Origin of the sequence: Vibrio sp. 10N.222.52.C12 (assembly GCF_041474215.1) — a bacterium.
Taxonomy (GTDB): domain Bacteria; phylum Pseudomonadota; class Gammaproteobacteria; order Enterobacterales; family Vibrionaceae; genus Vibrio; species Vibrio crassostreae_C.
Genome location: NZ_JBFRTR010000007.1, coordinates 1 through 57671, shown reverse-complemented (window position 1 = coordinate 57671; position 57671 = coordinate 1). Strand labels below are relative to the sequence as shown.

The 57671-nt window shown below is 45.1% G+C and carries 45 protein-coding genes and 1 tRNA gene (1 of these 46 running past the window's edge); 25 read left to right on the top strand and 21 right to left on the bottom strand.

Annotated elements, in window-relative coordinates:
- A protein-coding gene (gene lptD / locus AB4623_RS01040) for an LPS assembly protein LptD (RefSeq protein ID WP_372145530.1) crosses the window boundary here: on the bottom strand, window positions 1–337 show its beginning. It extends 1985 nt beyond the left edge of the window; 337 of the gene's 2322 nt are visible here — the first part of the coding sequence; the start codon lies at window positions 335–337; its stop codon lies beyond the left edge, outside the window.
- A 149-nt stretch (window positions 338–486) separates the two neighbouring features.
- Here lptD and djlA point away from each other — a divergent pair, with 149 nt between their 5' ends.
- The gene (gene djlA, locus AB4623_RS01035) at window positions 487–1341 is read left to right on the top strand and encodes a co-chaperone DjlA (RefSeq protein ID WP_017061385.1); all 855 of its coding nucleotides are present in this window, start codon (window positions 487–489) and stop codon (window positions 1339–1341) included.
- Window positions 1342–1398: 57 nt separating this feature from the next.
- Entirely contained in the window at window positions 1399–1944 is a 546-nt protein-coding gene (locus AB4623_RS01030; protein WP_017066942.1) for a DUF924 family protein, read from the top strand.
- Between the two features lie 95 nt (window positions 1945–2039).
- On the opposite strand, the gene AB4623_RS01025 is transcribed toward AB4623_RS01030, so the two are convergent.
- The 5 genes from AB4623_RS01025 to leuA all read right to left on the bottom strand — a co-directional run bounded on the left by AB4623_RS01025 (window position 2040) and on the right by leuA (window position 7900).
- Entirely contained in the window at window positions 2040–2822 is a 783-nt protein-coding gene (locus AB4623_RS01025; protein WP_102428411.1) for a DUF547 domain-containing protein, read from the bottom strand.
- Between the two features lie 194 nt (window positions 2823–3016).
- The gene (gene leuD, locus AB4623_RS01020; RefSeq protein WP_017062937.1) at window positions 3017–3619 is read right to left on the bottom strand and encodes a 3-isopropylmalate dehydratase small subunit; all 603 of its coding nucleotides are present in this window, start codon (window positions 3617–3619) and stop codon (window positions 3017–3019) included.
- A gap of 14 nt (window positions 3620–3633) precedes the next feature.
- The gene (leuC, locus tag AB4623_RS01015) at window positions 3634–5046 is read right to left on the bottom strand and encodes a 3-isopropylmalate dehydratase large subunit (protein ID WP_017062936.1); all 1413 of its coding nucleotides are present in this window, start codon (window positions 5044–5046) and stop codon (window positions 3634–3636) included.
- 117 nt (window positions 5047–5163) lie between these two features.
- Window positions 5164–6255: a 3-isopropylmalate dehydrogenase gene (leuB, locus tag AB4623_RS01010; RefSeq protein ID WP_017061390.1), complete on the bottom strand. Its 1092-nt coding sequence runs from the start codon at window positions 6253–6255 to the stop codon at window positions 5164–5166.
- Between the two features lie 97 nt (window positions 6256–6352).
- Complete coding sequence (gene leuA, locus AB4623_RS01005) at window positions 6353–7900, bottom strand: 2-isopropylmalate synthase (RefSeq protein ID WP_017071424.1); 1548 nt, start codon at window positions 7898–7900, stop codon at window positions 6353–6355.
- A gap of 568 nt (window positions 7901–8468) precedes the next feature.
- On the opposite strand from leuA, the gene AB4623_RS01000 reads away from it, so the two are divergent.
- The 10 genes from AB4623_RS01000 to AB4623_RS00955 all read left to right on the top strand — a co-directional run bounded on the left by AB4623_RS01000 (window position 8469) and on the right by AB4623_RS00955 (window position 23525).
- Window positions 8469–9128: a TetR/AcrR family transcriptional regulator gene (locus AB4623_RS01000; RefSeq protein ID WP_017062933.1), complete on the top strand. Its 660-nt coding sequence runs from the start codon at window positions 8469–8471 to the stop codon at window positions 9126–9128.
- A complete protein-coding gene (locus AB4623_RS00995; RefSeq protein WP_372145528.1) occupies window positions 9128–10465 on the top strand; it encodes an efflux RND transporter periplasmic adaptor subunit in 1338 nt (445 codons plus the stop codon). Before AB4623_RS01000 ends, AB4623_RS00995 begins: the two co-directional genes overlap by 1 nt.
- Window positions 10462–13569, top strand: coding sequence for an efflux RND transporter permease subunit (locus AB4623_RS00990; protein ID WP_372145526.1), 3108 nt, complete (start codon window positions 10462–10464; stop codon window positions 13567–13569). The genes AB4623_RS00995 and AB4623_RS00990 overlap by 4 nt, the downstream gene beginning before the upstream one ends.
- 294 nt (window positions 13570–13863) lie before the next feature.
- Window positions 13864–14388, top strand: coding sequence for a phosphatase PAP2 family protein (locus tag AB4623_RS00985; RefSeq protein WP_017062930.1), 525 nt, complete (start codon window positions 13864–13866; stop codon window positions 14386–14388).
- A 54-nt stretch (window positions 14389–14442) separates the two neighbouring features.
- On the top strand, window positions 14443–15498 hold the full coding sequence (locus AB4623_RS00980; protein ID WP_017068817.1) for an MJ1255/VC2487 family glycosyltransferase: 1056 nt from the start codon (window positions 14443–14445) through the stop codon (window positions 15496–15498).
- Window positions 15499–15844: 346 nt separating this feature from the next.
- Window positions 15845–16804 carry a transcriptional regulator LeuO gene (leuO, locus tag AB4623_RS00975; protein ID WP_136973937.1) on the top strand — a complete coding sequence of 320 codons (960 nt, stop codon included), beginning with the start codon at window positions 15845–15847 and terminating at the stop codon, window positions 16802–16804.
- A gap of 201 nt (window positions 16805–17005) precedes the next feature.
- Entirely contained in the window at window positions 17006–18814 is a 1809-nt protein-coding gene (locus AB4623_RS00970; RefSeq protein ID WP_136973936.1) for a long-chain fatty acid--CoA ligase, read from the top strand.
- 460 nt (window positions 18815–19274) lie between these two features.
- The gene (locus AB4623_RS00965) at window positions 19275–21032 is read left to right on the top strand and encodes an acetolactate synthase 3 large subunit (RefSeq protein WP_017062926.1); all 1758 of its coding nucleotides are present in this window, start codon (window positions 19275–19277) and stop codon (window positions 21030–21032) included.
- 1 nt (window position 21033) lies between these two features.
- Window positions 21034–21528, top strand: coding sequence for an acetolactate synthase small subunit (gene ilvN, locus AB4623_RS00960; protein WP_008219984.1), 495 nt, complete (start codon window positions 21034–21036; stop codon window positions 21526–21528).
- 113 nt (window positions 21529–21641) lie between these two features.
- Window positions 21642–23525: a diguanylate cyclase gene (locus AB4623_RS00955; RefSeq protein WP_017068819.1), complete on the top strand. Its 1884-nt coding sequence runs from the start codon at window positions 21642–21644 to the stop codon at window positions 23523–23525.
- 580 nt (window positions 23526–24105) lie between these two features.
- On the opposite strand, the gene AB4623_RS00950 is transcribed toward AB4623_RS00955, so the two are convergent.
- Window positions 24106–24777, bottom strand: coding sequence for a GntR family transcriptional regulator (locus AB4623_RS00950; protein ID WP_372145524.1), 672 nt, complete (start codon window positions 24775–24777; stop codon window positions 24106–24108).
- A 176-nt stretch (window positions 24778–24953) separates the two neighbouring features.
- Window positions 24954–26366, bottom strand: coding sequence for a pyruvate kinase PykF (gene pykF / locus AB4623_RS00945; protein ID WP_017061403.1), 1413 nt, complete (start codon window positions 26364–26366; stop codon window positions 24954–24956).
- Window positions 26367–26795: 429 nt separating this feature from the next.
- On the opposite strand from pykF, the gene AB4623_RS00940 reads away from it, so the two are divergent.
- Both AB4623_RS00940 and glmS read left to right on the top strand, forming a co-directional pair.
- Window positions 26796–27566, top strand: coding sequence for a DeoR/GlpR family DNA-binding transcription regulator (locus AB4623_RS00940; RefSeq protein ID WP_017061404.1), 771 nt, complete (start codon window positions 26796–26798; stop codon window positions 27564–27566).
- 107 nt (window positions 27567–27673) lie between these two features.
- Window positions 27674–29506 (top strand): glutamine--fructose-6-phosphate transaminase (isomerizing), encoded by a 1833-nt coding sequence (glmS, locus tag AB4623_RS00935; RefSeq protein ID WP_017061405.1) that lies wholly within the window; start codon window positions 27674–27676, stop codon window positions 29504–29506.
- A gap of 102 nt (window positions 29507–29608) precedes the next feature.
- Here glmS and AB4623_RS00930 read toward each other — a convergent pair whose 3' ends face one another.
- The 6 genes from AB4623_RS00930 to rpsU all read right to left on the bottom strand — a co-directional run bounded on the left by AB4623_RS00930 (window position 29609) and on the right by rpsU (window position 35821).
- Window positions 29609–30877, bottom strand: a complete 1269-nt coding sequence (locus AB4623_RS00930) for an O-acetylhomoserine aminocarboxypropyltransferase/cysteine synthase family protein (RefSeq protein ID WP_102433154.1) — start codon at window positions 30875–30877, stop codon at window positions 29609–29611.
- A 205-nt stretch (window positions 30878–31082) separates the two neighbouring features.
- Window positions 31083–31158, bottom strand: a tRNA-Ile gene (locus tag AB4623_RS00925).
- 163 nt (window positions 31159–31321) lie between these two features.
- Complete coding sequence (rpoD, locus tag AB4623_RS00920; RefSeq protein ID WP_372145522.1) at window positions 31322–33166, bottom strand: RNA polymerase sigma factor RpoD; 1845 nt, start codon at window positions 33164–33166, stop codon at window positions 31322–31324.
- A gap of 99 nt (window positions 33167–33265) precedes the next feature.
- Window positions 33266–35017 carry a DNA primase gene (gene dnaG, locus AB4623_RS00915; protein WP_017062923.1) on the bottom strand — a complete coding sequence of 584 codons (1752 nt, stop codon included), beginning with the start codon at window positions 35015–35017 and terminating at the stop codon, window positions 33266–33268.
- Window positions 35018–35136: 119 nt separating this feature from the next.
- On the bottom strand, window positions 35137–35580 hold the full coding sequence (locus AB4623_RS00910; protein WP_017061409.1) for a GatB/YqeY domain-containing protein: 444 nt from the start codon (window positions 35578–35580) through the stop codon (window positions 35137–35139).
- Between the two features lie 25 nt (window positions 35581–35605).
- Window positions 35606–35821 (bottom strand): 30S ribosomal protein S21, encoded by a 216-nt coding sequence (rpsU, locus tag AB4623_RS00905; protein ID WP_004396009.1) that lies wholly within the window; start codon window positions 35819–35821, stop codon window positions 35606–35608.
- A 258-nt stretch (window positions 35822–36079) separates the two neighbouring features.
- Between rpsU and tsaD the strand changes: the two genes are divergently transcribed.
- Window positions 36080–37096, top strand: coding sequence for a tRNA (adenosine(37)-N6)-threonylcarbamoyltransferase complex transferase subunit TsaD (gene tsaD, locus AB4623_RS00900; protein ID WP_017061410.1), 1017 nt, complete (start codon window positions 36080–36082; stop codon window positions 37094–37096).
- 106 nt (window positions 37097–37202) lie between these two features.
- Complete coding sequence (locus AB4623_RS00895) at window positions 37203–38018, top strand: alpha/beta fold hydrolase (RefSeq protein WP_372098075.1); 816 nt, start codon at window positions 37203–37205, stop codon at window positions 38016–38018.
- 43 nt (window positions 38019–38061) lie between these two features.
- Here the strand turns inward: AB4623_RS00895 and plsY are convergent, their stop codons facing one another.
- Window positions 38062–38658, bottom strand: a complete 597-nt coding sequence (gene plsY, locus AB4623_RS00890) for a glycerol-3-phosphate 1-O-acyltransferase PlsY (protein ID WP_009847793.1) — start codon at window positions 38656–38658, stop codon at window positions 38062–38064.
- 138 nt (window positions 38659–38796) lie between these two features.
- Here plsY and folB point away from each other — a divergent pair, with 138 nt between their 5' ends.
- From folB to AB4623_RS00875, 3 genes are read left to right on the top strand one after another with little or no spacing between them, the layout of a single operon-like run.
- Window positions 38797–39156: a dihydroneopterin aldolase gene (gene folB, locus AB4623_RS00885; RefSeq protein WP_017061412.1), complete on the top strand. Its 360-nt coding sequence runs from the start codon at window positions 38797–38799 to the stop codon at window positions 39154–39156.
- The gene (gene folK / locus AB4623_RS00880; RefSeq protein WP_017062921.1) at window positions 39153–39635 is read left to right on the top strand and encodes a 2-amino-4-hydroxy-6-hydroxymethyldihydropteridine diphosphokinase; all 483 of its coding nucleotides are present in this window, start codon (window positions 39153–39155) and stop codon (window positions 39633–39635) included. The genes folB and folK overlap by 4 nt, the downstream gene beginning before the upstream one ends.
- A 15-nt stretch (window positions 39636–39650) precedes the next feature.
- On the top strand, window positions 39651–40454 hold the full coding sequence (locus tag AB4623_RS00875) for an undecaprenyl-diphosphate phosphatase (RefSeq protein WP_010434624.1): 804 nt from the start codon (window positions 39651–39653) through the stop codon (window positions 40452–40454).
- Between the two features lie 91 nt (window positions 40455–40545).
- Here AB4623_RS00875 and AB4623_RS00870 read toward each other — a convergent pair whose 3' ends face one another.
- Complete coding sequence (locus tag AB4623_RS00870; RefSeq protein WP_372145520.1) at window positions 40546–41862, bottom strand: multifunctional CCA addition/repair protein; 1317 nt, start codon at window positions 41860–41862, stop codon at window positions 40546–40548.
- Between the two features lie 36 nt (window positions 41863–41898).
- Between AB4623_RS00870 and AB4623_RS00865 the strand changes: the two genes are divergently transcribed.
- On the top strand, window positions 41899–43569 hold the full coding sequence (locus AB4623_RS00865; protein ID WP_372145518.1) for an AAA family ATPase: 1671 nt from the start codon (window positions 41899–41901) through the stop codon (window positions 43567–43569).
- Window positions 43569–44561: a general secretion pathway protein GspB gene (locus AB4623_RS00860; protein WP_017061416.1), complete on the top strand. Its 993-nt coding sequence runs from the start codon at window positions 43569–43571 to the stop codon at window positions 44559–44561. The genes AB4623_RS00865 and AB4623_RS00860 overlap by 1 nt, the downstream gene beginning before the upstream one ends.
- 105 nt (window positions 44562–44666) lie before the next feature.
- Here the strand turns inward: AB4623_RS00860 and AB4623_RS00855 are convergent, their stop codons facing one another.
- The 3 genes from AB4623_RS00855 to AB4623_RS00845 form a co-directional block, all read right to left on the bottom strand.
- Window positions 44667–45278 (bottom strand): TIGR04211 family SH3 domain-containing protein, encoded by a 612-nt coding sequence (locus AB4623_RS00855; RefSeq protein ID WP_017062917.1) that lies wholly within the window; start codon window positions 45276–45278, stop codon window positions 44667–44669.
- A 205-nt stretch (window positions 45279–45483) separates the two neighbouring features.
- Window positions 45484–46746 (bottom strand): inorganic phosphate transporter, encoded by a 1263-nt coding sequence (locus AB4623_RS00850; protein WP_017061418.1) that lies wholly within the window; start codon window positions 46744–46746, stop codon window positions 45484–45486.
- 128 nt (window positions 46747–46874) lie between these two features.
- On the bottom strand, window positions 46875–47555 hold the full coding sequence (locus tag AB4623_RS00845) for a TIGR00153 family protein (protein ID WP_010434644.1): 681 nt from the start codon (window positions 47553–47555) through the stop codon (window positions 46875–46877).
- Between the two features lie 207 nt (window positions 47556–47762).
- Here AB4623_RS00845 and AB4623_RS00840 point away from each other — a divergent pair, with 207 nt between their 5' ends.
- Window positions 47763–49280, top strand: coding sequence for an inorganic triphosphatase (locus AB4623_RS00840; RefSeq protein WP_017069482.1), 1518 nt, complete (start codon window positions 47763–47765; stop codon window positions 49278–49280).
- 51 nt (window positions 49281–49331) lie between these two features.
- Here the strand turns inward: AB4623_RS00840 and AB4623_RS00835 are convergent, their stop codons facing one another.
- Window positions 49332–50081 carry a potassium channel family protein gene (locus AB4623_RS00835; RefSeq protein ID WP_102321461.1) on the bottom strand — a complete coding sequence of 250 codons (750 nt, stop codon included), beginning with the start codon at window positions 50079–50081 and terminating at the stop codon, window positions 49332–49334.
- Between the two features lie 97 nt (window positions 50082–50178).
- Between AB4623_RS00835 and AB4623_RS00830 the strand changes: the two genes are divergently transcribed.
- From AB4623_RS00830 to hldE, 3 genes are all read left to right on the top strand, one after another.
- Window positions 50179–51435, top strand: coding sequence for a methyl-accepting chemotaxis protein (locus tag AB4623_RS00830; RefSeq protein WP_102321460.1), 1257 nt, complete (start codon window positions 50179–50181; stop codon window positions 51433–51435).
- Between the two features lie 224 nt (window positions 51436–51659).
- Window positions 51660–54509: a bifunctional [glutamate--ammonia ligase]-adenylyl-L-tyrosine phosphorylase/[glutamate--ammonia-ligase] adenylyltransferase gene (gene glnE, locus AB4623_RS00825; protein ID WP_102393657.1), complete on the top strand. Its 2850-nt coding sequence runs from the start codon at window positions 51660–51662 to the stop codon at window positions 54507–54509.
- Window positions 54510–54630: 121 nt separating this feature from the next.
- Complete coding sequence (gene hldE / locus AB4623_RS00820) at window positions 54631–56061, top strand: bifunctional D-glycero-beta-D-manno-heptose-7-phosphate kinase/D-glycero-beta-D-manno-heptose 1-phosphate adenylyltransferase HldE (protein ID WP_372145516.1); 1431 nt, start codon at window positions 54631–54633, stop codon at window positions 56059–56061.
- Between the two features lie 121 nt (window positions 56062–56182).
- On the opposite strand, the gene tolC is transcribed toward hldE, so the two are convergent.
- Entirely contained in the window at window positions 56183–57493 is a 1311-nt protein-coding gene (gene tolC, locus AB4623_RS00815) for an outer membrane channel protein TolC (protein WP_017067235.1), read from the bottom strand.
- Window positions 57494–57671 lie beyond the last annotated feature (178 nt).

The window sequence follows — 57671 nt, the reverse complement described above, 5'->3', positions numbered from 1 at the left end:
TGATTTGACCATCACTAAAGTTTACGTTGCCTTCAGCTACAACGATATTTTCTTGTTGGTGCAGGGTTACGTTATCGGCAAGGATGGTCTTGTTCCCTTGCGTAACGACTACGTCACCTGAATATATTGCTTTGTCACCATTGATAGCTTCTAGGCGATCTGACTCAACGTGAGCGGGTAGCTGTGTCTCGTTTTCTGCAGCGGGCTCGATCAAGCATTGATCTATAGAGGGCATTTCCTGCACACTACTATCGGTGATTGTTTCAGCTTGAGTTGTCGACACGTATAACGCCGTACTTATAGACGCGGCTAACAAGGAGCGGGAAAAAGATTGCATGAAGTTGAACTATCCTGTGTCACTAGATGAAGGGTTGATCTAGTATCAATCCAATTAATAAAGCATTTTCCTTATGATAAAGGAAATAATAGCATTCAGCATCATCAGACAGCATTACTCAGATAAAATTCATAGATAGAGAACACATAATGCAAATATTTGGCAAAATTTTGGGCGCGTTTTTTGGCTTTTTATTTGGAGGGCCACTCGGTTTAGTTTTTGGTCTGTTTTTAGGACACCAATTCGATAAAGCTCGCGGATTGAACCAATCAGGCTTCAATAGCTCTGGTTTTGGTCGAGGTCCAAGCCAAGCAGAAAGACAGAACGAGTTTTTTAAATCCGCTTTTGCGGTTATGGGGCACGTTGCTAAAGCGAAAGGGCAGGTAACGCCAGAAGAGATTCAACTCGCTTCTACCATGATGGAGCGTATGAACCTGCATGGCGAACAGCGTAAAGCAGCGCAAGATGCATTCCGTGACGGCAAAGAGAGCGACTTCCCTCTGAACGACGTACTTGAGCGAGTTAAAATCTCATCGGGTGGTCGTTTTGATCTTCTGCAGTTCTTTCTAGAGCTTCAGGTATCTGCCGCATTTGCGGATGGAAGTTTGCACCCGAGTGAACGTCAAGTTCTGCATAAAATAGCGCAAGGGCTTGGGTTTTCGGCAGCACAACTAGAACGCCGTTTGCAGATGCAAGAAGCTGCGTTCCGTTTCCAACAGCAAGGTGGAAGCTTTGGTGGCCATCAGGGGCATGGGCAATCATCAGGTTGGCAACAGGCTTCGCAACAGAACCAACTTGGCGACGCATATAAGGTTCTTGGTGTGAGTGAAAGTGCTGACGGTAAAGAGGTGAAGAAAGCCTACCGCAAGCTGATGAATGAACATCACCCAGATAAACTGATGGCGAAGGGCTTACCGCCTGAGATGATGAATGTTGCGAAAGAGAAATCGCAAGAAATTCAGAATGCTTATGACCTGATAAAGAAAGTAAAAGGTTTTAAGTAATTGAACACTAAACTGAGTAATAACAAAGTTACTCGGTTTTTTATTAAAGGTAATTATATGACGGTAACGTATCAGGATGTTCTAGAGTTTTGGTTCGATGAGTTGACGCCTAAAGATTGGTTTACTGGCGGCGCCGAGATTGACACTTTGATAGAGTCTCGATTTTCTGAATTGCATAAAGCAGCCATTCAAGGCGAGCTATTTGAGTGGCGCCAAACTGCGCAAGGACGATTGGCTGAGATTATCGTACTTGATCAGTTTTCTCGAAATATTGGTAGAAAAAGTCCGACAGCATTTTCTGCTGATCCGATGGCGTTGGCTCTAGCCCAAGAGGCGGTAGCGGGTGGTTTTGATCACCAGCTTAACGAGCAACAGAAAAGCTTCCTGTATATGCCTTATATGCACAGTGAATCTTTGTTAGTCCATGAACAAGCCGTGGAACTCTTTTCTCAAACGGGATTAGAGCATAATCTGGACTTTGAGTTTAAGCACAAGGTTATCATTGAGCGATTTGGTCGCTATCCGCACCGTAATGAGGTGTTAGGGCGAGCTTCGACTCCCGAAGAGATTGAGTTCTTGCAGCAACCGAGCTCAAGCTTTTAATTGTAGAAATACGGTCAAAGAATTGAGAAGAGGCTAGAGGTTAATAAAAACCTCTCGCCTCTTTTTTACTTTAGTGATCAACTTTAGCCTTAGAGCTAGTTTGCTTGGTTGAGCGACCAATCGTATTCATAACTGATGTTTTGAGTATTGGTTACTGCTTCAATTCGATATTGTTCTAAGTGCTGAATAAGCTGTTTCTTCGTACCAAAATCCACAGCAAACCATTCGTAAATCGATGATAGTTGAAGCTTATTGTTTGTAACCATCACGCCTTTGTCACTGCTTACAAACTCAGTTGCAGCTTGCTCTAGCAAGGCTTCAGTATTTTTAGAGGTAAAAGCGTCAGGTTGTAAGTTAGGGCAACCTAGGCTGGCACAGTTCACTGCATAATGCGTGCGAGGATCTTGCCAAATTGGTCTTAGGATTCGGTGTTCAATGTCATTGAGTGTCAGTGATTTCCCATTAACGACTACCACATCATCTCCCCACGGACCGAAACTAAATAGTCCGCCAAGTTTAGTTATGGATTTGATCGGGTAGGCATCAAGAATCAAATCGACAGTCACGGCGTTATATAGATTAACCCAGTAGGCATATTGTTCCGCTTTTGAGTAGTCGAGTGGATTCAACTGCTCTAGCCTCTTGATGTATTGCTTGAGCTTTGTCTTATCTGCAGTGCTCACAGCTTGATAGCGAACTAGGGTGTTTTGCCCTTGTTTAACTAAGTAGTTATCGATAAATTGCTGCCAGTCTTGATGAGATACCTGTTCTTGGTTGGTTTCATTGCTTTGGTTCCAGTATGGCCAAAGATCAGATTTAGGCGCAGACCAAGCTAAGGTTGAGAAAAGTAGGCTGACAATAAAAAGTAGTTGTTTCATGGCATTCTCCTGATGACTGACTATTAAGACCTTATGCTTTACGATTTTCTTTCATAGCTCTTCAGTTAAATAGCGGAACTGATCAAAATAAAGGGATGAGCCTAATAAGCACATTAAGTTAAGCTAAAAGCTCAGCCAAATAAAAAAGGTTGGCACTAGGCCAACCTTTTATATGTACACAAAACTGTGTGATGCTATTTCAGAAAGCTAGGAATCTTAGCTTCAAACTCTGAAATCTTATCTGCGTGTTGAAGCGTTAGGCCGATGTTATCTAGACCATTCAGCAAACAGTGACGACGGAACTCATCAATTTCAAACGAGTACTCTTTGCCGTTCGCGCTGACTTTCATTGCTTCTAGATCAACCGTAATTTCTGCACCTTCATTCGCTTCAACGAATTGGAATAGCTCATCCACTTCTTGCTCAGTCAATCGAACTGGCACCATTTGGTTGTTGATCGAGTTACCGTAGAAAATGTCGGCAAAGCTTGGTGCGATCATTACTTGGATACCGTAATCGGCAAGCGCCCACGGTGCGTGTTCACGAGATGAACCACAACCGAAGTTTTCACGAGCTAAAAGAATTGAAGCGCCTTGGTAGCGAGCTTCGTTCATTACAAAATCAGGGTTTGGCTGTTGGCCTGCATCGTCTAGGAAGCGCCAATCGTGGAACAAGTGCTTACCAAAACCGATGCGGTTTACTTTCTGTAGAAACTGCTTTGGAATAATCGCATCAGTATCGATGTTGGCCGTATCTAGAGGAACGACTAATCCGGTGTGTTGTTGAAAACCTGACATGTTAAATCCTCTAATTAAAGTTCACGAATATCGACAAAGTGACCAGCGATAGCCGCTGCGGCTGCCATTGCTGGGCTAACTAGGTGCGTACGACCATCACGGCCTTGGCGACCTTCAAAGTTACGGTTTGATGTAGAAGCACAGCGCTCTTGTGGACCTAGACGGTCGTTGTTCATCGCAAGACACATAGAGCAACCCGGTAAACGCCATTCAAAGCCTGCTTCGATGAAGATCTTATCTAGGCCTTCAGCCTCAGCTTGTGCTTTAACTTGCTCTGAACCCGGAACGATAAGCGCTTGAACATGTTTCGCTACTTGACGGCCTTTCGCTACCGCTGCTGCTGCACGCATGTCTTCGATACGAGAGTTAGTACAAGAACCCACGAACACTTTATCTACGTTGTAATCAGATAGAGATTTACCGGCTTCAAGACCCATGTAAGCCAGCGCTTTTTCAGCTGATGCTTTTTCTACAGGGTCTGCGAAGCTTTCTGGTGCAGGGATTGGTGTGTCTACTGAGATAACCTGACCTGGGTTGGTACCCCAAGTGACTTGTGGTTTGATGTCTGCCGCTTCTAATGTAACAACTGCATCGAATTCTGCATCAGCATCGGTTTTTAACGTATCCCAGTATTCGATTGCTGCTTCTAGGTCTTCGCCTTCTGGAGAGAACTTACGACCTTTGATGTACTCGTATGTCGTTGCATCTGGAGCGATTAAGCCTGCTTTAGCGCCAAGCTCGATTGCCATGTTACATACTGTCATACGACCTTCCATCGTAAGGTCGGTAATTGCCTCACCACAGAATTCAACTACGTAGCCAGTACCGCCAGCAGCCGTTGTTTTACCGATGATCGCTAGCACGATGTCTTTTGCAGTGATGCCAGGAGTAACCTTGCCTTTTACTTCGATCTTCATGGTTTTAGCGCGAGCTTGTTTTAGCGTTTGCGTAGCTAGAACGTGTTCCACTTCTGAAGTACCGATACCAAATGCTAGTGAACCAAATGCACCGTGTGTAGCCGTGTGCGAGTCACCACATACGATGGTCATGCCCGGTAGCGTAATACCTAGCTCAGGACCCATTACGTGCACAATACCTTGGTATTTGTGGTTTAGATCGTAAAGCGTGACACCAAACTCTTCACAGTTCTTCGATAGCGTTTCCATTTGGATACGAGCCATCTCACCAGAAGCGTTGATGTCTTTAGTTTGTGTCGATACGTTGTGATCCATGGTCGCGAAAGTCTTGCCAACTTGGCGAACTTTGCGGCCTTTCTCACGCAAGCCATCAAATGCTTGAGGTGACGTTACTTCGTGAACTAAGTGACGATCGATATAAAGAATTGGTGTTTCGCCCTTCGCTGCAACCGCAACGTGAGCGTCATAAACTTTTTCGTATAAGGTTTTTGCGTGCTGGTTTGTCGACATAGCTTTTCTTCCTTGGGAGCATCAGTCCCAGTGTTTGTTTCGAGCCAAGTCATGCGGTTTACGCTGACTTGGCTTGATATTATTCTTATGTACTTGCTTCTAATCGGAGCCTTTAGCTTATGAAGCTAAGATGTACTCAGCGATCTTGTCACCCATTTCAGAGGTAGTCAGCGCTTGGTTTTTGCCAGCAAGGTCTGCCGTTAGCTCGCCTGCAGAAAGTGCTTTAGAAACCGCTGCTTCGATGTCTTGTGCTGCCGCTTCTTCGCCTAGGCTGTAACGAAGCATTAGGGCTGCAGAAAGGATTTGCGCGACTGGGTTTGCGATGTTCTTACCTGCGATATCTGGTGCGCTGCCACCTGCTGGTTCGTATAGGCCGAAGTTGCTTTCATTTAAACTTGCAGAAGGAAGCATACCCATAGAGCCAGTGATCATTGCGCACTCATCAGAGATGATGTCACCAAAGATGTTTGAACATAGCATTACGTCAAACTGAGATGGGTCTTTGATTAGCTGCATGGTCGCGTTGTCGATGTACATGTGGTTTAGCGTGACATCTGGGTAATCTTTTGCGATTTCTTCAACCACTTCACGCCATAAGATAGAGCTCTGCAGAACGTTTGCTTTATCGATTGAGTAAACGTTTTTGTTACGTAGACGTGCAGATTCAAACGCAATCTTGGCAATACGTTCGATCTCGTAACGGTGGTAAACCTCGGTATCAAAAGCTTTCTCAGTTGCGCCTTCGCCTTCACGACCTTTAGGTTGGCCGAAGTAGATGCCGCCTGTTAGCTCACGAACTACAACGATGTCGAAGCCGTTACCTGAAATGTCAGCACGCAAAGGCGAGAAAGACTCTAGACCTTTGTGGATTTGTGCAGGACGTAGGTTACAGAACAGTTGGAAGTGTTTACGGAGAGGAAGTAGGGCACCACGCTCTGGTTGATCGTTTGGTGGAAGGTGTTCCCACTTAGGGCCGCCAACCGAGCCAAATAGTACTGCGTCAGATTCTTCACAGCCTGTTACTGTCGCTTCTGGAAGTGGACAGCCGTGGTTATCAATTGCGATACCACCAACATCATACTCTTCACGAGAAAAGCTAATCGCATGCTTCTTTTCAATCGCGTCTAGCACTTTGTGTGCTTGCTGCATTACTTCTGGGCCAATGCCATCACCAGGTAGTACGGCAATCTTGTATGATTTATCAGTCATGTTAATCCTTTAATTCTTGTTACTGAGCTCTTTCGCTCGTTTTAAATTTTGTCCCTAAAGCCAATAACATCGGCTCTAGGGCTCTGTTATTGGGTGTTTAAACTGTTGCGATTCTTTGCTGTTTCATTTCAGCAATGGTGTCTGCGCGTTGAATGCTATTAATAACGTGCAGTAGCGCCTGACCAGAGGCCTCAACGATATCCGTTGAAACGCCCGTACCGTGGTACTTACGGCCTTTATAGTTAGCAATAATATCAGCTTGGCCTAAGCCATCTTCGCCTTCACCTTTCGCGGTAAGGTCGAATTTATCCAATGCAATTTCGTAACCCGTTAAGCGGTAGATACATTGGTATAAAGCATCAACAGGTCCGTTACCGACAGCCGCTTCGCATTTCTCTTCATCACCACATTGCAGCTTGATGCTAGTGGTAGACATAACACTACCAGATTGTACGCTTAGGTAGTTAAGTTTATAGAAGTCATCTTCGTCACGTAGATTTGCGAAGTGCATTAGTGCTTCTAGGTCGTAATCGAATACTTGGCCTTTACGGTCAGCCAGTTTCAAAAAGTCTTCGTACAATGAATCTAGGTTGTACTCATTGTCTTTGTAGCCCATTGCGTCCATGTGGCTCTTAACGGCTGCACGACCACTGCGGCTTGTTAGGTTCAATGCTTTGTTTTTCAAGCCAATAGACTCAGGTGTCATGATCTCGTAAGTGTTCTTGTTCTTTAGCATGCCATCTTGGTGGATACCTGAAGAGTGGCTGAATGCGTTAGCACCAACGATTGCTTTGTTGTCTTGAATCGGCATGTGGCAAAGCTGGCTCACCAATTTACTGGTACGGTGGATCTCTTGGTGATCTAGGCCGGTATGAACACCTAATAACTCTTGACGAGTCTTGATGATCATTGCGATCTCTTCTAAAGAACAGTTACCCGCGCGTTCACCAATGCCGTTAATGGTACCTTCAACTTGGCGAGCACCTGCTTGTACCGCTGCGATTGAGTTAGCAACCGACATACCCAAGTCATCGTGACAGTGAACAGAGATGATTGCTTGGTCGATGTTTGGAACGCGATCAAATAGCGTTTTGATAATGCCACCAAACTCGTTAGGTACTGTGTAGCCTACGGTGTCTGGAATGTTGATGGTTTTTGCGCCCGCGTTAATCGCGGCTTCAACCATACGACATAGGTTGTCGATAGGTGTACGACCGGCATCTTCACAAGAGAACTCAACATCGTCAGTGTAGTTGCGCGCATGCTTTACCGCTTTCACTGCCATCTCGACAACATCGTCGTAGCTGCGGCGTAATTTATCTTGCACGTGAACCGTCGATGTAGAAATGAAGGTATGAATACGGAACTGCTCAGCCACTTTTAGCGCTTCTGCAGCGGCATCGATATCTTTTGCAACTGCACGAGAAAGCGCACAGATACGGCTATCTTTAATATTTTTTGCGATGGTTTGTACTGATTCGAAATCGCCTGGCGATGACACAGGGAAACCCGCTTCAATAACATCTACACCCAGTCGTTCAAGTGCATAAGCGATCTGTAATTTCTCTTTTACCGTAAGGCTTGCTGCCAACGCTTGCTCGCCGTCACGTAAAGTCGTATCAAAAATTATCACTTGATCGTTCATGGGTGCTTCCTTATATCGATATTGTATCGATTGCTATCCAAATTATTATTGAGAATGATGTTCTTTTAAAAGTGCCAGTTACAAAAAAACCCGCTCAGCGCGGGTTTTAATATTTGTGTAGTTCTTGACCCACAACTTACCCGCGCGATTGGTTCACGATAAGGAGAAGTTTCAGCAGTCGAGAAGAAGAAAAAATCATTACACAAATATCCGTAAATAAACTGTTAACACCATATGTACCGTAATTTATTCTGAGCGTCAAACAAGAAAATCCAATATCAGCATACATTAGCGGCGTTTTGGTTTGGTTTGTGCTGCTTGCGTGTTGTTTGTTGGTGTTATCGGCTGATTGAGTGTTTCGTACTGGGCGGTTAGTTTATCGTTTGGCTTATGTGTAGGTTAAAACTTTGTAGTAAATCTTTTTGATGGAACGATTCACCAATAAAATTAAAAGGGCGGCTAAATTAATTAATCATTTGATTAAATAGTGAGTAATTAATCTTCTACAACCATGTCGATTTATCCCTATAATTAATCGTGTGATTAATTATAGGGATAGGTCTCAGTGATGGCAGCGCGTAAAGCAGGGCGACCTCAACAGAATCTAGATGTACGGCAGTTACTCATTGAGCACGCTCGAGATCTGTTCGTGGTTCAACCGTACGACAAGGTATCGACTCGCTTAGTTGCTGAGCGAGCGGGTGTGAATATTGCGATGATTCGCTATTACTTTGGCAGTAAAGCCGGATTGTTTGAGGCGATGCTGCGTGAAACATTACGCCCTATGCAATTACAAATGCAGAGACTCGTTGATGAAAGCAGTCATGAGAACTTTCTTGATTTAATGCGGACTTACTACAAAGAGATGGTCAAAGTGCCGAAGTTTCCTCGCTTGATAGCCCAAGTGATGAATATGCCTCCCTCTGAAGTGCAAAGAGAGTTGCTCGAAAAGGTTTTCCTCGATGTTGCAAAGCCAGCCCAAGATGTCATTTTTGAAAAGTTGGTTGAACAAGGCATCTTAAAACAGAACATGGATCCAAAATTGTGCCGTATTTCGTATGTAAGCTTGATGGTGTTTCCTTTCATCGCTCCGCCGCCTTTATTGGCAATTCATGGGATTGAGATTAATGAAGAATTTCTTAATCGTTTAATCGAACACAACATTCAATTGATGACTGAAGGCTTTATTAACGCACCGAGCCCTTCTTCCGTGCAGGACCAAAGATAATGAAAATAAATAAAAAACTACTCTTCTTTCCAGCACTTGCGGTTGGTGTTATTGGCCTTGTCGCCGCGATTAACTTGAAGCCGGATCTTCCAACCAAACCTGCGGGTGATAGGGCTCGCTTAGTTGATACTGTGAGCCTAGAACAACAACTGATAGCGCCGTTAGCGGTCGGCTTTGGCAAAGTAGTGCCTAAAGTTGAATGGAAAGCGATTGCTGAGGTGACAGGACAGATCGTGTATCGACATCCAGATCTTGAAAAAGGCCAGGTGATCCCTGCAGGAATGGTCGTGCTCAAGGTTGATCCATTGGATTACGAATTGAAACTGATACAAGCAGAGGCGGATCTAAAATCAAGCCAAACCTCATTAGCGAAATTGAATCAAGAAGAAGACAACCTTAATCAGACTCTTAAGATCGAAAAGAATCGTTTGGTGATCAGCAATAAAGAGCTACAACGTAAACAGGATCTGCGTAAGAAAGGGCTCACCTCTCAATCGGATGTCGACCTGCAACAACAAAGCGCATTGTCTCAGCAGAAGTTGGTATTAGATATCGCGAACCAAATCGCGTTGATGCCAGATGAAAAGCGTGTTGCGGAAGCGGTGATTAAGGTCAACGTGTCTAAGGTAAAAGAGGCGCAGCGCTCTCTCGATAAGACCACGATCACTTTACCAAGAGCGATGCGAATTGCTCAAGTTGATATTGAACAAAATCAAGTAGTTAACCTTCAGCAAGAGATGTTTATTGCTCACGGGATTGATGTTATGGAAGTGGAGGCGCAACTTTCTATTCACGATATGCAAACTTTAGCCTCCAGCTTTAACCAATTTCCTCGCGATGCTGCAGGAATCCCTAATCCTTATGAAGCGCCAATCAAAGCAAGCATTCAACTTAACAGCGGCAACCTGAACCTCAGTTGGCCAGCGAAGGTGGCAAGAATCAGCGAAACAGTTGATGAAAACCAAGCGACAGCGGGGATTATTCTCGAGATCGCTCAAGACTACTCACAATTACAACCAGACAGCGCAACGCCTTTGGTTAACGGTATGTTTGTCAAAGCTGAGATTGAGGGTGTCGCGAATCTAAGTTGGGTGGTTCCAGAGCGAGCACTGCATGGTGATAAGGTTTACCTGATGGATGACAACCAGCGTTTGCAAGTGGTCAATGTTGAAGTGCTTTATCGCAGAGACAATCAAGTGGTTGTGAGTGGAGAGCTACAAACTGGAGATAAACTGGTTCTTAATGATGTCCTGCCAGCAATAGAAGGCATGTTACTGAGAGAGTCCAACTCTGAAGAGGCTGAGCTTGAATCAGATACTCAGGAGAGTGCGTCATGATCAAGTTTTTCTCTCGGCACCCAACAGCAGCAAACTTGTTGATGCTTGGGTTGTTGATCTTGGGTATAAGCTCACTATCAACCATCAAACGTGAAACCTTCCCCGCTTACGATCCGCCTTACATTATGGCTGCAATTGTTTATCCCGGCGCCTCTCCAAAAGAAGTGGAAGAGAGCTTGTGTGTGCGAATGGAAGATGCAGTAGACGGCTTAGCCAACATTGAAGAAACTCAGTGTGAAGCCATCGAAGGCAGCGCTCGTTTAATTCTAAAGTTAAATGAAAAAGCGGACATCGGCCGAATGCTGGTGGATGTGCAAACCCAGATCAACTCGATCAATGATTTCCCAACTGAGATTGAATCGCCTGTTGTTCAAGAGCTAGATTGGAATGAACCGGTTGTCGATATCGCTATAACAGCCGAAACGTCGTGGCCAGAACTTAAGGCCTACGCGGAAGATCTTAAGCGCACCATGAAGCTTGATTACGATGTCTCTTTGGTCGAGGTTAGCGGCTTCTCGGATCATCAATATCGAGTGGAACTGGATACCCAAGCTATTCGTCAGTTGGGTTTGAGTGTCGGTGATATCGCGGATCAAATTGGTCGACAGAATGTAAAACTGCCGAGTGGTAACGTTGAAACACCAGACAAAAACTTTCTGATTCGTTTCGACGAGAGACGAGTTACGCCTGTTGAGCTGGAAAGCATCGTGGTTGGATCTGCGCCTAATGGCTCGGTGATTCGTTTGAGAGACATAGCCAAAATAACCGACCGCTTTGAACTTGATGAGCAAAAGGTGCTATTTGATGGCAAGCCTTCAGCGCTGCTTAAGATCAGTAAGAACAAAGAAGACGATGCGCTGCGAATCAAAGAGAACGTAACACGATTCGTTGAAGATCAAAGCGCGATTGCTCCTGATGGCGTGACACTACAAATGACCAACGATCTCTCATCTGTACTTTGGGATCGTCTAACCATGATGGTGAGCAATGGCTGGCAAGGTATTGTGCTGGTGTTCGCCACCATGTGGCTGTTCTTCAGCTTACGTTATTCATTTTGGGTGGCGGCAGGGTTGCCAGTGGCCTTCCTTGGTGGCTTGTTCTTAATGGCCAACCTTGGTTTGTCGATCAACATTATGTCGCTGGTCGGGTTGTTAATGGCAATCGGTATTATGATGGATGACGCCATCGTGATCGCCGAATCGATAGCCTCCCACTTAGATAGGGGACAAAGCGTCGATGATGCGGTGTACAACGGCGTTAAGAAAGTGCTTCCCGGAGTACTGTCTTCTTTCTTAACCACGGTGTGTATTTTCGGTAGCTTACTGTTTCTTGATGGCGAGATGGGCGCGGTGCTTAAAGCGGTGCCTCAGGTACTTATCTTGGTGTTGTCTCTGAGTTTAATCGAAGCGTTTCTTATTTTACCCAATCACTTATCTCATTCATTACACAAAGAAAAAAATGATAAGCCAGCGCTGCGCTTCAAAGTGGTGTTGCTTGAAAAATTTGAGAACTTCCGCAATACAACTTTGATGAACATGGTCGAGAAGGTCGTGACGTTCCGCTATGCATTTATGGGCGGAGTGCTGACACTGTTGTTGCTTTCTATTGCCTTGATTGCGGGTGGTGCTGTTAAGTTCCAACCTTTCCCCGAATTGGATGGAGACATTGCTGAAGCGCGTATCATTCTTCCGCCGGGTGCGTCATTGTCTCAAACCGAGAGAGTCGTCGATAAAATAGTCGCGTCTGCTGAGCGTTTGAACGTGCGGTGGAGTGAAGAGGTCGAAGAGGGCAATGAGTTGGTGGAACACATCACGAGCCAATTTAATGCTAATGCTGATGCCAGTGAATCTGGACCGCATCTCGCGACTGTCCGTTTAGATCTGCGTGGTGCAGAAAGTCGAAACACGGTGATCGATGATTTCATTGATGCATGGCGAGAAGATATTGGCGATTTAGCGGATCCTATTTCATTGGTGTTCAAGCAACCCACGATGGGGCCGGGCGGTCGTGCTATTGAAATCCGCGCCAAACACGATGACCTGAGCGCATTGAAATCCGCTTCTTTGGATATTCAGGAGTACCTTAATCAGTTCGACGGGGTGCACGGCGTGCTTGATGATATGCGCATGGGTAAAGAAGAGATTTTGGTTAAGCTGCGCCCTGGAGCCGAAACCTACAATGTGAATGGGCAGATGATTGCGTCTCAGTTACGAGCGGCTTTCTTTGGGCAAACGGCGGATGAGATTCAAATCGGCGTTGAAAATATCTCGATTGAAGTGCGTCTTGATAAGGAACAAGCGGGCGACATACAGCAACTAGCTAACTTCCCAATCATTACCGCAGATGGCAGTCAGATCCCGCTAGCAACGTTGGCGACATTAGATTTCCAGCGTAACTACGTGCGAATTCAGCGTATTGATGGGCTGAGAACCATCAGTATTTTTGGTGATATTGATAATAAGAAAGCGAGTTCATCCGCGATTTTGGCTCAGTTCCAAAAAGATGAAGCCGCCAAACTTATTCAGAAGTACCCGGGTTTACGCTTTGATTTCGAAGGGGAGGCCAAGGATGCAGCCAAGACTGGCGCTTCGATGGGCAAAGGATTCTTGCTCGGCTTATTCGGCGTGTTTGCGATTCTTAGCTATCAGTTCAGAAGCTATTTAGAGCCTGTGGTCGTGATGTTAGCGATTCCACTCGCTTTTATTGGGGTGGTCGTTGGTCACTGGATACTTGGCCATTCTTTGAGTATGCCAAGCATGATGGGCTTTGTGTCGCTTGCCGGAATTGTGGTTAATGATTCCATCTTGTTGGTGCAGTACATTCGTCACCATGTCGATGAGGGAGATAGCGTGCATGACTCGGTGGTGAAAGCCAGTCGCGAGCGTTTCCGAGCGGTATTCTTGACCTCAATGACGACTGCGGCAGGTTTGCTACCGCTGTTGACGGAAACCAGCTTACAGGCTCAGGTTATCCAGCCACTGGTTATTTCGATCGTATTCGGCATATTTGCCTCGACCTTATTAGTATTGTTTATGATCCCAGCGGCCTACGCGATATTGGCGGATTTCGGTTTGGTGAAAAAGCACGAGCCATTAGCCCTATAGCCTTTAGCGCTATTATCATTTGCGAGTACTACTATTATTAGCGAACGCTATAACCATTAACACGATAGAAGTAGCGTTTGCTTACTTATACTAAGAAGTAAAAACATAGAAGAATAAAGCGGCCTTGGGTCGCTTTATTTTTATCGGTTGCATCTATCGCCATCCTGACTTGATCCATTGACCTGTCTATCAAGCATGGGAAATTTCATTTTAGTTCATTCAAAACGTCACTTAACTGTCATTTGTTGGGCATAACTTGAGCCTTAACTGAATAAGGATTGTTAAGGAGATCGTATGCGTACTATCGAACCTATTGTCCGCTGGGATGTGGCATTTTCTGTTTTCTGTTTAAACAACCGCTATGGCGGGCAACATGCAACGCTCAGTAAAGCGGTGTCTCATACTGGAGATGGACACCTTTATGTTTTGATTGCCTTGATTGCACTGCTGGTCGATAGCAACACCGGTCGAGACTTTCTTTTGGTGGGCTTAACCGCCTTCGCAATCGAACTGCCTATTTACTGGTTTGCTAAAAATACCCTCAAGCGCCGTCGACCAGCTGAATTCTCTTCACTACTTCACTCTCATATTGTGCCATCCGATAAATACAGTCTGCCTTCAGGGCATTCCGCTGCTGCTTTTGTTATGGCGACCTTAATTGGACATTTCTATCCGAGCTTGTACCTCTTTAGCTTGGTGTGGGCAACTGCGATTGCAGGCTCTCGAATCCTGCTCGGTGTGCACTTTTTAACGGACGTACTGATTGGCGCAGCCTTGGGCATCGCTTGTACCAGCCTCGCTATCAGCTTCATCCTGTAATTATTTTGTTGGCAACCACTGCCGAGCTTAAGTGGTAAATTTAAAGGAACATGCATGAAAATTTTATATGGCGTACAAGGCACAGGAAATGGGCACATCGCTCGAGCGAGAGCAATGGCCGTCGCTTTTCGTCAGCAAAATATTGATGTCGATTTTCTGTTCTCTGGGCGAGATGAGAGCAAATACTTTTCGATGGAAGCGTTTGGCAACTATCAGACCCGCAGCGGCTTAACTTTTTACAGCGAGCAGGGGCAGGTTAAATACGGCAAAACATTCATGAAGAACAACATCTGGCGATTTCTCCGTGAGATTAACCAGATCGATCTTACGCCTTATGACTTAGTGATTAATGATTTTGAGCCTGTCACTGCATGGGCGGCTAAGAGACAAGGTGTGCCATGCATTGGGATAAGCCACCAGAATGCGTTTCGTTATGATGTACCCAAAGAAGGGGGCAACTGGATTGAACATTCAGTGATTCAACATTTCGCCCCAACCGAGCACTCTATTGGCTTGCACTGGTATCACTTTGAACAGCCGATTTTGCCGCCTATCGTTCACACGCTGGTTGGTGAGCAACAAACCAAAACAGCACAAGACTTTACGTTGGTCTATTTGCCATTTGAGGATCTTGAGTCGATCTCAGAGCTGCTGATGAAGTTCATTTCGCAAAACTTTGTCTGTTACCACCCGGATGTGATTGAGCATAGCCGAGTTGAAAATATTGAGTTCAAACCACTGAGTCATGCGGGCTTTCAATTCGACCTCAATCAGTGCTCTGGTGTGGTCGCAAATGGCGGCTTTGAATTGCCATCTGAAGCCCTAACTTTGGGGAAGAAATTGCTTCTCAAACCACTCGAAGGACAGTTCGAACAACAGAGCAATGTGGCGACGCTAGAGGCCCTTGGGTTAGCTCAAACCATGACCTTTTTAGATGCGGCTATCTTGCGCGCTTGGCTCAGTGAAAAACAGGCCGAAGTGGTCACCTATCCAGACGTGGCAAGTGCACTCGTTGAGTGGGTATTAGCAGGGAATTGGTCTAATCAAGATGATTTAAGAAAGCAACTTTGGGACAAGGTCGACTTTCCAAGTTATGCATCGCTCACCTAACTCATAAGTGCTATTTCTGAATTGACCGGTTGAACAATTCACGAGCTCAATAAATTGTAACAAATGTAACCAAACGATAGAACAGCTAAATAAGTCGAAATTAAACTCATAAGTGACGCATTTTATGTTTTTTTATAACTCTATAAATAATTGATTTTTAGATGTTGTTTAATCATTAAGGTAAAATAAAATTATTCTTTATCAATCTTGTTGGTAGCTCGAGATGTATTGGTTAATAGTAATGTCAATCCGAAAAACATCGGTCTGATAAATATAAGAATTAGTGGTTATCTATTCTCATACCATTACCAATTTAACGCTGTCGAACCGACAAGAGGCAACTTGAATGTTAGATAAGAAAGACGCAATGAGTGCTATTGCAAGCTACAGAATGGAAAGCACACTTCGTGGAGTCGACTTAAATCTTTTGACTGTATTTGATGCAGTTATGCAAGAGCAAAACATTACACGTGCAGCTCACAATCTGGGTATGTCTCAGCCTGCTGTAAGTAACGCTGTTGCTCGTCTAAAAGTGATGTTTAACGACGAACTATTCATGCGCCAAGGTCGTGGTATTCAACCGACTCAACGTGCACGTCAGTTGTTTGGTCCTATCCGCCAAGCGCTACAATTAGTACGCAACGAATTACCAAGTTCTGTGTTCTCTCCAGAGTCTTCTTCTCGCCTGTTCAAGCTTGCGATTTGCAGCCCTTGTGACATGCGTTTTGCACCTAAGATTATGTCGACTATCAACGAGCAAGCACCTAGCGTTAAACTGCACATGGATGCTGAATTCGATCGTCAACTTTCTGAGCGTATGCGCTACCAAGAAATCGACTTCGTGATCGATTACGCTCGCTTTGATGAGCAAGGTTTCTCAAGCACTGAAATCTTCCAAGATGAGTTGGTTGTTGTCGCTTCTGCTTCTCACCCACGCATTAACGGTGAAGTAACAGCGGCAGAGCTGCTTAACGAAAAGCACGCGAAATTGTCTCGCATTCACGGTCAACGTAGCTTCTCTGAGCAAGCTTACCGTGACCTAGACTGCATGCCTTTCTACGAAGGCACGAGCCTAAGCAACGTTCTTTACGTTGTAGGTCAGTCTGAACTAGTAACGATTGCTCCTCGTTGGATGGTAGAACATGCAGCAAACAAAGAGCAGCTTCAGATTCTAGATTTCCCATTTGATAATGCGGCAATTTCAGGCTTCCTAAGCTGGCACGAATCAAGTGAAAAGGACAAAGGACACATTTGGTTACGAGATCAGTTAATGATGATCTGTGGCGAAGTAGTGGCACTTAACTAGACACTAATCCCTATGTTTTATAAGCCCTAAGCTAGGAGTCTGGCTTGGGGCTTTTTTGTACCTGCTATTTTTGTTGATAGAAAACTTAGCGTGAGACGTACTATTACTTATAACTTTGAGCTTCATCAGTTGCCTTTTCCATGATCAGAGGTACACTTGTGCGCTCAAAAAAGCTTACAGGTGTAAGCCAAAGGTAAAGAGATGGCCAATTTAGATTTTCATATCGTAAAAAGACTTCGTGACCAAATTGCCCAAGGCGGCAACCGTACAGCTTTGAAGCACAAAGTAGACAATGTATGGCAAGGTATTAGCTGGGAGCAGTTTGGACAACAAATCGATACGCTTTCATTAGCACTATTGGCTCAGGGACTGAGAGTTCAAGATAAGATCGGTATCTATTCAAATAATATGCCTCAATGGACCGTGGCAGATTTTGCATCTTTACAAGCTCGTCTTGTGACTGTGCCGATTTATCCAACCAACACAGCAGCACAGTCGTCTTACATCATCCAAAATGCGGATGTGAAGATCTTATTCGTTGGTGAGCAAGTTCAATTTGACGCGGCGGTGAGCCTATTCGAAGAGTGTGAACAGCTAGAAGTGGTTGTCGCGATGTCTGATGATATCGATCTTCAAGGCCATAGCTTTGCGGTATCTTGGGCTGATTTCATGGCGCGCGGCGTTGAAGCACAACAAGCTGAACTTGACGTGCGTCTTGCTGATGCAAGCATGGACGACCTGCTGACTCTTATCTATACCTCTGGTACCACAGGTCAGCCAAAAGGCGTAATGCTTGATTACACCAACATTGGCTACCAGTTAGAAGGCCACGATGAGCGCCTTAGCCTGAGCAAAGACGATGTCTCATTGTGTTTCCTACCGTTATCACACGTATTTGAGCGTGCTTGGACGTTCTACGTTCTTTATAAAGGCGCAACCAACTGCTACCTGCAAGATACGATGCAAGTGCGTGATGCGCTAAGTGATGTGAAACCTACTGTAATGTGTGCGGTTCCACGCTTCTACGAGAAGATCTTCTCTGCGATTCACGAGAAGGTATCTAAAGCACCATTTATTCGTAAAGTGCTATTTACTTGGGCGGTGAACATGGGAGCAAAGCTTTCAGTTTGTCACCAAGAAGGTCGTACTCCATCGTTGATGCTGAAGAAGAGCCATGCGCTAGCTGATAAGCTTGTGCTATCTAAACTGCGCGCTCTACTCGGCGGTAACATCAACTTCATGCCATGTGGTGGCGCGAAGCTTGATGAGACGATTGGTCGCTTCTTCCATGCTATCGGCATCAACGTAAAACTTGGCTACGGCATGACAGAAACCACGGCAACAGTATCGTGCTGGGATGACCGCTGTTTTAACCCTGATTCAATTGGTATGTCGATGCCGGGCGCTGAAGTAAAAATTGGTGCTAAGGATGAGATTCTTGTTCGTGGTCCAATGGTGATGCGCGGTTACTACAAGATGCCAGAAGAGACCGCAAAGACATTCGATGAGCACGGTTTCTTGAAAACCGGTGATGCGGGTCATTTTGATGAAAATGGTAACCTGTTCATTACTGATCGTATCAAAGAGCTGATGAAAACTTCTGGTGGTAAGTATATTGCCCCGCAAGTGGTTGAAGGTGCGATTGGTAAAGATCACTTTATCGAACAGATTGCTGTTATCGCTGATACACGCAAATTCGTTTCTGCGCTGATTGTTCCTTGTTATGACTCGCTAGAAGAGTACGCCAAAGAGCTTAATATCAAGTATCACGATCGCGTTGAACTTGTTAAGCACCACCAAATCGTCGAGATGCTAGAAAAGCGTGTGAATGACCTACAGCAAGAACTGGCTAAGTTTGAGCAAGTGAAGAAATTCAAACTGCTACCAAAAGCATTTTCTATGGATGATGGTGAACTGACACCAACTCAAAAATTGCGTCGTAAAGTTATCAACGATAAGTATCAAGACGAAATCGAAGAAATGTACAACGAAAAGCCTAAAGATAAGTAGTTTTCTGCTTAGATAAATTTTCAGTTGTTTAAAAATCCCCCTACGAATGTGATTGCATTTTTAGGGGGATTTTTTGTATCTAATGACACAGCACAATGTGCGAAAGCGCACACCAGCAAGCTCGCGGTTTATCGATAAATAGCGATCTATTAAAATATTAAGTGCTTTTTTTTGTTCGCTAACTAGTGTTTAAACCTGGCGTGTGGGGCTGAGTTGGGTTTTATTTAATGCTTTGAGCTAATAGTTGGTTTTTTGGCATAGTTGCCGAATAACAGGTGTTAGACCAGATGATAATAAAGCGTTAAAGTTGTTTCGTATTACTGTTTGTTGTTATCACGACAGACAGCCATAGCCGAAAAAGTGGAAGTATTTCGAATTAGGCTACGAATAAGCCCTAGACTATGAAAAACCAGCCCAACATGTTCACCAAATATGATTGGAAACTGGTGAGGAGAGCAATATGACAACAAAACCTGAAACAGCCATGTCATCCGGCGCTGAAATGTTATCCGGCGCTGAGATGGTGGTGCAGTCTCTAATTGAAGAGGGTGTAGAACAAATCTTTGGTTATCCAGGTGGTTCTGTACTTGATATCTACGATGCGCTGCATGCTAAAACTGCTGAAATTAAACACGTATTAGTACGACACGAACAAGCCGCTACCCACATGGCAGATGGCTATACTCGTTCTACTGGTAAACCGGGTGTAGTACTTGTGTGTTCTGGTCCAGGTGCGACCAATACCGTTACTGGTATTGCAACAGCCTACATGGACTCAATCCCAATGATTGTTATTTCTGGTAACGTACCAAATAACCTTATTGGTAACGACGCCTTCCAAGAGTGTGACATCGTGGGTGTATCACGCCCGATCGTTAAACACAGCTTCTTAGTTAAGAAAGCGGAAGATATCCCTGAAGTCGTTAAAAAAGCATTCTATATTTCAACGACAGGGCGTCCCGGTCCTGTGGTTATTGATCTGCCGAAAGACATCTTAAACCCACAAATCAAGCTTCCTTATGAATACCCAGAAACGCTCAAAATGCGTTCGTATAACCCAACGGTTACGGGTCATAAAGGTCAGATCAAAAAGGCGCTAAAAGCCCTTCTTGAAGCGAAGAAGCCGGTACTTTATGTCGGTGGTGGTGCGGTTATTTCTGAGGCAGATAAGCCGCTGTTAAAATTAGCAGAGGCACTGAATTTACCTGTGGTAAGCACCCTAATGGGGCTTGGCGCTTTCCCTGGCACCCATAAGAACTCTTTGGGTATGTTAGGCATGCATGGTTTATATGAAGCCAATATGGCGATGCACAATGCGGATTTGATCTTTGGTATTGGCGTACGTTTCGATGATCGAACGACTAATAACCTAGATAAGTACTGCCCTGATGCGAAGATCATGCACATTGATATCGACCCATCTTCGATCTCTAAGAACGTAAAAGTGGATCTACCGATTGTAGGTTCTGCTGAAAAGGTTCTAGAGAGCATGGTGAACTTGCTCGTTGAGCAAGGCGGCACTAACGATGCAGAAGCGATTGAAAGCTGGTGGAGTGAAATCAAGCAGTGGCAAGAGCGTGACTGCCTAGCTTACGAGAAATCGTCTGAGCGCATCAAACCACAGCAAGTAATTGAAACACTGCATAAAGTAACCAATGGCGATGCCTATGTTGCTTCTGACGTAGGTCAACACCAAATGTTTGCTGCTTTATACTACCCGTTTAACAAGCCACGTCGTTGGATTAACTCTGGTGGTCTAGGCACGATGGGCTTTGGCCTGCCTGCTGGTATGGGCGTTAAGTTTGCTAAGCCAGATGAAGAGGTGGTTGTGGTAACCGGTGACGGCAGCATTCAAATGAATATCCAAGAGCTGTCGACTGCGCTGCAATACAATATCCCGGTTAAGATTATTAACCTTAACAACCGTTTCCTAGGCATGGTAAAACAGTGGCAAGACATTGTTTATCAAGGCCGTTACTCTAACTCATATATGGACTCTGTTCCTGATTTTGCTGCTATCGCTGAGGCTTATGGTCACGTTGGTATGCGCATTTCATCTCCGGATGAATTGGAATCAGGTTTGGAAAAAGCACTGGCGATGAAAGACCGTTTGGTATTTGTCGATATTAGTGTGGATGACACCGAGCACGTATACCCAATGCAGATCAAAGGCGAGGGTATGGATAACATGTGGCTAAGCAAAACGGAGAGAACATAATATGAGACACATTATTTCACTACTAATGGAAAACCAACCTGGTGCGCTTTCTCGTGTGGTTGGCTTGTTTTCTCAGCGTGGCTACAACATCGAGTCTTTGAACGTATCTCCAACCGATGATCCGACGCTGTCTCGTTTGAACGTCACTACTAACTCGAGCGAAATGCAGCTTGAGCAGATTCAGAAACAACTGCATAAGCTAATCGACGTACTTAAAGTACAAGAAGTGTCTGAACTTGAACACATTGAACGTGAGCTGTTGATGGTAAAAGTACGTGCGAGCGGCTTTGCTCGTGCGGAAGTGAAGCGCACAGCGGATATCTTCCGTGGTCAGATCGTTGATGTTACGGCTTCTCAATATACGGTTCAAATGGCGGGTACTAGCGAGAAACTGGATGCCTTCATTCAGGCGCTGTCTGAAGTGACGGAAGTGCTTGAAGTAGCTCGAAGTGGTGTTGTTGGCATCGCACGAGGCGAACGTGCGTTGAAAGCCTAGACGATAAGTCTTTAAAAAATAACTTTAAAGCCGCTTTTTTAAGCGGCTTTTATTTTGTTAATTTTTTAGAGTGCTATAATCCCGCGCTGCACTTCCATTCATCTGAGTTAGCAATGCGAAATAAAAAATCAATAATTACATTGCTGATTATCTCTATCATATTGTCTTCTGCAGTATGTCTGTATTATTTGCAGCGCTACAAAGAAGTAAAACAGCAGAGCTTTGACTACTCAGCTAAGCAAGCCGTTCATCAGTTAGTGTATGCCAAGCGAGATTATGATCTTCTCAAGACTCAGTTAGTCTCGGTCATGGAGCTACTCAGTCATAGCCAGAGCTTGGTTAACTTTGCTTCCTCTCCCTCAGACCAAACCAAACATCTACTTGAAGAGGTCTGGCAATCTGTTCTCGTGAACCAGAAGTGGTATACACAAATCCATCTGTTAGATGTCACTGGCAAAGAATTGGTGCGTGTTAACTACTCCTCTGATACCGGTAGAGTGACGTTTCCTCAACAGCTGCAAGATAGGTCGGATTCTAACTACTTCCAATACGCTCAAAAACTAGAAGCCGAACAGATTGGCGGTTGGGGTATTGAGCTTGAAACTGAGCATGGTGAAGTCACCTTCCCTTATTCGCCGGTAATCCGTGTCTTTACCCCAGTAGAAACCCCTGACGAAAGAGTAGGCTACCTCGTCATCAATCTTGATGTATGGGGCTTATCGTCGCGTCTGAGCTTTTCACCAGATAACGATCTTAGAGCAGAAGTTCTCAATGACGCGGGTTACTTCATCGCGAGTAACAACAGCGGTAAGTTGTTCGGAGACTCTATTCCTGAAAGAAAAGGCTATAACCTGAAAAATATCGCGCCGAAGACGTGGGATGCGATCTCCAATGATCAGGTGGGATACGTTTTTGAAGATGGTAATTTGTTTGCCTTTAACACGGTTATGCTCGCGAACAGTCAAAAGGTCCATTTACTGATTCAACTTAATCAAAAGCAACTGATGGATCGGGCTGAGCGTGATCTAGATGATTTGGCCCATGAAGAGATCATTGTTCTGATTACGGTGCTGATATTCGCTTTCCCGTTTGCTTACCTGGTGACGCACTGCCGACGCCGAAGCCTAGAGAGTAAATTGGCACGAGCCGCATTGAATGGTATGTCGGCAGTGATGATCTCTGACAAGCAGCACCGCACAATGATGATCAACAACGAATTTGAGAACATGACTGGGTACTGCAAAAAACAGGTGATCGGTCAAAATGCATTGCAGTTGCTGCTTGAGAATACCGACCAAGTGCTCTCAAGCTCGGCTATTTGGAGTCATTTAGAGCAAGAAGAAGTATGGGAAGGGGAGGTTCAGTGTAAGAACAAGCTGCGTATTCCTTTTACTGCGATCATGCGAGTGCATGCGGTCAAAAACAATTCAGGCAAAGTCAGTTACTACATCACCTCGTTGGTTGATATTTCCGTAAGGAAGGAGCTTGAAGTACGTTTGAGGATTTTAAGTGAACGTGACTCTTTGAGTAATCTCTGGAACCGACGAAAATTCGAAGAGCAGCTGGCCTACTATTCTCGCTTAGTTGAGCGTTACCCGATCGAAGCGACCACCTGCTTAGCCTTGGTGGACATCGATAACTTCAAGCGAATCAATGATGAGCTTGGCCACGACGAAGGTGACCGTGTGATCGCTGGTGTTGCTAAACTTCTGCAAGATAGCCTTCGTGGGACGGACTTTGTTGCACGTGTCGGAGGAGAAGAGTTTGCACTCTTGATGCCACACACGTCTCTGCCAGAAGCAAAGCGCGTATTGGATCGCTTGCGAATAGAGATTGAACTGGCAGCCGGAACTAAGGTAACGGTGAGTGTTGGCTTTACTGATTTAACAAGTAACAGTACTCGCTCATACAAGTGTGCCGATGTTGCGCTTTACGAATCTAAATCGTCTGGTCGTAATACGGTCTCTATGTGTCCTAGCTACGATGATGTCGCTTAGGTTCGCTTCTATCTAGTCCTGTCTTCTCTTTGCTTCACCTCTTCAAGCTGGCCCCGACTCACTTTATCTCTCCCCCTTTTTATAGGAATCTCACTTTTGAGCGACCTATGTCACAAAATCTATACAGTTAGACTAAAGTCTAATGCTGGTGGAAATTTGAGCTAAAATGAACAATAAGTAAACTACCTTGCTTCAGATTACATCGTGCTTAACGGTGTAATAAATAGAGTGTTTACCAGATGTAAAAGGATGACACCGTTAACTTAATTCAACTGATTAGCTAGCCTTTTCAATGGTTTGAAAGGCAGCAGTAGAATTAGGTTAGCTGGAGCAAGAGTTTGGGGATCATACAGTCTGGTTAAAAGAGGCGTGGTATGTTTGTCGATTTTTTAGTGAGGTTAACCATAGGCACATTAGCCATTCTTGGCTTTCAATTGAGTGCTTTGTATTTTTTACCTATGGTTGTGCTACTCAATACTCATCACAAAGAGTTTTTTGGGTGGTAGTTCAGTCGTAATACTGGAAACAAAAAACGGAGCCATTGGGCTCCGTTTTTATTTGGTTAGAAGCTACTTTAGCGTTATGCCGCTTCGATAACTTCTTCAATTCGTTTCATTGAACCTAGCAGGTGTTGATCAAGCAGTTCAGTCGCTTGTTCTACATTCTTAGACAGTACTAGTTTCATGATCATTTCGTGTTCATCAATATTGAACAGATCATCTGATGCGCTTTCTGCAGACATAGCGAGGAAGCGGTAACGTTTCACTTGGTTAATTAGGTCATCAAAGAACTTAAACATGTTCTCTGAATCTGCACCTTCAAGCAGTGCGACATGGAATTGCTGGTGGCGCTCTTCCCATTCTACACAGTCAAACTCTTCAGATACGTACTGTACTCGCGATAGTTTATGGTAAGACGTTAGTACATCCAGTTCCCAGCTCTCATCACCTGCTGCAATCGCTTTTTTAAGCAGAACCGATGATACAACACGAAGGCTTTCGTATAGGTCATTCAGTTCTTTCTTTGATACAGGAGATACCCAGCAGCCTTTTTGTGGCTCTAGCTTTACGTATTTGCTCCAAGATAACTGTACCAAGGCTTCGCGAATAGGGGATGCACCAACGTTGTAGCGTGCTTTTAGAACAGCAACAACAAGCTTTTGGCCTGGGGTTAACTCACCATTAAGAATATCTTGGCGAATCATCTTTGATACTTTGTCAGTGAGCGTAGGACTAGACATTACAAACCTCATCTATATATGATTTCTAGTCTGCTAATCCGTCTCTTAGAAAGAGTCAGTTGGAGGTTAACAGTACGTAGTTCTATTGTGATTGATAATACAGCGTACTGAAAAGTTAGGCAAGATTTTGTTTCATAAAAAAAGAGGGCCGAAGCCCTCTTTTATATTTTATGCGAATCGGTTCATTCTTATAGAACGTGAACAGATGCCGTGTTTGTAGTACCAGAAGCTACTAGAGCACCAGAAACCATAACTACGATGTCGCCTTTGTTACCTAGGCCAGATTGTAGAGCGATTTCTTTACCGTTGATGTAGAACGCGTCTGTGTTCTCGATAGAGTCAACAAGAACTGGCTTAACACCTTTAGTAAGAACTAGCTGTGCAGCTGTCTTTTCGTTAGTTGTTAGAGCTAGGATGTTTGCAGTTGGGAAGTACTTACGTACTGAACGTGCAGATTTACCGCCTTCAGTTGCAACAACGATTAGAGGAGCAGCTAGCTTCTCTGCTGTGTCTACAGCGCCTTTACATACTGCTTCAGTGATGCGTAGACGTGGGCTGTCTAGACGAGAACCTAGCTCAGCTTTAAGAGCTGAATCAGTACGGTTCGCGATTTGAGCCATGATAGTAACAGCTTCAACTGGGTACTTACCTTTAGCAGTTTCACCAGAAAGCATTACTGCATCAGTACCATCCATGATTGCGTTCGCAACGTCACCCGCTTCAGCACGAGTTGGACGTGGGTTGCTGATCATAGAGTCAAGCATTTGAGTTGCAGTGATAACCATCTTACGTGCACGGTTACACTTCTCGATCATCATCTTCTGAGCGAAGATTACTTCTTCAGCTGGGATTTCAACACCTAGGTCACCACGAGCAACCATGATGCCGTCAGAAGCTTCAAGGATTGAATCGAAGTTATCTACACCTTCTTGGTTTTCAATCTTAGAAATGATGTGGATGTTCTCGCCGCCGTTAGCGTTTAGAAGCTCACGGATTTCTTTAACGTCTTCTTCTTTACGGATGAAAGAAGCAGCAACGAAATCTACGCCTTGCTCACAACCAAACTTAAGGTCAGCTTTGTCTTTCTCAGAAAGAGCAGGAAGTTGAACAGAAACGCCAGGAAGGTTAACACCTTTGTTTTCGCCTAGAGCACCGTTGTTAAGAACTTTACACTTAACTTCAGTTTCTGTTGTTGCGATAACTTCCATTTCGATTAGGCCGTCATCAACAAGGATAGTGTTACCTGCTGTTAGGTCTTTAGCGAAACCTAGGTAAGTTACTGCTACTACGTCTTTGTTACCAACAACTGTTGCGTCAGTTGTGAAAGTGAACTCTTGACCAGCTACTAGATCTACGTCGTTACCATCTTCAAGTTTGATAGTACGGATTTCTGGACCTTTAGTATCTAGAAGGATAGCAAGTTGCTCACCTTTGTTTTCCATTACTTTACGGAAGTTCGCGATACGAGTGCCGTGCTCTGCGAAATCACCGTGAGAGAAGTTAAGACGCATAACGTTCATGCCAGCATCTACTAGTTCAGTTAGCTTCTCTACAGATTCAGTTTTAGGGCCAATCGTACATACGATTTTGGTCTTTTTCATGGAAGGTACTCTCCGGTAAGTATTGTTACAATTTGAAATTTATTTAAGTTCTGAAGATTGGTCCGCTACATCAACATTTTGTGCCTGTTGTGTAAAAGCGCGGGACTTCCAATATGTCCTTCAGAGTTGTAAGTCTTTCATCAATTTTAGTCATTTTATGACTAAAAGATTTTGATTCAATATCGGTTTTCTGTGACTTACCCCACTATATAGGGGGTAGGTTGCAAAAAAATAACAGTCAGTTTTGTAATTTTTTTTCTTTTCGGGTGCGGATTCTACCACCTAATGAGTTCAATATCACTGCTTAACAATTGTCTTAGGACAAGGTTTTATCGCTATTTATTAATTTTTTGGATCAAAATAAATGGACTAAATAGTTTCGTTGTAACTATAATATGTTTCATATCGAAACTTAATGGCCTTTTTTAAATGTCGAAACGAAACACCCAGCTCAGAAGACATGCAATTTCTAACCTAGTGAATGAAAAAGGGGAGGTTAGTGTTGATGAATTATCCGCTAAGTTCGAAACCTCAGAAGTCACTATTAGAAAGGACTTGGCGTCTTTAGAGAAAAACGGTCAGCTTTTACGCCGTTATGGTGGTGCGATTTCGTTACCGAAAGAGGTTGTCAACGAAGAACTGGGTCAACAAGTTTCGACTCGAAAGATTTCATTGGCAAAAGCCGCTGCAGATTTAATTCGCGACCATAACCGCATCGTGATCGATAGTGGCAGTACGACCGGTGCTCTAATTCAGCAGCTTAATGCTAAGCGTGGCTTGGTTGTTATGACCAACTCATTGCACGTTGCTAATGCGCTTAATGAGCTTGAAAGCGAGCCGACGTTATTAATGACTGGCGGCACTTGGGATACCCATTCGGACTCTTTCCAAGGCAAAGTTGCAGAGTCGGTACTTCGTGCTTACGATTTTGACCAACTATTTATTGGGGCTGATGGTATCGACCTCGATAGAGGCACAACCACGTTTAACGAACTGGTTGGCCTGAGCAAAGTAATGGCTGAAGTGTCACGAGAAGTGATCGTGATGGTTGAGTCGGAAAAGGTGGGACGAAAGATCCCGAACTTAGAGCTGGCATGGGAACACATTGACATCTTAATTACCGATACAGACTTAGGCGAAGAATCCAAAGCAAGTATCGAATCACATGATGTTCGAGTGATCCTGACCGATCCAGCGTAAAAACAAATTTAAGTATTATGCATTTACCTTCCTATAATTGATCTTAATGAAGATTTGGCCTTTGCTTGCTGCCAATAGGAATAAAACAAAATTGATGGAGTGAAACTATGTGTGGAATTGTTGGTGCAGTAGCACAGCGTGATGTAGCTGAAATTTTAGTAGAAGGCCTTCGTCGTCTAGAATACCGTGGCTACGATTCAGCTGGTGTCGCTGTAGTCGATACTGAATCTAACCTAACTCGTGTACGCCGTCTAGGTAAAGTACAAGAGCTAGCTGACGCAGTAGAAGAGCAACAAGTGATTGGTGGTACAGGTATCGCTCATACACGTTGGGCGACACACGGTGAGCCGTCTGAAGCGAACGCACACCCACACATGTCTGGTGATATTGCCGTTGTACACAATGGCATTATCGAAAACCACGAAGCACTGCGCGCTATGCTGCAAGAGCGTGGTTACGTATTTACTTCACAAACGGATACAGAAGTTATTGCTCACTTAGTTGAGTGGGAACTTCGCACTTCAGCTTCTTTGGTTGAAGCGCTACAGAAAACAGCAAAACAATTAGACGGTGCGTACGGCACGGTTGCGGTTGATCGTAAAGATCCTAGCCGTATCGTTGTAGCTCGTTCTGGTAGCCCGATCGTTATCGGTTTTGGTGTCGGCGAGAACTTCCTTGCTTCTGATCAACTGGCGCTACTGAGCGTAACTCGTCGCTTCATGTACCTAGAAGAAGGTGATGTTGCTGAGGTAACTCGTCGTGATGTTACGGTATTTGATGTAGCGGGTGAGCGTGTTGAGCGTGAAATCGTTGAGTCAAACGCTGAACACGACGCAGGTGACAAAGGTCAATACCGCCACTTCATGCAGAAAGAGATCTTCGAGCAGCCAACAGCGCTGATCAATACAATGGAAGGCCGTATCTCTGACACTTCGGTTATCACTAACGCGATCGGCGTTAAAGCTGAAGAGATCCTAAGCAAGGTTGAACACGTGCAGATCATCGCATGTGGTACGTCTTACAACTCAGGCATGGCAGCGCGTTACTGGTTTGAATCTCTAGCTGGCGTAAGCTGTGACGTAGAGATTGCTTCTGAATTCCGTTACCGTGATTTCGTTGTTCGTCCGAACAGCCTATTGGTGACTCTGTCTCAATCTGGTGAAACGGCGGATACGCTTGCTGCACTTCGTCTTGCAAAAGAGAAGGGTTATATGTCTGCAATGACTATCTGTAACGTTGCGGGTTCTTCACTGGTTCGTGAATCTGATTTTGCCTTCATGACTCGCGCAGGAACAGAGATCGGTGTTGCTTCTACTAAAGCTTTCACAACTCAACTAGCAGCGATGCTGATGATGGTAACGTCAATTGGTCGTCTACAAGGTCGTATCAATGAAGAAAAAGAAGCGGAAATCGTTCAAGCACTTCACCAACTGCCTGCTGATATCGAGAAAGCATTAGCGTTCGATAAAGAAATTGAAGCACTGGCACCTGATTTTGCTGATAAGCATCACACACTGTTCTTGGGTCGTGGTGAGTTCTACCCAATCGCGATGGAAGCGTCTCTTAAACTGAAAGAGATCTCTTACATCCACGCAGAAGCATACGCAGCTGGTGAGCTTAAGCACGGTCCTTTGGCTCTTATCGATGCAGATATGCCTGTAGTCGTTATTGCACCAAGCAACGACTTGCTAGAGAAGCTGAAATCGAACGTTGAAGAAGTGCGTGCTCGTGGCGGTCTACTTTACGTATTCGCTGATGAAGATGCGGGCTTTGAAAGCGATGAGAACATGAAGATCATCAAGATGCCTCACGTAAGTGAAGTAACAGCGCCTATCTACTACACAGTACCGATGCAGCTGCTGTCTTACCATGTCGCACTAATAAAAGGTACCGACGTTGACCAACCTCGTAACCTAGCGAAAGCGGTAACAGTTGAGTAATCGACAGCTTACCTAAGATATAGATAATAAGAAGCCCATCCTGTGATGGGCTTTTTTATGTCTGTTACTTAACGATCAGTGTTAGAGCTAGCTGTAGCGTCATTAAGCGCTCAGTGCTTGCTCTAGGTCAGCCAAGATATCGTCAATGTGCTCGATACCTACTGATAGGCGAATCATCTCCGGTGATACACCGGCTTGTTTCTGTTCAGCTTCGCTTAGTTGACGGTGTGTCGTCGAAGCTGGGTGACAAGCGAGAGATTTCGCATCGCCAATGTTAACTAAGCGCTTGAAGATTTGCAGTGCATCATAGAAGCGAACACCGGCTTCATAACCGTCTTTTAAACCAAAAGATAGAATAGCCGATGGCTTACCCTGCATGTATTTTTCAGCAAGCGGGTAGAATTCTGAGCTAGGCAGACCAGCGTAGCTTACCCAACTGACTTTTTCGTGTTGGCTGAGGTATTCTGCCACTTTCAATGCATTCTCTGTGTGTCGCTCCATACGTAACGACAATGTCTCCAAGCCTTGCATCAACATGAAAGCATTCATTGGCGACAGTGCTGCACCTGTATTACGTAGGGGAACCGTTCTAGCTCGACCAATAAACGCAGCCTCACCAAATGCCTCGGTATAAACCACGCCATGATAAGAAGGCTCTGGCTGATTAAAAACAGGGAAGCGCTCTTTGTGCTCTGCCCATGGGAATTTTCCTGAATCGACAATCACGCCACCTAACGTTGTACCGTGACCACCCACGTATTTGGTTAGTGAGTGCACCACGATGTCAGCACCAAAATCGATAGGTTTACACAGCACAGGCGTCGCCACCGTGTTATCAACAATCACAGGTACACCTTGTGCGTGAGCAAGTTCAGCAACACGCTCTAAGTCGATAATATTACCTGCTGGGTTACCGATACTTTCGCAGTAAACCGCCTTGGTTTTTTCGTCAATCAGTGCCGCTAAGCTTTCTGGTTTATCGTCTTTAGCAAAACGAACTTCGATCCCTTGGTTTGGCAGCATATGAGCAAATAGGGTGTAAGTACCACCGTAAAGCTGAGGTGTTGAAACAATGTTGTCACCGATTTGCGCCAACGTCTGAATCGCATAGTTGATCGCAGCACTGCCCGCACTTACCACTAAGCCTGCGATACCTCCTTCTAAGGCGGCCATGCGTTTTTCTAACACATCATTGGTTGGGTTCATTATGCGAGTGTAGATATTGCCTGGCACCGCAAGGTTGAAGAGGTCGGCGCCGTGTTGTGCGTCATCGAATTCGTACGCGACGGTTTGGTAGATTGGAGTGGCAACCGATTTGGTTGTTGGATCAGTGTCGTAACCGAAGTGAATCGAGAGTGTTTCGTCTTTCATGAGTCTTCCCTGAACTATTGAGCGATTTATGTACTCTCATATTGCCGATTTTTTTATAAAAGAAAAGTATGTTTAGTCACAGAGAGGCAATTGGAATTGTGTGCGGGACGATTCGTTTTTGGTTCGGAAGTGCAGGGTGTGATTGGTACTGAATCAGAAAAGCAAAAAGCCAGAGCAGCGTGAACTGTTCTGGCTTTTCTAAATTTGGTGGCCCCTCCCAGATTTGAACTGGGGACCGAACGATTATGAGTCGTGCGCTCTAACCACTGAGCTAAGGGGCCGTAGGGCATAGATTATAGGGGAAGCATTCAGTGGTGTCTAGACACTATAAGGGGCAATTCCGCTTACATCTTAGCCACTTAAATCACACAGATAAAAAAAAGGTGAGCCAACGCTCACCTTTTCTTATTTATGCTTAAAAGCTAACCACACTTGAGTGTGCGATTACTCGTCTAGGAAGCTACGCAGAGTTTCTGAGCGGCTTGGGTGACGAAGTTTACGTAGTGCTTTTGCTTCGATCTGACGGATACGTTCACGAGTTACGTCGAACTGTTTACCAACCTCTTCAAGAGTGTGGTCAGTGTTCATGTCGATACCGAAACGCATACGCAGTACTTTAGCTTCACGAGGTGTTAGGCCTGCAAGAACGTCTTTAGTTGCACCGCGTAGGCTGGTTGCCGTTGCAGAGTCTAGAGGTAGTTCTAGCGTTGTATCCTCGATGAAATCACCTAGGTGCGAATCTTCGTCGTCACCGATTGGTGTCTCCATTGAGATTGGCTCTTTAGCGATTTTCAGTACTTTACGGATCTTGTCTTCAGGCATTTGCATGCGTTCAGCCAGTTCTTCCGGAAGTGGTTCACGACCCATCTCTTGTAGCATTTGACGAGAGATACGGTTTAGTTTGTTGATCGTTTCGATCATGTGAACCGGAATACGGATAGTACGAGCTTGGTCGGCAATCGAACGAGTGATTGCTTGACGGATCCACCAAGTAGCGTAAGTAGAGAACTTGTAACCACGACGGTATTCAAACTTATCTACCGCTTTCATCAGACCGATGTTACCTTCTTGGATTAGATCCAGGAATTGTAGACCACGGTTTGTGTACTTCTTAGCAATCGAGATTACTAGACGTAAGTTCGCTTCAACCATCTCTTTCTTCGCACGACGAGCTTTCGCTTCACCGATAGACATACGACGGCTGATATCTTTGATGCTTTGAACAGTAAGAGACGTTTCACGTTCGATCATATCCAGTTTTTGGATAGAGCGACGGATGTCGTGCTCGTTACGTTTGATCTTTTCTGCGTATGGCTTGTCTGAAGCAAAAACTTCATCCAACCATGCTTCGCTAGATTCGTTACCAGTAAATAGAGCAATGAAAGATTTCTTCGGCATTTTGCCGTACTCAACCGTTTGACGCATGATTAGGCGTTCTTGAGTACGTACGCGATCCATAGAGTTACGCAGTTCGTTTACTAGGTAATCAAACTGTTTTGGTGTTAGACGGAACTCTTTGAATACGTCTTGCATCATTGTCGTTGCAAGCGTTGCTTTCGGGCTTTCATGGCCGTACTCGTTGATCGCTAGCTGACGGTTCTGGTAGCTAGTACGAAGCGCTGTGAACTTCTCAAGAGCAAGCTCAGGATCGATACCTGTATCTTCTTCTTCCTCTTCCTCGTCGTCTTCAGCGTCTTCTTTGTCTTCGTCTTCCAGATCAGTTTCAGCAAGTTCTGAACCGATGTGAGTCGCCGTTGGCGCAGCTGTGCCATCGTCGTCTGGGTCAACAAAGCCATTGATTAGGTCTGTTAAGCGAATCTCTTCTGCTTGTACGCGGTCAAACTGTTCCAAGATGTATGGAATAGTGCCTGGGTACTCAGCAACCGATAGTTGAACTGTATTGATACCATCTTCAATACGTTTTGCAATGTCGATTTCGCCTTCACGAGTCAGTAGTTCAACCGTACCCATTTCACGCATGTACATACGAACTGGGTCAGTAGTACGGCCAATCTCGCTCTCTACGCTTGAAAGCGCAGCAGCAGCAGCTTCAGCTGCATCTTCATCTATATTGGCATCGTCATCATTAAGAGCTAGATCATCAGCATCAGGTGCAGTTTCTACTACCTTGATACCCATGTCGTTAATCATTTGAATGATGTCTTCTACCTGTTCAGAATCCACGATTTCTGCAGGTAGGTGGTCGTTTACTTCGGCGTAGGTCAGATAGCCTTGTTCCTTGCCTTTAATAACAAGTAATTTTAGCTGTGACTGCGGATTTTGATCCATAGATGATATCCAACTTCAGGTCTGGTGAAGGACGTTGCATTCTCAAATGCAAACCAATTATGTTAACAAATTTATTAAATGCTGACTAATCAAACAGGGTTACGCTTTTAGATCTAGCATTAAAGCTAGTAGCTCCCTTTTTTCTTCGGCTGATAAACCGACACTTCTTGCTTTGGCCTGCAGGTTTTCAATTTGTTTTTCAACGCACTGGGCAAGGATATTGTCCAATGAATCTAAAAATATGTCTTCTTGATTGTCTTCGTCGAGGGGGATTTCCCAGCTCGCGAGACGAGACAGAAGTGCCTCATGTTTATTATGTCGCCAATGCTCTAATAATTGGCCTGTGTTGATATGGGGATGCGCGTGGCATTTATCAAGTACTTCGACGAATAAACTTAGCCCAGGCAATTGTAAGCCTTTGACACTTGATAAATCCGGTACCATATCAGCATAGCTCGGATTTTGGATAAGCAAAGCGATAACTTCACGCATTGGAGTGCGTTTCAGCTCTTTATGCGGTTGAGGTGTCGGGTTCTGTGTATGAACACGCGCACGTCGCAATTGATTATCAAATCCAGTTCGCTCATCGAGCAGTTTTTCGAGCAATTCTTGGAAGTAACTGTCAGGGATTTTATTAATCAAGGCGCTGGCGTGTGCACGCAGTGCTGATTTCCCTTCGGTTGTTCCCAAGTTTAACTTGTGTATTTCAATCAGGTTATCGAACAAATAGGTCGAAAGCGGTGTCGCATTTTGAACAAGCTGTTCGAAAGCGGCTTTGCCGTGTTCTCTTATATAGCTGTCTGGGTCTTCACCGTCGGGCAAGAATAGAAACTTGAGTGTGTTACCGGTTTTCAGGTACTCAAGGGCATTTTCTAGTGCGCGCCACGCGGCTTCTTTACCTGCTCGGTCACCATCGTAACAACAAACCACTGTGCTGGTTTGGCGGAACAGCATTTGAACGTGGTCACCGGTTGTCGATGTGCCCAGTGATGCTACTGAGTAATCAACACCATATTGCGCTAATGCCACGACATCCATGTAACCTTCAACCACAAGTATTTGCGGCGGTTCACGGTAGGCTTGCAGCACTTCATAAAGGCCGTAAAGCTCTTTACCTTTATGGAAGATAGGCGTTTCTGGTGAGTTGAGATATTTTGGAGTACCGTCTTCTAATACACGACCACCAAAACCAATCACACGGCCACGACGATCGCGAATCGGGAACATTACGCGTCCACGGAATCGGTCGTATCGGTTACCTTTATCGTTCTCAATTAACATGCCGCCAGTTACGAGCATGTCTTGGGCTTCTTTCTGTTGGCCAAAGTTCTTACGAACTAAGTCCCACTCATCGGCCACATAACCAATGCCAAACTTCTGGACGATCTCGCCCGAAAGGCCACGATTCTTTAGGTAATCAATCGCAGGTTTGTTGGCTGATATTTTCAGTTGAGAGCGGTAAAAATTACTGATGCCGCCCATCAAATCGTAGAGGTTACGTTTTTGTTCGCTGTTGGCTCTTGGTGCTGTTGATATCTCGCCGCTACGTTGCTCTCTAGGAACATCGAGGCCTAAGAAAGAGGCAAGCTCTTCAATCGCTTCAACAAAATCGAGACGTTCGAACTCCATAATGAAGTCGATAGCATTACCGTGTACGCCACAACCAAAGCAGTGATAAAACTGTTTTTCTTGGCTTACGCTAAAAGAAGGGGTCTTTTCGTTGTGGAATGGGCAACAAGCACCATAGTTTTTGCCTTTTTTCTTAAGTTTCACGCGTGCGTCCACTATGTCGACAATGTCGAGACGCGCTAGGAGATCATCAATGAAACTACGCGGGATGTGTCCTGCCATAAAACCTTAGAAAAATGCACTAACTGAGAGTGTGGATAATAATAGTTTGAATAGGTTACAGATACAAACAAGCCGTGCGTTCCGAAGGATTGCACGGCTTGTTGCAATTTGATTTGGGATTAAGCGAGTTTAGAACGAACTAAACCACTAACTTTACCCATATCTGCACGCCCTTGAATTTGTGGTTTCAAGATAGCCATTACTTTACCCATGTCTTGCATGCCCGCTGGTTGAGCTTCGGCGATTGCGCTATCAAGTAGTGCAATAACTTCTTCATCACTTAGCGGTTGAGGCATAAAGCCTTCAAGTACCGTAATTTCTGCTTTTTCCACGTCAGCAAGATCTTGACGATTTGCTGATTCATATTGAGCAACAGAATCGCGACGTTGCTTAACCATTTTAACTAATACAGCAAGAATGTCGTCGTCGTTCAGAGTGATCCGTTCGTCAACTTCACGTTGCTTAATTGCTGAAAGAGCTAAGCGGATAGTGCCAAGGCGCGGTTTGTCCTTGGCTTTCATCGCTAATTTTTGCTCTTCTTTGAGTTGTTCAATAAGAGCCATAACTCAGTCCTTATGGATTAAGTTATTAGTACAGGCGAACGCGACGTGCGTTTTCGCGAGCTAGCTTCTTAGCGTGACGCTTTTGAGCTGCTGCTTTAGCGCGTTTGCGAACTGTAGTTGGCTTTTCGTAGTGCTCGCGACGGCGAACTTCAGAAAGGATACCTGCTTTTTCACAAGAGCGCTTGAAACGACGTAGTGCAACGTCGAACGGTTCGTTTTCACGTACTTTAACTATTGGCATATGCCTTTCACCTCAGGGGTTATTCATTATCGCTGGCTACTCAGTACCAAATCAGAGAAGTTACCCATCGAGCTAACTCTCTATTCGCGTTTGGCCATTAACCAGCTTGATCAAAAATGGTGCGGAATTTTAATCCGATCACAGTGGCTTTGTAAAGCACTTTGTCGATTATAGTCTGTACAATATTTGTTTGAAGAGCTTAGGCAGGGTAATATTGCGCTAATTTCCCATTTTAGACGAAAGCGTGCCGAGAAAATTATGCGCATTATTGGTATTGAAACCTCTTGTGATGAAACAGGAATCGCGATTTATGATGATGAGCAAGGGCTGCTTTCTCATCAATTATATAGCCAAGTAAAGCTGCACGCCGATTACGGTGGTGTGGTACCTGAGCTAGCTTCACGTGACCACGTGAAAAAAACAATTCCTCTTATTAAAGCGGCATTAGCAGAAGCGAACCTAACGTCGAAAGACATTGATGGTGTGGCTTACACAGCTGGCCCTGGTTTAGTGGGCGCTCTACTGGTTGGTGCAACGATTGGTCGCAGTATTGCTTATGCGTGGGGGGTGCCTGCTGTGCCTGTTCACCATATGGAAGGTCACCTTCTTGCGCCAATGTTAGAAGACAATCCACCTCCATTCCCATTTGTGGCTCTGCTGGTTTCTGGCGGCCATACCATGATGGTAGAAGTGAAAGGTATTGGTGAATACCGAATCCTTGGTGAATCGATTGATGATGCAGCGGGTGAAGCGTTTGATAAAACCGCGAAACTGATGGGCTTAGATTACCCTGGTGGTCCATTGCTATCTCGCTTGGCAGAAAAAGGCACTCCGGGTCGTTTTAAGTTCCCGCGTCCAATGACCGATCGTCCGGGTTTAGATATGAGCTTTTCTGGTCTGAAGACGTTCGCAGCGAATACCATTCGTGATAACGATAATGATGACCAAACTCGTGCTGATATTGCTTACGCGTTTCAAGAAGCCGTTTGTGCAACCTTAGTAATCAAGTGTAAGCGTGCCTTGGTTGAAACGGGCATGAAACGTATAGTGATTGCTGGCGGTGTAAGTGCCAACAAACAACTGCGCGTTGAGCTTGAGGCGCTTGCTAAGAAAGTCGGTGGTGAGGTGTACTACCCACGCACTGAGTTCTGTACAGATAACGGTGCGATGATCGCTTATGCGGGCATGCAGCGCCTAAAGAATGGCGAAACGGCTGATTTGTCTGTTCATGCCACACCGCGTTGGCCTATTGACCAGCTAGAGCCAATTGCGTAATTGACTATAGTGTTTCGATAAACGGTCGCCTTGTGCGGCCGTTTTTATATCCTAGCTTACCGACCGTATGTCGATAAATAATTGCTGATAGAGATTAGGGAAGAAAATGAACAAGTTCACAGTAGACAATCAATCGATGGCGTACCTAGATGAAGGTCAAGGCCCTGTTGTTGTACTCGGCCACAGCTACCTTTGGGATAGTGCAATGTGGAAGCCGCAGATCGAAGCATTAAAAACTCAGTATCGCTGTATTGTTCCAGAGCTTTGGTCTCACGGTGAGTCTCAAGCTGCACCCGCTTCGATGCGTAACTTGAAAGATTACGCTCAGCACGTTTTGGCTCTGCTTGATCATTTAGAGATCGAAGAATTCTCAGTGGTTGGCTTATCGGTTGGCGGTATGTGGGGAACAGAGTTAGCGGAACTTGCACCTGCACGTATTAAGTCTTTGGTTCTAATGGATACTTTTGTGGGTTTAGAACCAGAGGTTGCTCACGCTAAGTACTTCAGCATGTTAGATACCATCACTCAAACCAAGACGGTTCCTCAGCCAATTGTTGAAGCGGTTGTTCCACTGTTCTTCGCTAATGATACGCAAACCAACACGCCAGCTTTAGTTGAAGGTTTTACTCAGCAGTTATCAGCTCTTGAGGGCGACAACGCTGAAGAAGTGGCGCGCATTGGTCGAATGGTGTTTGGACGTCGCGATATGATTGAATCGGTAGAGAACTTTGCTCTGCCTGTTTTGATTGCTGTAGGCCAAGAAGATAAACCACGTCCGGTACTTGAGTCATACCTAATGCACGATTGCATTACGGGCAGTGAATTAGTGGTGATTCCTGGCGCAGGTCATATTAGCTCGTTAGAGCAACCAGAGTTTGTGAACACAATGCTGAAGACGTTTTTAGATAAACATCTGCTATAAGCTTTAAATACTGAATATTATGGTTCGGCTTAGACGTGACAGTTTAAGCCGATTTTTTTTGTCCGAGTTTTGGTTCGCTGCCATCGAGTAGGCGGCGGATATTCTGATGGTGACGCAACACGATCAAACAACACAACATGGCTACAGGCAATGTGTATTGAGGTTTGACTAACCAAGCGTAGAAAGGGGCAAGTAGCACAGTAACCAGTGCCGCTAAAGAAGAGTAACGAAACAAAAACGCGACCACTAACCAAGTCGCCATGATCATTCCGGTTAGATCGAATCCTATTGGGGCGATAGCGCCAAGTGCGGTTGCCACGCCTTTACCACCTTTGAAGTGGAAGAAGATCGGATACATATGGCCAAGACACGCCGCAATTGCCACAACCCCAAGAATGATTGGGTCGATCTTGAGGTAGTAGCCAAGCCAGACAGGGATAGTGCCTTTCAGCATGTCACACAAAAGGACGGCAGCTGCTGCGCCTTTACCGCCAACACGCAGGACATTGGTTGCTCCTGGGTTGTTAGAACCTACTGTTCGAGGATCTGGGAGCCTCAAAACTCGGCATATCAAGACCGCACTAGAGATTGAACCTAGTAAGTAGGCAGCAATGATCATGATAAGTGCCAATGGGGTCATGTCTGTCCTTTAACGGTTATACGCCTAACGATGGGAAAATAATGCTCAATCCAAGAGTAATTGATATCATATCTCGAATTACGCAAATAATACGTTTTTTTCCCCAATTTGGGTATCCGACCTCTAAAAGGACAAGTCATGGCACTGGATAAAGTTTTCATTGAGCAGCTAGAAGTAATTACAACGATCGGTGTTTACGATTGGGAGCAAGAGATCAAACAGAAACTGGTGCTTGATATTGAAATGGCTCATGACAACCGCCCAGCAGGCAAGAGTGATGATGTGGTTGATGCTTTGGATTATTCGAAAGTGAGCACTGCAGTACTTGAGCACATTGCAAATGGCCGTTTTCTACTCGTAGAACGTGTTGCTGAAGAAGTCGCAGAGCTTATTATGACTCAGTTCTCTGTGCCGTGGATTAAAATCCGATTGGCTAAACCTGGCGCAGTGCCACAAGCAAAAGCCGTTGGTGTGATCATCGAACGAGGTCAAGCATGACAGTAGCCTATGTTGGTGTTGGCACGAACATAGACCGCGACAAGCATGCAAGGGTGGCATGGACAGAGCTTCAATCGTTAGGGACTAACCTTAAATGCTCTAAAATCTATCACTGTGAGCCCGTCGGTTTTAATAGCCATCCGTTTTATAACTTTGTGATAGAGCTCGACACGTCACTCTCATTGACTGAATTTTCACAGCAGCTGCGTAAAATTGAGTTTAAATGGGGTCGCTCTCAAGATGCGCACAAACTACAAGATCGAAAACTCGATCTTGATATTGTGCTGTTTGGAGAGGAGGTTTCTGAGTGTGAACCAGAATTACCACGCAGTGATATCTACAAATATCCTTTTGTAACACAGCCGCTTTATGATCTTTGTCCTGCGCGAGTGATCCCGCAAGACGGAAGAACCGTCAGTGAAATATGGCAGAAGATGCAGCAATTAGACTCGCTCTCTGTCGTAGATATAAAACTATAATTTTTAAGGTAAGTAATGAGTTATTTTGAAGCGTTTATATTGGCGTTGGTGCAAGGCTTTACAGAGTTTTTACCTATTTCCAGTTCTGCACACCTAATCCTTCCTTCAGCTGTTTTAGGCTGGGAAGATCAAGGTTTGGCTTTTGATGTCGCTGTCCACGTTGGTACTTTGGCAGCTGTTGTTATCTATTTCCGTAAAGAAGTGGTCTCTCTGTTGAGCGCATTCTTTGGTTCAGTGTTTAAAGGCGATCGTAGTAAAGAAGCGAAGTTAGCGTGGATGATCATTCTCGCGACGATTCCTGCGTGTATCTTTGGCTTGTTGATGAAAGATATTGTTGAGCTTTACTTACGCAGTGCGTGGGTGATCGCGACGACAACGATTATCTTTGGTCTATTGTTATGGTGGGTGGACAAGAACTCAAGCCTGCGCGATGACGAATACCAAGCGGGTTGGAAAAAGGCGCTGTTTATTGGTCTTGCTCAAGCAATGGCGATCATTCCGGGCACGTCTCGTTCTGGCGCAACCATTACCGCGGCGCTTTACCTTGGTTTCACACGTGAAGCGGCGGCTCGATTCTCTTTCTTGATGTCTATCCCAATCATCACTCTGGCGGGTGGTTATTTAGGTCTTAAGTTGGTGACAAGCGGTGATCCAATCCATGTTGGCACTTTGCTAACGGGCGTGGCGGTGTCTTTCATCAGTGCTTACATCTGTATCCACTTTTTCTTGAAGCTTATCTCTCGTATGGGCATGACACCGTTCGTTATCTACCGCCTGATTCTAGGTTGTGGTCTGTTTGCTTTCTTAATGATGCAGTAACAGACACAGGCAACGGTCTCGCTGTAAGAATTGAAACAAAAGGCCCGCTTAACTGCGGGCTTTTTATACGTTTTAGGTAGAGCGGCGACGATTAACTGCTAGCGAGTTCTGATAGGGCGTTTTCAATTGCGATGGCTCTGCGTTTCTCTTGTTCTTCTCGAATATCTTTGCCTTTAAAACCATCGGTAATGATCGCTTTTACTTCGACTTGAAGCGCCGCTTGGTAGGCGACTTCAAAGCGCGCTTTTTGAGGATAAGGCTGATCTTCTAATCCTTTTCGGCCTGCGTGGTCGGCCTGGCAGCAAAGTAGTATATCGTCGAGCCTATCTGGCTTACGCCAAACATCGAACTTGTTGAGAACCTTGAGAAAGGTGGTTGGTTTGAGCTCGCCTGCGCGGTGGATATTAGAATGTTGCTCGCACACTAACAACGCAAGGTCTCTGAATTCATTGGGCACTCTGACTCTTTCACACAGCTTCTTAATGATTTTTAAGCCTGTATGGCAATGCATTTTGTGGCTTGGCCATTCAGCTTGTGGTGTGACGCCTTTACCTAAATCATGTACTTGAGCGGCAAAACGCACGGGTAACGATGAGCTTAATCGCGCAGCTTGCTGAGCAACCATCAGAGTGTGAATGCCCGTGTCGATCTCAGGGTGCCACTTTTCCGGTTGAGGTACACCAAACAGCGCGTCAATTTCAGGCAACACAACAGCCAATGCACCACACTCTTTAAGTATCGAAAGGAATACTTCAGGGTGCGGAGTACTAAGGGATTTATGCCACTCTTGCCAAACTCGTTCGGCAGTGAGATGTGCCAGTTCACCGGATTGAACTATCTCGCTCATCATCACCATGGTTTCTGGTGCAACCGTAAAGTTGAGGTGATGGAGTTTGGCGGCGAAGCGAGCCACACGCAGCACACGAAGAGGATCTTCAACAAAAGCGTCCGAGACGTGCCTTAGAATACGATCAGAGAGATCTTTTTGGCCATGGTAAGGATCGTAAAGCTGGCCTTTATCGTCTTGAGCAATGGCGTTGATGGTCAGATCTCGACGCATCAGGTCTTCTTCCAAACTCACGTCTGGCGCGAAGTAACATTCGAAGCCTGTGTAACCAGAGCCTGATTTTCTCTCAGTGCGAGCCAGTGCGTGCTCTTCTTTGGTTTTTGGGTGCAAGAATACCGGGAAATCTTTTCCCACAGCAGTAAAGCCAAGGTTTTCCATCTCTTGAGGGGTACTCCCTACCACGACCCAATCTCTATCATAACTATCAATATTGAGCAGCTTATCGCGCACTGCTCCACCGACTAGATAGCGTTGTAGCCCGTTGTCTTTTGGTAGGCTATCGTAAATTTGCAACTTATCACCTCGAAATGTTTTATCACTGCTGGACTTTACTGCAAGCAATGGTACTTTCCATTAATCGTAATTATAGGGCAGCACATGTATAAGGAATATTTTGGCTTCGTTGAGATGCCATTTTCGATTGTACCAAATTCTCGCTACTTGTTTTTGAGTCAGCGCCATCAAGAAGCGATGCAGAACCTACAAGCCGGTTTAGGCGAGGGTGGGGGCTTTGCGATGCTTACTGGTGAGGTTGGTACAGGGAAAACAACGGTCGCTAAGGCGATGTTGTCTTCATTGGATAGTCATACTCAGGCTGGCCTTATACTTAACCCTACGTTTTCAAATACGGATTTACTAGAAGCTATCTGCGATGAGTTTGAGGTCGAGTACCCAGAACAAGCATCGTTGAAACAGCTCAGTCAGGCTATTCATTATTTTCTACTTGATAGCCATGCCGAAGACATTCAAACCCTATTGGTGATCGATGAAGCCCAACACCTCGCTGCCGATGTGTTGGAGCAGTTACGCCTTCTAACAAACTTGGAAACCGACAATCGTAAGCTGTTAAAAGTACTGTTGGTCGGCCAGCCGGAATTACAACAGCACTTACAAACCACGCAGCTACGTCAGCTAGCACAGCGCATTACTGGTCGTTATCACTTACTGCCTCTTAATACCGAAGAAACGGGCAAGTACATCGCGTTTCGTTTGGAGACGGCGGGTGGCGAGCAGATGTTGTTTTCGAACCGTTCTATCAAGCTGATTGCTCAATATGCGCATGGTATTCCAAGGCTCATTAACTTGGTGTGTGATAAAGCACTGCAGTTGGCTTTTCATGACGGTGAGCAGCTACCGAGCAATGAAACGGTTAACCGAGCGTGTCAGCAGGTTATGTCCTTTCAGGCCGATGTGTATCACGTCGAGAAAGCTCTAACTTCTCGTGTCGCGCCTAAGTTATTCCAATACGCAGGGATTGCGACGTTAAGCGTTGGTCTTGCAATAGCGACCTTTAACTTCGCTCCAAGCTATATCAATGCTTGGTTGCCTACGGATGCATCAAATGGAGCAAAGACGGAAGTGTTAGCACGTACTCAGCGTTCTTTGGTATCAGATGTTCCTAAGTTGGTTGCTGAGCCAAAACCTGCCAAGTTTGAATTGCCACAACACATTCAACAACATTTGATGCAGGGGACCAATCGTTCTCTCGCTATCAAAGACTTGTATACGCTGTGGGGATATCAATCTTCACTGCGTGATGGATTGTGCTTAAGTGAGCCACAAAGTGTTTTTGTGTGTGAGCAGCAGCAGGCCAGTTTGGATACCTTGTTAGAACTTGGTGTTCCTGTGGTACTTAATCTCGACATAGACCAAAAACCAGTGTTTGCTGTGCTGTATGGCGTGTCTAAGGATTCTGTCGAGTTGCTGGTTAATGAAAAGCTCTTGGTGATGCCGAAGCAATCCTTAGAGCAAATCTGGCAAGGCGATTACGTCGCTATTTGGAAGCAGCCGCTGCGAGAGACCCTTAAAGAGGGCTATCAAGGTGAAGCGGTTGCTTTGCTTGATCTACTGCTTTCTGAAGTATTAGGAGAGGTTGTTTCCGGTAGTGATGTATTTGATTATGAGTTAAAAATGAAAATCGAAGCATTTCAAACGTGGCAAGGTATGTCTGTTGATGGCATTGCAGGTAAGCGCACCTTAGCAAGATTGCAGAGATTAGCTCAACTCGATTCGCCTAAGCTGATGTCACTAGAAGGGGGCGAAAGCTAATGTCACGTATTATGCACGAACTTAAACAGCCGTCTCACAAGCCATCTTCTATTAATCAGCACTCTCTTAGCAAACCAAGCTTCAAAGGCTACCAGAATCATCATGTTCCTAATTCTGCAAAAGGGATGAGCAACAAGCGAGGTTCATCGTTAGCGATGGGGCTACTCTTAATCTTGGTTCCTTCTTTGTTGGTGGGTGGCGTCTTGGCTTATCAATCGTATATCCAACAACAAGAAGCCGTGAACCAAGCTGCCAATGTCGCTCTGCCAGAATTTAAAACTGAATCAGACATTGAGCCTGAAATTGCGGATGCTGATATAGCAAGCATGGATGCCGTGTCTGAGGAAGAAGATGCCTTGTTCACCGTTCGCCCTGCACCGGCGAGCCAACCGTTGAAAGCATTGCCACGCCAAGAGATGTATGCACAGATTGATTCTGGCGCTAATCGTGCAAACACCGCTGGTGGCTCAGCAGTGATCTTCGCTAATGCTGATAACAACACTCAAATGACAGCCAGTTCTGAATCGTCATCCGTTCAGCCAGGCGCGAGTGATGAAACGACTGCTCTGCAATCAAGCACTGATCAGCAATCAAATAGTGACTTACAATCGGACAGTGATCTGCTGCAAGGGCTAGACCTCAGTGAGTTGCCACCTGATTTGGCATTGAAGCTTGAATCCATTATGGGGGAGCAACAAAGCGCTCCTGAGCCGATGGATTCTAGACCCTCAGGGCAAAGGGGTTCTCAGGTCATTGAGTTGGAAACGCACACCAATAGCTTATCAGGCGTCCTTCCTAAGTTAGACCTACAAACCCATATGTACTCGAGCAGCGAAACCAAGCGTTGGGTAAAAGTGAACGGTCAAGAAGTGGCGCAAGGAGATTGGATTGGACAAGACATTCAATTGCTGGAGATTAAGCCACAATCGGTGATCATAGAGTTCAATCAGCAGAAGATAGAAATCCCAGCTCTGTACGAGTGGAAAGGCTAGCGAGCTCTAAAGGTATCTAGATAACAGACAAATAAAAAGGAGCACCTCGGTGCTCCTTTTTGATCTTTGATACTGAATTTACTGTACCTAATACAAGCGTTACGTCTACGCCCAACCGTTTGGTGATTTTCTGCGACGAGGCATGATGTGTGGCAGAACAAGGCCTAGAAGTAGACCAATACCCGCAACACCACCACCGTACATGAAGTACTTCAATAGTAGGTCGTCTTTTTGAGTGTCTAGCTTAGCGCGCAGTTCACGGTTCTCTGTTTGAGAACTCGTTAGCTGTTGGCTAATTTCACTGTAGTTCTGTTCTAGTTCAGCAATCTGCTTGTTACGAGAATCTAGAGAGCTTGCTAGGCCAGCTTTTTCGCTGTCAGCACTCTGACGAGCATTCGCTAGCTTGCCTTTAACTTCCGTCAGCTCTTTCTCTAGCTTAGGCATACGCAGTGCCATGCTTTCTTGAGTGCTTACAAACTTGCTTTCAACCCAACCTTTACGGCCACGGTTGTCTTGAATTTGGGTGTAACCCGTACTCTTGTTAGTTTGTAGGAATGTAATCTTTTCACCAGCATCAACACTACCGATGATACGGAATGTGTTGTTTGGGCCAGAATGCATATAAGTAAATAGTTTGTCAGCAATATAACGGTCTTGTGCAAAGGCAGCTGGAGCCGCAAGCATTGCGAACAAAACTAAGCTAATCAGTTTTTTCACAGTAAATCCCTTAACGATTCAAATTGGGTAGGCGTATGAGTCAGCCTCAATCAGCAAATAATATTTAGTTTCTTTATGCGGTGCAACAAAGAAGGGAGGCAAAGCCTCCCTTTCTGTGCGTTTGAGTCAATAATGACATGGCATTTACATATCGTTACTGAAGCTCACACTGTTCTGACGCTAGTATTCACTAACGCAGTCGCGATTACATAGTAAACGCAGCTTGAATTCCGTAGAAGAACACAACAGCAAGTAGAGCACCTGCAGGTAGTGTCACAATCCAAGAAGCCACGATATTACGTACAACGCCTAAGTTTAGTGCTGCGATACCACGAGCAAAACCAACACCTAAAACAGCACCAACGAGTGTTTGTGTAGTAGAGATTGGAAGGCCAGTACCTGAAGCTAGTACAACCGTACATGCAGTTGCAAGTTGTGCAGCAAAGCCACGGCTTGGTGTTAGTTCTGTAATACCAGTACCAACGGTTGCCATTACTTTATGACCCATTGTTGCAAGACCAACAACGATACCGAATCCACCTAGAGGAAGAATCCACCATGCGATAGTACTCTTACCTGTGATTTCACCCATGTGCTCAACGGTTGAAACAACAGCAGACAGTGGACCAATCGCGTTCGCAACGTCGTTTGAACCGTGTGCAAATGCCATCGCACAAGCTGTGATAACCATGAGTACAGAGAAGATGCCTTCAACACCTGCAAAGCCGTGGTCTTCTTCGCGGTTAGCGAATTTCTTCTGGATGTATAGGTAACCGCCGATCATTACAAGCGCAGAAACGCCAGCAGCCCAAACCCATGCTTCAGTGTTGCTTAGGTGAAGACCAACGTGCTTAAGGCCTTTCTTGATGGTTACAAGTGCAATTACCATTGTTGTAATGAACATGTATACCGGTACAAAGCGTTTCGCGTTAAATAGCGGGTTCTCTGTATCAAAAATCAGTCGTTGAGCACTTACAAATATGACGTAAGCGAAGAAGCCGGAAATAACGGGTGTGATAATCCAACTACCCACAATACCTTGAACACTGTTCCAGTCTACAGCTTCAGTACCTACAGAAATACACGCAAAACCGATGATTGCACCGATGATTGAGTGAGTCGTAGAAACCGGCCAGCCCATGTAAGAAGCGAGAAGTAGCCATGTACCCGCAGCAAGAAGTGCTGACATCATGCCGTACACAAGTACATCTGGTTGATGAGCGAATAGAGACGTTTCGATAACACCTTTACGGATCGTGTCTGTTACTTCGCCGCCCGCAAGGTAAGCACCTGCGAATTCAAAGATCATTGCGATAATGATCGCTTGTTTAACGGTTAAAGCTTTAGAGCCTACTGAGGTGCCCATTGCGTTCGCAACGTCATTTGCACCAATACCAATAGCCATCAAGAAACCGAAAGCTGCTGCAACAATAATCAGGACAGTGCCGTAGTTAGCAAGGATATCCATCGTAATACCTAGTTGTTTGATAACAAGCGGAACAAATTTAGACGCAAAAAACCGCTCAGCGAGAGGAATACTCAGCGCATAAGTGGTTTGTTCAAAAAATGCTCTTCGTTATATGGTTAACGTATGATTTAAGATCGAGAAAGCATTACTTCAAGACGAGCGCCTACACGCTGTGCTTGATCTGCAATACCACCAACCCATTCAAGAATTTTGTATAAGAACATGATATCAACTGGATTCAGATCGCCTTCAATTGCCATTAGTTGTTGGCGTAGTTCGATCTGCATCGCATCCGTGTCATCTTCAATTACATCTAATTGATGAATCATTTCGGCAACGAGTGTTACTTCACGGCCTTTAAAGCCAGTCTCAAGTAATTCGTCTAATTCATTGATTACGTTTTGTGCTTGGTTCGCTGCATCTAGACAACGTTTAACGTAAGCGATGAAGTTTTCTTGCATAGGAGCAGGAATGACAAGTTGACGACCATATACACGGCCAGCAATGTCTTTCGCTAGGTTTGCGAGTTTGTCTTGTTGAGTTAATAGCTCCAACATATCGGTGCGATCAACTGGCATAAACAAACCACGAGGAAGTTTAAGGCGAATTTCACGTTTTAGTACGTCAGCTTCTTTCTCAAGGTGAGAAATTTGAGCTCGAATTTCTGATGCTTTTTCCCAGTCACCTTTTGAAGAAACTTCAAAGAAATTAACTAGGTGAGAACAACATTCGTTCACGCATACTACGTGACGCTGCAAAGGTTTAATTGGGGACTTTGCAAATAACCCCATAATTGTATTTACTGGCATGGTCATCCAACCTAATAAATAATAACCTTAAAACAACATACACCATATTCATGGTGAAATGTTAAGCGATGGCTACAAAGTCGCGCATGTTAACCTAATCAATCTCTCATTAAAACTGTTTTAGATCATCATAAGGGCGATATTTCTGACTTGCCGACTTTTCAAATTGGCAATATCCTGTCCCTATCTTCACAGAAAGGTATAACTATGGAAACCGAGATAGAACTGAAGTTTTTTGTTTCTCCTGAATTTTCAGAGACTTTACGCAATAAAATTGCTGAAACTAAAGTACTTCAGCACAGTTGTCGTGAGCTAGGTAACATCTACTTTGACACCGCTGACAACTGGCTACGTAAGCACGATACAGGCTTACGCATTCGACGCTTTGATGACGTATTTGTACAAACCGTAAAGACTGCTGGTCGTGTGGTTGCTGGCCTGCATCAAAGGCCTGAATACAATGCAGAACACGACAGCAACGAACCTAAGCTAGCCCTGCACCCAGAGGATATCTGGCCAACAGGTAAAGACATCGAAACGTTGCAAGCTGAGCTGACTCCTCTGTTCTCTACCAACTTCACGCGTGAGCAGTGGTTGATTGGTATGCCTGATGGTAGCCAAGTCGAGGTCGCATTCGATCAAGGCTTTGTTGAATCAGGCGACCTGCAAGAACCGATTTGTGAAGTCGAATTGGAACTTAAATCCGGTCAAACGGATGCGCTATTTACATTGTCTCGCCAATTCTGCGAACAAGGTGGTATGCGTTTGGGTAACCTAAGTAAAGCAGCTAAGGGTTACCGTCTTGCTCAAGGTTATCAAGGAGATGAAGTTACTCCTTTGACCTTAGTTGATACTGACAAAAGTGATACCGTTGAATCGTGTTTTATTCAATCTTTAGAGCATGCTCTCGCTCATTGGCATTATCACGAGCAGATTTTCACAGAGCGTCAATCGATTGAAGCTTTGCATGAGATCAGTCACTCGCTGAGTTTTATTCGCCAAACTTTCACTATCTATGGCGGCATTGTCCCTAGACGAGCAAGTGCGATTTTACGTCAAGAGTTGAAGTGGCTTGAGCAAGAGCTCGACTGGCTGAAAAGCTATGATCACTTCGAAGACTTGCTGGAAGATAAAGGCCATGTACTACGTAAACTCGATGCGCGTAAGTTCTTAGTCGCTGAGCTTAAAGAGATGCAAGAGCAACTGCCAGATCGTGAAGATCTGCTTACCTTGCTGAGCTCTGCTCGTTACACCGGTTTATTGTTAGATTTGAGCCGTTGGATCTTGTCTCGTGGCTGGCAGCCTTTCTTAGATGAGAAAGCGCGTGAGCAAATGGGTCGTGGTATCGAATGGTTTTCCGTGCAGCAACTCGATCGCACATGGGCAGACTTGATGGAAGCTTTCCCGCCAGAGCGAGTGATGACCAGCCAAGCGTATATTGAGCAGCAATACCGTTTGATGCGAAACCTATATTCTGGTGTTGGTTTCGCGAGTTTGTATGATGACGCTGAGCGAAACAGTTTCCGTTTACCTTGGGCCGATATGGTGCAAGGCATTGATGACTTGCTGGCACTTAAAACATTAGAGCCTTTGACTGAGAAGCTGGAAGGCGATGAGAAGCTTCAGCTAGAGCGTTGGTTAGCTCGTCAAGAAGTGTCCATTCTGCATGCGATGGAACAGACACGCCAAATCAGTGTTGAGGTTGAGCCATACTGGCAAGACTAAACTCGATACCTGTATCAATAGAAGTATGAATTTGAAAATAGGGCTCCGGCCCTATTTTTTTGTTTGTTGCTCAAGTTTTTCGAGTCGCTCTAAGATTTTCTGTTGCTGCTCGATGATCTTCTCAAGGTGTTTCTCTTTGTTTTCCGCTCGTTGATTCTCATGATGAGTTGGGGAGGTGATCAAAGAAGTAATCAAGCCTGAAATCATACCAAACACACCGACACCACAGATGATCACCATTGAAGCCACTAACTGACCGGAAGTTGTCACTGGGTAATGGTCGCCATAACCCACAGTACTGATGGTCACAAACGCCCACCATAAAGCATCATGACCTGTAGTGATGTTGGCGTTCGGATCTTTGTGTTCCAATAGCAGGATCGTGCCAGCACCGATAGTCAGTAAGATCACCAAAAGCAGAATGATGGAAGCGAAAGTGGTCTCTTTCCTATTACGAAATAACTCTCTGAAAATACGTTTACTTGAACGCAGAACTAAGATGACTCGCAGAATTTGAAAAATACGGGCGAAACGAAGAGGCTCGATCATTGGGATACTTGCTAAGAAATCGATCCAGTGTACTTTTAGAAATTCTTTTTTGTTTTGTGATCTAAATAGATCAATTGTGAGCTGAAAAAGAAAAACACTACAGATTATAAAATCGAGGCCGATAAGGACTTGTTTCGATTCTTTATCGATCGGTACGAACAATAAGCCTGAGATCACAAATAACGCTAAGAAAGAGAGAATCAGTGACAATAAGCTCATCGGCTTGGTGGCGTCTTTGGTATTATTCAACATTCATACGAGGCTCAAAATAAATCGCGAACTTTGACTGACATAGCCACCTCGCGGATATAGAAGCCATCAATATATAAGAATTAATGGAGAACTGACAATGACTAAACTGTCATTCAAGCCGTGGGAAAGGGTAATCTCTGACGTTCGTCTCGTTCCAAAAATGGTCATGTTGATGATATTCAGCACTATCTTGATCATTTCGAAGCAGCTATGGGACGCAAGTACGTTTTACGATTCATTGCTTGCTGTAACGAACAATGCGCAAGTCGCACAACAGCATTACGAGACTTACCTAGTTCAAGTGGCTTGGCAAACAGCCTTGATGATCATTGTGTTTGTGGTTCTTCTGTTAGCAGCGGCGCGCGTTATGCTGCGCCAGACTCAATACCTTAATGACGCCATTAAAACCATGGCAGATAAGAACTTTTCAGTGCCGATTCAAATGGACTGTAAAGATGAATACGGCGATGTGGCACGCGAACTTGAAAAAACTCGCGTCCAACTGAACGACATGATCAAAACTCAGGTGGCCTCTTCTGATGAGCTGTTTGCTCTGACGGAAGTGATGACCATCAGCATGTCTGAAACCAAAGAGTCAGCTCAAGAAGAGTTCAACGAGATCGATCAACTGGCAACAGCAATGAGTGAGATGACGTCGACGGTGCAAACTGTCGCTGAGCATGCACAAAGCGCTTCGTCATTGACTGAACAGGCATCAGGCCAAGCTCTTACTGGTCAGAAGTTCGTTCAAGGATCAGTGTCTAAGATGAGTGAGCTATCTTCAGATATCGCAGCATCTGCAGCAGCGGTAAACCAAGTAGAAGAACGCGTTGACTCAATTGGCAGTGTGGTTGGTACTATCCAAGGCATTTCAGAACAGACAAACCTATTAGCATTGAACGCTGCGATTGAAGCGGCACGTGCCGGTGAAGCGGGTCGTGGTTTTGCGGTTGTTGCCGACGAGGTTCGCAACCTTGCACAGCGCACCCAGCAAGCAACGGTAGAGATTCAAGACATGATCAGTCATCTACAAAGCAGCGCTAACTCTGCGGTAGAGCTGATGGAGAAAAGTGTTGTAGAAGCGGCTGAAGGTGTTGATCTGGTGACTAACGCGGGAAGTGAGCTTGACGGCATCGTAAGCCAAGTCAATCAAATCAATGATATGAACTTCCAGATCGCGACCGCTGCAGGTCAACAGAGCAGTGTTGCTGAAGAGATGAGCGTCAACCTGACTAATGTACGCGAGCTTGTTGAAGCTTCAGTAGTGGTGGTTGGTGAACTGCTAGAGACCTCTCAGCTTATGGAAAGCAACGCACAAGAACTCGACGGTAAGATTAAGCAATTTAAGGTTTAGTCCTCAGCACCGAATCTTCATCGGTAAAGGCTTATTTCCAGAGACGGTTTCTCGGTTGTAAGGTCTACCAGATAAGTTAATCGATAAAACGCCCACATTGCTAATGTGGGCGTTTTTTATTGGCGTAACTTTGGTATAACTTACCTTTAGTTATGAAAACTCGTTATTGAAGAACTGAATCGATAAACCGATTGTTCGGCGCGCAGCTTATACAAGGAAGAAACATGCCATTGCCTTCTCAACTCATCACTCACTCCCAGTCTGCTTTTGAGCAATTATTAGAGCATCAAAGTGAAGCCATCAATACTTGGTCTGAGCCACTGACTGAAGATCTTAAACGTGTACTCGGTTTAAGCTGTTTTATTGGTGATTGCCTGCAGCGTGATACGGTTTTATGTGGTGACTTACCTAATATGTTGGCATGCGAAGAACGCGCTGAAGGATACCGAGAACGCTTGGCTGAATTACTTTCTAGTTGCACCGATGAAATGAGCGGTCAGCGCGTGCTGCGTCAATTCCGAAATCGAGAAATGACCTACATTGCTTGGCGTGATTTTATGGGTTCGTGGGAGCTAGAGCAGAGCCTAAATCATCTATCGATGTTGGCTGAGGCGATGATCTTCGAAACCTACCAATGGCAGTACGATATTTGTTGTAAAGAGTGGGGCACACCTTGTAATGAACAAGGCGAAGCACAGCCGATGTTGATCATTGGTATGGGCAAGCTAGGGGGCGGTGAGCTTAACTTCTCTTCCGATATCGATCTGATCTTCACCTACCCAGAGAATGGTGAAACCCAAGGTGCAAGACGCAGCATTGCCAATGCGCAGTTCTTTACCCGTCTCGGGCAACGTATTATTAAGGCGCTTGATCAGCAAACCTTCGATGGATTCTGTTATCGAGTAGACATGCGCCTGCGTCCATTCGGTGAGAGTGGTCCACTGGTCATGAGTTACGCTGCGCTAGAAGATTACTATCAAGAACAAGGTCGCGATTGGGAACGCTACGCTATGGTCAAAGCGCGTGTGATGGGCAGTGAGATGTACCCTGAGTATCAAGAGCTTCGCCAAATGCTACGCCCGTTTGTGTTCCGCCGTTATATTGATTTTAGTGCGATTCAATCTCTGCGCCGAATGAAGTCGATGATCAGCAGCGAAGTGCGTCGTCGTGGTCTCTCGAACAACATCAAGCTTGGCTCTGGTGGTATTCGTGAAGTTGAGTTTATCGCACAAGTCTTCCAATTGATTCGTGGTGGACGCGAGCCTAGCTTACGCGGTCGAGGGTTACTCGAAACCTTAAGTGCGATTGAATCCCTTCATCTGCTAGAGTCTGAAGAGGTGGGGCACCTACGTGAAGCTTATCTGTTTTTGCGTCGCCTTGAGAACCTGTTACAAGCCATGGCTGATAAGCAAACTCAAACCTTACCTGACGGTGAATTCGAACAACTGCAGCTTGCGGTTGCCATGCAATTTTCCGATTGGGATAGCTTGATTGTGGCAACTCGCGCCCATATGGCGAATGTACATACCGTGTTCGAAGACCTAATTGGCGTTGATGAAGATGACGCTAATCCGATCGCGAGCCACTTTAGCGAGTTGTGGGATATGGCCCATAAACCCGATGTAATTGAGCACGTGTTGGAACACGACATTGCGGTCGCGAGCCCGCCTGATGCGGCGAAAACGATCATTCAGTTTAAAGCCGATTTGGCTAAAAAGACTCTTGGCCCTCGTGGGCGGGAAGTCCTCAATCGACTGATGCCGAAAGTGTTTCAAGCGCTGTACACCGCTAAGGATGCCGAGTTTGGTTTGTCGCGAGTACTGCATCTGCTGCATAAAATCGTTACGCGTACCACTTACCTTGAACTACTAGATGAACACCCTGCCGCGTTGACTCAGCTAGTTCGCCTGTGTACGGCAAGCCCGATGATTTCGGAGCAGTTGGGTCGTTATCCAATTCTGTTAGATGAACTTATCGACCCTCAGCAACTCTACAATCCCGTGCCTTTAGAGTCTTACAAGACCGAGTTGCGTGATTATCTAGCCCGTATCCCTGAAGATGATATGGAGCAACAGATGGAAGGTCTGCGTCAGTTTAAGCAGACCTGTATATTGAGAATTGCAGCCGCGGATATTGCGGGTGCTCTACCTGTCATGAAGGTCAGTGATCACCTGACCTACTTAGCAGAAGCCATTGTGGAGGCGGGGGTCAATCAAGCTTGGTTACAAGTATCCGCCAAGTTTGGTGAACCGACCCATGTTAAAGATCGCGAAGGTCGCGGTTTTGCTGTCGTTGGTTATGGCAAAGTCGGTGGTTGGGAGCTTGGTTATAACTCCGATCTCGATATCGTGTTCATGCACGACTGCCCGGTACACATCTATACTGATGGAAAGAAAGAGATCGATGGACGCCAATTCTACTTAAGATTAGCGCAGCGTATTATTCATATTTTCTCGACCAGAACTGCTTCTGGCATTTTGTACGAAGTCGATACTCGCCTACGCCCTTCTGGTGCATCTGGTCTATTGGTGAGTCCAACCGATGCCTTTGACGAGTATCAGCACAATGACGCGTGGACATGGGAGCACCAGGCCCTCACTCGTGCTCGTATGATTTACGGTGATGACTTATTGGTATCTGCGTTTAACAAAACTAGGCATGAGGTTTTGTGCTTGCCACGAGATGAGGCAACACTCAAAAAGTCAGTTGTGGATATGCGTGAAAAAATGCGTGGCCATTTAGGCGGTAAAAAAGCCGATCGATTCATGCTTAAACAAGATGCGGGCGGTATTACTGATATTGAGTTCTTGGCGCAATACTTAGTGCTTAGATACAGCAATGAGAAGCCAAAGCTTACTCGTTGGTGTGACAATGTACGAATCTTCGAAAGCTTGTTGTCACAAGGGATTATGGACGAGCAGCAAGGCATGGCATTAACCCATGCTTATACAACATTAAGAGATGAAATCCACCACCGTAATCTACTTAATCTTGATGCGGATGTGGCGATTGAAAAGTTTGAAATGGAAAGAGAACATGTTGTTCAAGCATGGAAGCAGTGGATGGAAGCATAACCCAGTCATACAGTAATGACGGATGTACCTATCTTGATAGGCTTTTACTCATTTATCTATAGTTTAGCCTCTGTAATCAGTGTGCTAGACTCTAGCCAGATTCGATTTTTGGAGATCCATAATGAAACCAATTCTACCTGACTACAGCCAATCAGGCGTTCTTGTTGTCGGTGACGTAATGCTTGACCGTTACTGGTATGGCCCAACTGGCCGTATTTCACCAGAAGCACCTGTACCCGTTGTGAAAGTAGAAAATAACGAAGAGCGTCCTGGTGGTGCTGCCAACGTAGCAATGAATATTGCCTCTCTTGGTGGGCATGCTCATATCGTTGGTTTGACTGGAAAAGATGAGCCTGCTGAGGTGTTAAAAAACACCCTAGGTGCACTAAAAGTTAAATGTGATTTCGTTGAGTTGGACGATTACCCAACTATTACTAAACTGCGAGTGATGAGCCGTGGTCAGCAGCTAATTCGCCTTGATTTTGAAGATAAATTTGAGAATACAGATCCTGAGCTGGTTTTATCTCGTATGGAGCAAGCGCTTCCAAATGTGCGCTCGGTAATTCTATCTGATTACGCAAAAGGTGCGTTGGAGCACGTGCAGAGCTTTATCCAAAAAGCGCGCGCAGCAAAAGTTCCTGTGTTTATCGACCCGAAAGGCGCAGACTTTGAACGCTACCGTGGAGCAACGTTGCTTACACCAAACATGGCTGAGTTCGAGTTGGTGGCTGGCAAAGTAAAATCTGAAGAAGAAATGATCGAAAAAGGACTCGCGTTAATCGAAGAGTTTGATTTCGAGGCTTTGTTGGTAACGCGCAGCGAACATGGTATGACTTTGCTTCGCAAAGGTTTGGAACCATTCCACTTGCCGACTCAAGCTAAAGAAGTGTATGACGTGACAGGTGCGGGTGATACGGTTATCTCGGTACTGGCAGCTTCCGTTGCTGCTGGTAAGCCACTGGATGAGGCGTGTGCACTGGCGAACGCTGCTGCGGGTGTGGTAGTAGGTAAGCTTGGTACATCTACACTGTCTACGATTGAGTTAGCGGAAGCGATTCACGGTAGTCAAGACACAGACTACGGTGTTATCTCTGAAGCGGCACTGGTTGAAGCGGTGAAGCGTGCTCGTGCGAAAGGCGAGAAAGTGGTGATGACCAATGGCTGCTTTGATATTCTGCATGCTGGTCATGTTTCTTACATGAACCATGCGGCTGAGTTGGGCGATCGTTTGATCGTTGCGGTGAATACTGACGAATCAGTGAAACGCTTGAAAGGCCCTGGTCGCCCTGTGAACCCAACTGATCGTCGTATGGCGGTATTGGCTGGCTTAGGTGCAGTTGATTGGGTTGTGCCATTCTCTGAAGATACCCCTCAACGTTTAATCTCTGAGGTACTGCCAAGCATTCTTGTGAAAGGTGGTGATTACAAGCCTGAAGAGATTGCTGGTGGTGCGGAAGTGATTGCTGCTGGTGGTGAAGTGAAAGTACTTAACTTTGAAGATGGTTGCTCTACCACTGAAATCATTAAAGCGATTAAAGGTGGTCGAGGCTAGTTTTTAGTTTCTAGTTTTTGGCGTTAAGCTTTTAGTTAGGCAGTAAATCTCGCTTTAATCGATAATAAAAATGCCGCTCAATGAGCGGCATTTTTGTAACGGTAACTTGAGTAATTAAGAGTTACTTACTTGCTACTTTTAGACCTGCGTTTACATCAACAATGTCTTGTTCGCTTAGCGTACCAACTGCTTGACGAAGCTGAAGTACACTTAGGATGTAGTTGTAACGAGCATCTGAAAGGTTTTTGTTCGCATCGTATAGACGACGAGTCGAATCTAGTACGTCAACGATAGTACGAGTACCTACATCAAAACCTGCTTCTGTTGCTTCTAGAGCTGACTGAGCAGAAACAACAGACTGTTCGTAAGCGCGTAACGCACCGATCGAAGCTGTGATGTTGTTGTTGAATGCACGTACGTCTTTTACAACGCTACGGTAAGTTGCTTCTAGATCTTCACTTGCAGCAACGTAGTTGTATTCTGCCTGTTTAGTCAAAGAAGTCGTGTTACCACCTGTATATAGAGGCACAACTAAGTTCAAACCTAGGTTTAGGTTGTCTTGGTCGTAATCATTTGAGCTGTTTGATTGATCTGCAAGAGAGTAGCTACCATCTAACGTTAAGCTTGGTAGGTGACCAGAACTTGCTAGTGTGATGTTGTCTTTTGCTACATCTTGAGAAATACGAGATGCTAAAAGGCTCAGGTTCTTTTGCTCTGCTTGCTCAACCAGTGCAGCAGCAGATTCAGAAGATTTGCTTGCTGAGAAGCGATCAGTGTCTAGGATGCTTAGGTTAGAGTGTTCCTGACCTGTAATCTCACGTAGACCTTCGTAGTTATTAATCAGAGTGTTCTCTGCTAACACTTCGTCAGCCAATACGCCATCGTACTGAGCTTGCGCATCATGTACATCGGTGATTGCTGAAAGACCGACTTCAAAACGTTGCTTTGTTTGTTCTAGTTGACGAGCAACTGCGGCTTTCTCTGCACGAACAAATTCTAGGTTATCTTGAGCTCGAAGTACTTCAAAGTATGCTGTTGCTACACGTAGGATCAAGGCTTGTTGCTCTGCCGCGTACGCTGAATCAGATTGACGAGCAGTTTTCTCTGCCGTGTCTAGCGTGATCCATGAAGAGCGTTGGTAGAGCTCTTGAGAAAAGTAAATCCCAGCTCCCCATTGGTTATTGTCATTGTTTTTATCGCTTAAATCACCACGGTTGATATCGTAGTTAGCTCTTAAATCAATTTGTGGTAGCAAATCACTACGGCTTGACGTTACTGCTTCAAAAGCGGCATCGCGCTGCGCTGCTGAACGAAGAAGTTGTGGATCGTTCTGTTTTGCTTGGTCGTAAACTTCAGCTAGCGTATCAGCAAAAGCTGACGAACTCAGGCTGCCAATTGCTGCACTGATAAATAGTGGAAGCAGTTTTTTCATTTTCCTATTCCTGCCTTTTATGGAATTTTCTTTAGAAGAGTTTAACCCAGTTTGGTGGTAATTTACTCGAAACTTTGCACTTTTTTACAGTTAACTGTCCACTTGTGCAATATTTATTTTTTAAAGCTTAACTTTAATTATAAATTTTATATAAAAAGTTGAACCTTATCCTTGGTAG

Bases quoted from the DNA above. Each gene is read 5' to 3' on its own strand.
- AB4623_RS00910 (WP_017061409.1), bottom strand. From the start codon at position 35,580: ATGGCTCTTATTGAACAACTCAAAGAAGAGCAAAAATTAGCGATGAAA.
- leuB (WP_017061390.1), bottom strand. From the start codon at position 6,255: ATGACTGATAAATCATACAAGATTGCCGTACTACCTGGTGATGGCATT.
- leuA (WP_017071424.1), bottom strand. From the start codon at position 7,900: ATGAACGATCAAGTGATAATTTTTGATACGACTTTACGTGACGGCGAG.
- AB4623_RS01025 (WP_102428411.1), bottom strand. From the start codon at position 2,822: ATGAAACAACTACTTTTTATTGTCAGCCTACTTTTCTCAACCTTAGCT.
- leuC (WP_017062936.1), bottom strand. From the start codon at position 5,046: ATGTCGACAAACCAGCACGCAAAAACCTTATACGAAAAAGTTTATGAC.
- AB4623_RS00965 (WP_017062926.1), top strand. From the start codon at position 19,275: ATGACAACAAAACCTGAAACAGCCATGTCATCCGGCGCTGAAATGTTA.
- AB4623_RS00895 (WP_372098075.1), top strand. From the start codon at position 37,203: ATGAACAAGTTCACAGTAGACAATCAATCGATGGCGTACCTAGATGAA.
- AB4623_RS00995 (WP_372145528.1), top strand. From the start codon at position 9,128: ATGAAAATAAATAAAAAACTACTCTTCTTTCCAGCACTTGCGGTTGGT.
- AB4623_RS00840 (WP_017069482.1), top strand. From the start codon at position 47,763: ATGGAAACCGAGATAGAACTGAAGTTTTTTGTTTCTCCTGAATTTTCA.
- djlA (WP_017061385.1), top strand. From the start codon at position 487: ATGCAAATATTTGGCAAAATTTTGGGCGCGTTTTTTGGCTTTTTATTT.
- tolC (WP_017067235.1), bottom strand. From the start codon at position 57,493: ATGAAAAAACTGCTTCCACTATTTATCAGTGCAGCAATTGGCAGCCTG.
- AB4623_RS00950 (WP_372145524.1), bottom strand. From the start codon at position 24,777: ATGAGGTTTGTAATGTCTAGTCCTACGCTCACTGACAAAGTATCAAAG.
- AB4623_RS00860 (WP_017061416.1), top strand. From the start codon at position 43,569: ATGTCACGTATTATGCACGAACTTAAACAGCCGTCTCACAAGCCATCT.
- AB4623_RS00940 (WP_017061404.1), top strand. From the start codon at position 26,796: ATGTCGAAACGAAACACCCAGCTCAGAAGACATGCAATTTCTAACCTA.
- dnaG (WP_017062923.1), bottom strand. From the start codon at position 35,017: ATGGCAGGACACATCCCGCGTAGTTTCATTGATGATCTCCTAGCGCGT.
- ilvN (WP_008219984.1), top strand. From the start codon at position 21,034: ATGAGACACATTATTTCACTACTAATGGAAAACCAACCTGGTGCGCTT.
- AB4623_RS00850 (WP_017061418.1), bottom strand. From the start codon at position 46,746: ATGGATATCCTTGCTAACTACGGCACTGTCCTGATTATTGTTGCAGCA.
- leuO (WP_136973937.1), top strand. From the start codon at position 15,845: ATGTTAGATAAGAAAGACGCAATGAGTGCTATTGCAAGCTACAGAATG.
- tsaD (WP_017061410.1), top strand. From the start codon at position 36,080: ATGCGCATTATTGGTATTGAAACCTCTTGTGATGAAACAGGAATCGCG.
- AB4623_RS00930 (WP_102433154.1), bottom strand. From the start codon at position 30,877: ATGAAAGACGAAACACTCTCGATTCACTTCGGTTACGACACTGATCCA.
- AB4623_RS01030 (WP_017066942.1), top strand. From the start codon at position 1,399: ATGACGGTAACGTATCAGGATGTTCTAGAGTTTTGGTTCGATGAGTTG.
- glmS (WP_017061405.1), top strand. From the start codon at position 27,674: ATGTGTGGAATTGTTGGTGCAGTAGCACAGCGTGATGTAGCTGAAATT.
- AB4623_RS00875 (WP_010434624.1), top strand. From the start codon at position 39,651: ATGAGTTATTTTGAAGCGTTTATATTGGCGTTGGTGCAAGGCTTTACA.
- AB4623_RS00985 (WP_017062930.1), top strand. From the start codon at position 13,864: ATGCGTACTATCGAACCTATTGTCCGCTGGGATGTGGCATTTTCTGTT.
- rpoD (WP_372145522.1), bottom strand. From the start codon at position 33,166: ATGGATCAAAATCCGCAGTCACAGCTAAAATTACTTGTTATTAAAGGC.
- plsY (WP_009847793.1), bottom strand. From the start codon at position 38,658: ATGACCCCATTGGCACTTATCATGATCATTGCTGCCTACTTACTAGGT.
- glnE (WP_102393657.1), top strand. From the start codon at position 51,660: ATGCCATTGCCTTCTCAACTCATCACTCACTCCCAGTCTGCTTTTGAG.
- AB4623_RS00835 (WP_102321461.1), bottom strand. From the start codon at position 50,081: ATGTTGAATAATACCAAAGACGCCACCAAGCCGATGAGCTTATTGTCA.
- AB4623_RS01000 (WP_017062933.1), top strand. From the start codon at position 8,469: ATGGCAGCGCGTAAAGCAGGGCGACCTCAACAGAATCTAGATGTACGG.
- folK (WP_017062921.1), top strand. From the start codon at position 39,153: ATGACAGTAGCCTATGTTGGTGTTGGCACGAACATAGACCGCGACAAG.
- AB4623_RS00970 (WP_136973936.1), top strand. From the start codon at position 17,006: ATGGCCAATTTAGATTTTCATATCGTAAAAAGACTTCGTGACCAAATT.
- AB4623_RS00955 (WP_017068819.1), top strand. From the start codon at position 21,642: ATGCGAAATAAAAAATCAATAATTACATTGCTGATTATCTCTATCATA.
- leuD (WP_017062937.1), bottom strand. From the start codon at position 3,619: ATGTCAGGTTTTCAACAACACACCGGATTAGTCGTTCCTCTAGATACG.
- folB (WP_017061412.1), top strand. From the start codon at position 38,797: ATGGCACTGGATAAAGTTTTCATTGAGCAGCTAGAAGTAATTACAACG.
- AB4623_RS00865 (WP_372145518.1), top strand. From the start codon at position 41,899: ATGTATAAGGAATATTTTGGCTTCGTTGAGATGCCATTTTCGATTGTA.
- AB4623_RS00990 (WP_372145526.1), top strand. From the start codon at position 10,462: ATGATCAAGTTTTTCTCTCGGCACCCAACAGCAGCAAACTTGTTGATG.
- pykF (WP_017061403.1), bottom strand. From the start codon at position 26,366: ATGAAAAAGACCAAAATCGTATGTACGATTGGCCCTAAAACTGAATCT.
- AB4623_RS00845 (WP_010434644.1), bottom strand. From the start codon at position 47,555: ATGCCAGTAAATACAATTATGGGGTTATTTGCAAAGTCCCCAATTAAA.
- rpsU (WP_004396009.1), bottom strand. From the start codon at position 35,821: ATGCCAATAGTTAAAGTACGTGAAAACGAACCGTTCGACGTTGCACTA.
- AB4623_RS00830 (WP_102321460.1), top strand. From the start codon at position 50,179: ATGACTAAACTGTCATTCAAGCCGTGGGAAAGGGTAATCTCTGACGTT.
- AB4623_RS00980 (WP_017068817.1), top strand. From the start codon at position 14,443: ATGAAAATTTTATATGGCGTACAAGGCACAGGAAATGGGCACATCGCT.
- hldE (WP_372145516.1), top strand. From the start codon at position 54,631: ATGAAACCAATTCTACCTGACTACAGCCAATCAGGCGTTCTTGTTGTC.